This window comes from Massilia pseudoviolaceinigra (assembly GCF_030846505.1).
GTDB classification, from domain to species: domain Bacteria; phylum Pseudomonadota; class Gammaproteobacteria; order Burkholderiales; family Burkholderiaceae_D; genus Telluria_A; species Telluria_A violaceinigra.
This window is the reverse complement of sequence record NZ_JAVCWL010000011.1, coordinates 113,140-170,810: the sequence shown is the minus strand read 5'-3', so window position 1 is coordinate 170,810 and position 57,671 is coordinate 113,140. Positions and strand designations below refer to the sequence as shown.

The following is a 57,671-nucleotide window of genomic DNA, read 5'->3' as shown; positions in this document are numbered from 1 at the left end:
AATCACCGAAGGAACCCTGATGATCGACCCCGTGCACGCAGAATCCATCCTCGTCAAGATGGCCGAGCGACAGGCGCGCATCGCCATCGACGATTTCGGCACCGGCTATTCCTCGCTGGCGTACCTGAAGCGCTTCCCGATCTCGGTGCTGAAAATCGACCGCGCCTTCGTCAAGGACTTGCCCGACGCCCCCAAGGATGGCGCGATCTGCAACGCGGTGCTCGACCTGGCCAAGCACCTGGGCCTGTCGGTGGTGGCCGAAGGCGTGGAAACCGAAGCGCAGCTCGATTACCTCGACCAGCGCGGCTGCCAGTACATCCAGGGCTACCTGACCGGCAAACCGATGCCGGCCCACGCGGCCATGGCCGCCCTCAGGGAAGACCTGTACGCGTCCCTGATGCCGCTCGAACCGCAGGCGGGGATACGATGATTGCCGGCGCACTGCTCCATACCGCTCCGCCCGGCCCGGCCAGCGCCGACGCCACTCTGAACCAGTTGTGGGAACGGGTGCGCCGGCGCGGCGACATGCCCGGCTTCGCCAAGGCCATCAGTTCCATTCTCGGCGCCATGCGCGGCGAGGACGAGCATCAGTTCAGCATGACGCAAACGGTGCTGTCGGACCCGGTCCTGACCCAGAAGGTTCTGCGCCTGGCCAACAGCGGCATGTATTCGGCCTTCGGCCAGCGCATCAACACCGTCACCAAGGCGGTGCTGGTGCTCGGCACCGAAGCGATCGGCCACCTGGCGCTGGGCCTGAAGCTGATCGAGGAACTGACGCGCGCCTCGCCCGATTCGGCCATCGCCCACGTGGAGATGGAAAAAGCGGTGCTGGCCGGGATGGTGGCGCAGCAGGTCGCCGCCAGCGCCGCCGCGCGCGACTCCGAAGAAGCGGTGGTGTGCTCGATGCTGCACACGCTCGGGCGCATGATGATCACCTTCTACATGCCCGAACGCTGGACCGCGCTGCAGGCGGTCGGCGGCACCGGTGGCGAAGACGCCGCCGCGCCGCCGGTGCTCGGCCTGACGATGGAAGACATCGGGCGCGCCGCCGCCGAACACTGGGGCTTGCCGAAAAATCTGATCAACGGCATGCGCCGGGTCGAGCCGGCCGAGCGCGGCGACGCGTTCACCCACGAAGACTGGCTGGCCGCGGTATCGACCATGTCCTCGCAATGCGCCAGCTCCCTGTGGAACGACGACGAAGCGGGGGCCGCCAACGTGCGCGCGCTGGCCAGCAGTTTCTCGTCGATGCTGGGGGTCGCGCCGGACCATCTCATGAGCGCCATCGAAAAAGCCAAGGAGACGGCGGCGGCCGACCTGTCGATCGCGCCGCTGGCCAAGCCGGCCGAGAAGCGCGAAGCCGACATCGCCACGCGCCGCATGCGCGCCGAGGGCAACAAGGTGCTCCTGTCGGGTGTCTCCGACATGCGCGACGTCGTCGCCACGGCCAACCCGGGCCAGATGATGTCGATGGCGCTCGAGACGGTGTACCAGGGCCTGACCTTTTCGCGCGCCGTGGCCTTCCTGCGCAACCGCCGCGAGAACAAGTACGTCGCCAAGATGGGACTGGGCGACGGCGTCAAGGACCTGATCGGCGGCCTCAGTTTTGACGATGCCTACAGCGCCAACGTGTTCCATGCCTCGCTCGGCAGCGACCGCGTGATTTTTGTCGAAAACGCGCACGACACCAAGTTCGCGGCCAAGCTGCCGCAGTGGTGGAAGGATTCGCTGTCGGGCGGGCGCAGTTTCGTGATCCTGCCGCTGTCGTCGAACGGCCAGCCGGTCGGCTTCATCTACGGCGACTGGGACGACAGCTTCCCGGCCATCCACCTGAGCCAGACCGAATTCGCATTGCTCAACGACCTGCGCGCGCTGATCGTCAAGACCGTGGTGCGCCGCCAGCAGGTGGAAACGGCCGCCGCGGCAGCCAAGCCGCGCTGACCGCACGGGCCGGGACACCGGCCCGCCTCACCTCGCGCGCGCCGCCCGGCGCCGCCGCAGCGCCGTCCGCGCGCAACAAAAAGTTAAAATAATTACAACCGGTAATCTGTTTGTAATTGACTTATATGCATCATGGCACCCTCGCTGGCCTGGCTGGTGCGTCCCGCCGTCGCCCACCGCGAGCAGCTCGGGTACCGCTGGTTTCCGGCACAAGCTGGCTGATTCCATGCATGTCATTTCAATTACATAAGCAGAAAGAATTCATGAATAATTTAACATTCCCGCGCTTGGCCCAGGTCGGGCTGATGATGGTGGCGGCGCCGGCCTTTTCGGCCACCGTCACGGTCAGCCTCAGCGGCGGCGTGGCGCCCTACCCCCTCGGCTCCTCGGTCTGGGCGACCGGCAAACTGGACGGCGTTGGCCGTTCCATGAAAATGTCGGTCAACGGCATCCCTGGCGGTAACGCGACCTACGGTTACATCAATTCGCAAAATGGCCGCTACATCGCCCCGTTGACCATGCCACCGAGCAACCCGGTGATCATTACCGCGACCATGGATACGGGCCTGTCCGGTTCCACGCCGCTGCTGCTGGCCGGTCCGGTGACGCCGACGCCTACCCCAACGCCGACGCCGACCCCGACGCCGACGCCGCCGTCCGCACTGGGCCTGGCACCGTGCGAACACACCGGCCCCGGGCGCGACTTGCAGGTCGGCGACGGCAAGCAGTACGGCTCGCTCGAGATGGTGCCGTGGGAATCGCTCGCCGCCGGCGACACCGTGCGCATCTTTTACCGCGCCGCACCCTACGCCGGCAAATTCATGGTGTCGGCCAAAGGCACGGCCCAGGCCCCCTGCGCATCTGCGGCGTGCGCGGCCCGAACGGCGAACGTCCCGTCATCGACGGCCAAAACGCCCGCACCCGCGGCGCGCTGGCAGCCAGCTACGGCGGCACCTCGTCGCGCGAAATCCACGAGGGACGCGCCATCATCCTGATCAAGCAGAAGGCAACCGACGCCTACACCGCGTTCCCGAGCCACATCCAGATCGATGGCCTGGCCGTGCGCCGCTCGCACCCGAACTATAGCTACTACAACTCGGCCGGCGCGCAAAAAACCTATCCGGAATTGGGCAGCTGCATCCGGGTCGAACGCGGCCAGCACATCACGATCGCCGACAACGACATCAGCGACTGCCAGCAAGCCTTGTATACCAAGTCGACCGACGAGGGAGACTTTGCGGTCAGCAAGCAGATCCGCATCGCCGGCAACCACATGTGGAACAACGGTATCGTCGGCAGCGACCGCCTGCATACCAGCTACACCGCCAGCGCGGGCATCGTGTTCGAGTTCAACCACTATGGTCCGGTGCGTGCCGGCGCACGAGGCAACTCGATCAAGGATCGCTCGACCGGCACCGTGGTGCGCTACAACCGCATCGAAACGGGCGCGCGTGCCATCGACCTGGTTGAAGCGGAAGACTTCCCCGTCACCGCGACGCGCGATCCGGCTTACCGCTCGACCTTCGTCTACGGCAACGTGATCGTCAAAAACGGCGACCACGGCAGCTTCATCCACTACGGCGGCGACCACTTCTACAGCGCTGCGGGCAATACCTGGGGCGAGCCGATTTTCCGCAAAGGCACCTTGTACTTCTTCAATAACACCGTGCACATGACGGGCGCGAATGTGTCGATGTTCCAGTTGTCGACCACCGAAGAGACGGCCGAAGTATGGAACAACGTGTTTGTGGCAGCGCCAAGCGTCACGGCCTTCAAGATGCGTTCGAATTCGGGCGTGGGTCCCGGCTGGACCGCGGGCGGCATCGTCAACCTCGGCAAGAACTGGGCGACGACGGGCTGGCGCGACGGCGCCGTGCCTGGCCAGCTCAATGGCCAAGGCAACATGATCTCCGGCAGCGCGTCGCCGGTCGATGTGGCGAGTTCGATTCCACTGACTGGCAGCGTGGTGGTCAACGCAGGCCAGCCACCGCACCGCAATGCGCTGGCGCATCCGGTGCAGTGGCAGCTCAAGCCGGGCGCGATTCCACGTCCTGTGGTCGGTACGGCGATTGACCTGGGCGCCGTCGAAAGATAAGGCGTGTCGGGACGGCGCTGCCTGGCAGTAGCAGACGGCGCCCCGGTCTTACGCGTACGCGCGCTGCCAGCGGAACGACAGCGCGGCGCTGGCGGCGGCCCCCACCGCCAGCGCCCCCGCCAGATAAAACACCGACTGCGGCCCGATGCGGTCCCAGCACAGCGACATCAGCAGGCCGCCGGCGGTACCGCCGATGCCGTAGGCAAGACTCATGTACAGCGCCTGGCCGCGCGCCTGCAGCGGGCCCGCGAACCAGCGCTGCATGACCATCACCGAACTTGAAAGGTGCGCGGCAAAGGTTGCCGCGTGCAGAAGCTGCGCCAGCGCCAGGACCAGCAGCAGCTGGCCGGCCGCGCCGATCAGCGGAAAGCGCACGGCAGCCACCGCGAACGCGCACATCATCACGCGCTGCGCACCGAAGCGGCGCAGCAGCGGCGCCTGGAAATAGAAAAACGCCACCTCGGCCACCACGCCCAGCGCCCACATGGCGCCGATCACCGGCTTGCTGTAGCCAGCCTGCTCCAGGTACAGCGAATAGAAGGCATTGAGCGACATGTGCACGCCCGCCATCAGCGCGGCCGAGACGAAAAACGCGATCACTTCGCGCCGCCGCAGCACGCTCCACAAGCCCGGCGCCGCTTGCGCATGGGGCAATGCGGGCGCCTGCACGATGAGCAGGCCAGACGCCGCCACGCACACCAGCAGGAACAGCGCGATCGACGGCAAGGCGTTCACGCCGAGCCAGTCGAGCAGCCAGCCGGCGGCCAGCACCGCCACGATGAAGCCGACCGAACCCCACATGCGCACCCGCCCGTAGTTGCTGGCGTCGCCGCGCAGCGCCGACAGCAACAGCGCTTCGGCCAGCGGCGCCTGCGCGCTCGAAAACAGGTTGAAGGCAACCATCACGGCGATGAACTGGAAGTAGGTCGCGGCGAAGAACATGCCGCTGAACGCCAGCAGCGCGCCGGCGGTGGTCAGGCGCAGCACGCGCACGCGCTGGCCGCTATGGTCGGCCAGCCAGCCCCACAGGTTGGGGCCGATGATGCGCATGACCTGGATCAGCGACATGAGCACGCCGATCTCGGGCGCGCTCATGCCGCGCGCGGCGAAGAACAGGGTCGCGTAGATGGCAAAGGCGCCGACCTGCGCGTAATACGCAAACAGGAACAGGGAAAACGGGGCGAGCGACGGGGCGATATGCGCAGCGCCGCGCCCCGCGCCGGCGTCAGGCAATTTTCGGCGTATCGACCCGCACGTCGCCGCACTGGGCGCGGTGCATCAGCGCGTGGTCGATCAGCACCAGGGCCAGCATGGCCTCGGCGATCGGCGTGGCGCGGATGCCCACGCAAGGGTCGTGCCGGCCGAAGGTCTCGACCATCACCGGATTGCCCGCCTTGTCGATCGAACGGCGCGGCGTGCGGATCGACGAGGTCGGCTTGATCGCAATCGACACCGTAATATCCTGGCCGGTCGAAATGCCGCCAAGTACGCCGCCGGCGTTGTTACCGACAAAGCCTTCCAGGGTCAGCTCATCGCCATGCTCCGAGCCGCGCTGGGCCACCGAGCGGAAACCGGCGCCGATTTCCACGCCCTTGACGGCGTTAATGCCCATCATGGCGTAGGCGATGTCGGCGTCGAGCTTGTCGTAGATCGGCTGGCCCAGGCCCACCGGCACGTTTTTGGCCACCACATCGATGCGCGCGCCGATCGAGTCGCCATCGCGCCGCAGTGCATCCATGGCCGTTTCCATGCGCGCGATCAGGCCGGCGTCGCCGCTGGCGGCAAAGAACGGGTTGTTCGGCACGTGTTCCCACGCCTCGAACGGCACCGCAATGTCGCCCAGCTGGCTCATGCAACCCATGAAGACGGTGCCGTACTGCTCGTGCAGCCATTTCTTGGCGATGGCCGCCGCCCCCACCACGGGCGCCGTCAGGCGCGCCGAGGAGCGCCCGCCGCCGCGCGGATCGCGCACGCCATACTTGTGCCAATAGGTGTAGTCGGCGTGGCCGGGCCGGAAGCTCTCGACAATATTGCCGTAATCCTTGCTGCGCTGGTCCTGGTTGCGGATGATCAGCATGATCGGCGTACCGGTGGTCTTGCCTTCGTACACGCCGGACAGGATCTCGACCGTGTCGGCTTCCTGGCGTTGGGTAACGTGGCGCGAGGTGCCCGGCTTGCGGCGGTCGAGGTCGGGCTGGATGTCGGCTTCGGACAACACCAGGCCCGGCGGGCAGCCGTCGATCACGCAGCCGATGGCCGGTCCGTGCGACTCGCCAAACGTTGTAACGGTAAACAGCTTGCCAAAAGAATTGCCGGACATGATAAGAAAGTGAGTGTCGGAAAAGCCAATTCTACCAGCCCGCGCGCTTTTGCTGGCGGCACCGGCCAACAGCCGCCCGGTCGCTGCCGAGCTGACTGAGCATTTTGTCAATTCGCTTGCTGCGTTGTGCAATTTCTTTTTCTTATCGTTAATAGATACAGTCAGCCGAATTCGTGGCATCCTGTTGGAAAGCAGTGCTTGTTCCGCAACCTGTGTCGCCCTGTCCGCGTGGATATGCGTTACTGTAACAATTGGACGTATACTGGCGACGCGTCATTACCGAGAAACGCCTGGAGAAGCGACACATGCCCCCATCGAGCACGCCCTTGGACGACCTTGAGGACGACCACGACGACCTGGTATTTTTGGAGGAACATTCCGCAGCGCCGGTAGCCGGGGGTGCGAACGGCGTTTGGCGCGTGATGATCATCGACGATGACGAAGACGTGCACTCGACCACCACCTTCGCCCTCGGCAACCTGGACATGCAACAGCGTCCGCTCGAATTCGTGCACGCCTACTCGGCCGGCCAGGCGCGCGAAATGCTCAAGCACGAACACGACATCGCCGTCATCCTGCTCGACGTGGTGATGGAACAGGACGACGCCGGCCTGCACCTGGTGCGCTACATCCGCGAAACGCTCAAGCTGGCCGACGTGCGCATCATCCTGCGCACCGGGCAGCCGGGCTACGCGCCCGAGATCGACGCCATCCGCGATTTCGACATCAACGACTACAAGACCAAGTCCGAACTGACCCGCATCAAGCTGTTTACGACGGTGACGGCGGCCATCCGCTCGTACGAACAAATCCGCGCGATCAGCGCCAACCGGCGCGGCCTGGACCTGGTGGTGCGCGCCAGCACCGAGCTGATGGCTTTGCACGGGGTGCAGAACTTCGCCGCCGGGGTGCTGGCCCAGATCGCCGATATCCTGGACGTGGAGCCGAACGGCGTGCTGTGCGTGCAGGAGTGCCCCGACGGGCGCTGCCGCGAACTGCACATCATCGCCACCGCCGGCGCCTACCGCCGGCTTGGCGCCGGCAAGCTGACCGCGCTGGAGGACGCCACGGTCGCCACGGCCATGGAGCGCACCCTGGCCCAGCGCCGCAACATCTACGAGCCAGGCACCGTCACCCTGTTCTTCGCCGGGAAATCGAGCCGCGATTTCGTCGCCTACCTGGCGCCGGGCCGTGCGCTCGGCGAGATCGACCAGCGCCTGCTCGAAGTCTTCTGCAGCAATGTCGCCGTGGGGCTCGATAACGTCGAACTGGTGACGCATCTGCACAATGCGGCGTTCTACGACCAGCTGTCCAAGCTGCCCAACCGCACGCGCCTGGTCGAAATCCTCGACGCCACCATTGCCGGGCCGGCGCGCAACGACGCCACCCTGTCGCTGGTCGACCTCGACCACTTCGCCGAAACCAACGACGCGCTGGGACACCAGTTCGGCGACATGCTGCTCGTCGCCGTGGCCACCCGCCTGCAGCAGCGCCTCGGCCAGCAGCTCACCGTGGCGCGCATCGGCGGCGATATTTTCTCCGTGCTGGGCGATGCCGAAGCGGTCAATCCGGTGCGGATCCTCGAGCTGTTCGAAACGCCCTTCTCGATCGATGGCCAGGATGTGCAGCTGTCGGCCACCCTGGGCCTGGTGCGGCTGTCGGAACACGACGGCAGCGGCGCCGATGCGCTCAAGGATGCCGACATCGCCCTCAAGCGCGCCAAGAGCCAGCAGCGCGCCGGGCACTTCTATTTTTCGCGCAGCATGGGCGTGGAAATCCGCGAACGCGTGCGCATGATGCACGCGCTGCGCACCGGCTTCGCCAAGGGCGAGCTGTTCCTCGTCTACCAGCCGCAGATAGACCTGGTGGGGCGCTGCCCGGTGGGCGCCGAAGCGCTGCTGCGCTGGCAGACCGCCGACGGCACCTATATTTCGCCGGACCGCTTCATTCCCATCGCCGAATATTCGGGCCTGATCATCGACATCGGCGAGTGGGTGCTGCGCAGCGCCTGCCACGAACTGGTGCGCCTGCGCGACGCCGGGCACCGCCAGTTCACCATGTCGATCAACGTCTCGCAGGTGCAGTTCCGCCACCCGTATTTTCTGGACATGCTGCGCTCCGCGCTGGAAGAAACCGGGGCGCCGCCGGAATTCGTCGAACTCGAAATCACCGAATCGATGGCGATGGAAGAGCCGGACCTCTTGATCAAGATGCTGGCCCAGATCAAGCACACCGGCGTGTCGATCGCGATCGACGACTTCGGTACCGGTTTTTCGTCGCTCTCGTATTTGCAGCGGCTGCAGGTGGACCGGCTCAAGATCGACCGCGCATTCGTCACCGAAATCACCAATTCGGCGCGCGGCAGCAGCATTGCCGAAATGGTTATCCAGCTCGGGCGCAACCTGGGGCTGTCGGTGATCGCCGAAGGGGTCGAGGATGAACGCCAGGCCGAGATATTGCAGTCGCTCGGCTGCCCGCTGGCGCAGGGCTTCCTGTTCGCGCGTCCGATGGCCACCACGGCGCTGTACGAGTGGCTCAACAGCGACGAAGCCCTGCCCGGCTCCGCATGATGCAGGTGACGGTCGATATCACCAAACGCGACGTGTTCCTGGTGTCGCTGGCGATGATACCGCGCCTGAAGGGCAACTGGATTTTCATGGGCGGGCTGGCACTGGCGATCTTCGTGCTGGTGCTGGTGACGCGCACGCCGGACAATCTGTACTCGCTGGGCGTGGCGGCGGTGGCCGCGCTCGGGGGCGCCCTGGGCGGGGGGCTGTCTGCCCTGACGATCAATATCGCGACCATGCTGCTCAAGCTCGATGCCGGCAACCCCATGCTGGGGCGTCACCACTATGCGCTGACCGACGCCGGGCTGGAGCGGCGCGCGGGCAACCAGGACAGCATGCGGCCATGGGCGGCGATTGCCTCGGTGGGCCGGCTGGGGGGATATATCCTGTTCCGGCTGGAGGGGAACGGCGTTTTCCTGCTGCCGCGCCGCGCATTCAGTAGCGGCGAGGCGTTCCAGGCGTTCTGGCAGCGGGCCGGCGCGCTGAAAACGGCGGCTTGACGTTTCGCCCCTTCCACCCACCCTCGCCCCCGCGCAGGCGGGGCCCAAGTAATTAGATAAGCCACCGGGTTCGGCACGAACTTGGCCCCCCGCCTGCGCGGGGGCGACGGTGGAGGTGCCGGCGACGCTGTGGGCCACAGTGGCAGCACGAGGGCGACTAAACTGGGAGACAACGACGGCAACCGGCCCGAAGTATCCTAGCAGCAAGCAATCGTTGCACGTAGGCAACAGCGTCTCTTCCCCGAACCGTAATCGCACCGTGCGCGCCTGCGTTCACGTAATATCGACCCCATGCTTTGCAATGGATGGGGCGCCAACTTGGATGAATGCATAAGGATGGACACGACGCGGTGCTGCCCAAGCCTTGCGCGGCGCGCCTGGCGCTGCTGCGCATTGCTCTGGCTGGCCTGTCTGGTCCTGAGCGGACAGGCCGTGGCGCTCGATCCCGACAAAGCCCTCCACCATTTCGTGCGCACCAGCTGGTCGATCCAGAACGGCTTACCGCAGATCAGCGTGCAAGCCGTCACCCAGGATCAGCAGGGCTATATCTGGGTTGCAACCCAGAACGGCCTGGCGCGCTTCGACGGCGTGCGCTTCACCACCTATTCGCCCGAAAACCAGCCGGGCCTGGCCGGCGTGTGGATCCGCAGCCTGATGGCCGACAGCGCCGGGCGCGTCTGGATCGGCACCTACAAGGGCCTGACCGTCTACGAAAACGGCATGTTCCGCATCATCCCCGCGGCCGATACGGCCCAGTTCCCCATGCTCGACATCCACGCCGTGGCCGAAGACCAGGGCCGGCTGGTGGTGGCCACCACCAGTGGCGTGTTCGACTACGAGGGCGGCAAGCTGGTGCATCGTTCCGGCAGCCCGGCACCGGCCACCGCCCTGCTCAAGAGCGCGGACGGCATCTGGATCGGCGGCACCGGCGGCATGTTCCACAGCAAAGGCAAACACACCGAACTGATTGCGCTGCCGGCCGGCCTGCGCCATGGCGTGGTCACGCGGCTGGCCGAGGCGCAAGGCAAAATCTGGGCCGGCACCAGCGTCGGCCTGTTTGCCCGCAACGGCGGCGTGCTGGAAGCGGCGGGCACCGAGCCCATCCTGCAAGACTCGCCGACCACCATGCTGTACCAGGACAGCGACCGCAATTTGTGGGTGGCCAGCAACGCCGGCATGGCGCGCATCCGCAATGGCAAGACCACCGAAGTCATTCCCGACAAGAACCCGGCCGCCTTCAAGGGCGTTCTGGCCGCCTTTGAAGACCGCGAGCGCAACCTGTGGCTGGGCAGCCAGTGGCAGGGCCTGGTACGCCTGTGGAACGGCTCGACCCGGCGCCTGGCCGCGGCGGAAGGCTTGACCGAACCGATCGTCTGGTCGCTGGCGCGCGCGCCGGACGGGCGCACCTGGGTCGGCACCAGCGACGGCTTGAGCGTGTTCAGCGAGGGGCGCTTCCGCCATGTGCTGTCGGGCAGCCAGCTGCCGCATCCGCATGCCTACAACCTGCTGGCCGACGCCGACCGCGTCTGGATCGGCACGCGGCGCGGGCTGGCGCTGTGGCGCGACGGAAAAGTCGAGACGCCCGCCCTGTTCGCGCCCATGGCCGCGGCGCAGATCAACGGCATCGTGCGCGACCGCGCCGGCGCGCTCTGGTTTCCGACCAGCGAGGGCGTGTTCCGGCTGGCCGGCACCACGCTGACCAAATACGGCAAGGACGAGGGCCTGCGCGACGTGCGTGCGCGCCAGATGCGCGAACTCAAGGACGGGCGCATGCTGGTCGCCACCCAGGATGGCTTGTACGAACTGCGCGCGGAGCGCATGGTGCAGATTGGCCTGGAGAGCGGCTTGCGGTCCGGGATGGACATTACCGCCATCACCGAGCTGAAAGACGGCGCGCTGGTGCTCGGCACGCTGACAGAGGAAATCTACCTGTTCAACGGGCGCCGCTGGCACAAGTTCGGCAACGCCGAGGGTTTTCCGCCGAACGCGCCGTTCTTCCTCACGGAGGATGCGGCCGGGTATCTGTGGTCGGCCGGCCTGCGCGGCATCCTGCGCGCCCCGCTGGCCGAGATGCGCCGGGTTCAGAACGGCCAGAGCAAAACCGTCTTCGCCGAAATGCTCCTGAACGAGCGCGGCGACCGGCGCAGCGGCGAACAGGGATTCTGCTGCAACGGCGCCGGCAATTCCAAGGGCTTCATGGACCCGGCGGGCACGCTGTGGCTGCCCAGCCGCGATGGCGTGGTCACGCTCGACACCATGGGCATGACCAAGAACATGACGGCGCCGACGGCGGTGATCGAACGCGTGCGCGTGCTCGATACCTGGCGCGACGTCCGCCAGGGCCAGGGCGGCGCCCTGCGCATGCGCGAAGATGCGCGTGACCTGGCATTCGAATTCACCGCCCTGAGCTTCCAGGACCCGGCCAGCGTGGTGCTGCGCTACCGCCTGCACGGCTACGACAAGGACTGGCGCGAGCTGCAGGCGGGCGCGCCGCGCTCGGTCAACTACACCAACCTGCCGCCCGGCTCCTATACGTTCGAGGTCAAGGCCAGCAACAACGCCGACGTCTGGAACAAGCTGCCGGCGCGCCTGGACTTCATCATCGCGCCGCATTTCTACGAGACCAGCTGGTTTTACGGCCTGCTGCTGGCCTGCTTGGGCGGCACCGTGTACGGGGGCTTTCGCCTGCAGCGCCATTCCCATGAAAAGCAGCGCGCGGCACTGGAGCAGCAGGTGGCCGAACGCACCGAGCAGCTGCACGTGGCCAACCGCGCGCTCGAACTGGCCAGCCAGACCGACCCGCTCACGGGGCTGCACAACCGGCGCTACCTGAGCAACCAGATCCCGGCCGACCTGGCGTTCTACGAGCGCGAAAACAAGCGCACCGGATCGAGCGACAACACGCTGCTGTTCGCGCTGGTCGACATCGACCACTTCAAGCGCATCAACGACACCTATGGCCACCGCGCGGGCGACCGCGTGCTGCAGCAGGTCTCGGACGTGCTGCGCGCCCAGGTGCGGGTGGGCGACTATATCGTGCGCTGGGGCGGCGAAGAATTCCTGCTGGTGTGCCGGCCCAGCACGCGCCAGTTCGTGCCGGTGCTGGGCGAGCGTATCCGGCGCGCGGTCGCCAACCACGTCTTCGACCTGGGCGACGGCATCGAGGTGTCGCTGAGCTGTTCGGTGGGGCTGGCCGAGAGCGGCCTGTATCTGGACGACAGCAAGGGCGTCAGCTGGGAACACCTGGTGGAACTGGCCGACGCCGCGCTGTACTGGGTCAAGGCGAATGGCCGCAACGGCTGGAGCGCACTGCGGCCCAAGCCCGATGCCGACAACCAGGAGCTGATCGAAAAGCTGCACCTGGGCGCGCAGGCGATGCTCGACACCGGCCGTGCCACCCTGATCAGTTCGAGCGACCAGCTCACGCCCGCGCACGCGGCGCTGGCGGAGTCGAACGACCCGGCGTGAGCAAGGTGATCGCCTGGTCGGCGGCGACGCGAGCCGATGCGGCGTTCAGAATTTCAGGATGTCGCCATCGGCCGGAATGCGCACGCGGTCCCCGATACCGTGTTGCTTGACATGTTCCCTGAGTTCTTTCCGGCTCAGCGTCATGTGGTTGATGGCATCCATATGCGTGGCAATAATGGTCGCGTTCGGCATGAGCTGGTAGGCGTGAAGCACATCGTCCTTGCCCATGATGATGGACCCGCTGTAGCCGACCATGCGGGCGTCGCCGGCATTGAGGATGATGATCTCGGGCTTGAATTTTTCCAGCGTCTGGTCAACCTCGGCACGCCATACGGTGTCACCGACGACGTAAAGTGTTTTCGCCCCAGGCGCCTGGAAGACAATCCCCATCGCCTCGCCGAGGGCTTCGGCGATCGGTGCCTTGGCGTACATCTCGCTGGTTCCGTGCTTGCCGCCGGTCCTGGTCAACCGCACGCCTTCGAACACGGTGTCATCTCCAAGGATGCGGACATCGGTGAAGCCCTGTCCACGAATCAGTTTCGCATCGGCTTCATGCTGTACGAACAGAGGCATCGTTTTAGGAATGAACTGGTGAGCGCCGCCGTCCCAATGGTCGAGGTGAGTATGACTGACAATCACCGCGTCGACGCCCTTCATGATCGCTTGCACCGGGATCGGCAGGTCGACCAGCGGGTTGCGCAGCTGGCTGTTGAACGTTCCCGCGAAGCCGGGGTAGGTGCCCTTCTTTGCCAGGAACGGGTCGACCAGGAAAGTCTTGCCTGCATAGCTGATCTTTGCGGTGGCGTTACGGATTTGCTGCACCTGCACCATTTGCGTGGCCGCCGCCGAGGCGCCGCCGGCGGCTGCGTGGGCCGGTACGATTGCCGTGCCAAGGGTCAAAGCGAGGGCGATCACTAGGGTTTTTACTCGTTGCATTTTGCTGCTCCATGGATGTGGTGTTCGGAAGGAGTATTGTGGACGCATCGCCTTCCCTATAAAATTGACCCACAAGCCATTTATCGGCACTTTCGGGCCACCCTCTTCCCTTCTGCTCATCATGACCACCAAAACGCCCGTCGTCGCCCTGATCGCCTATCCCAACTTCAGCCCGTTCCACTTCGCCGTGCCTTATCTGGTATTCAACGCGGAGTTGCCTGAAGGACGTCTGTTCGACCTGAAGATCGTCTCGGCGGGCGCCCGGCCGTTAACCGCCGAACGCGCACTGACTCTGCATCCGGATGGCGGACTGGAGCTGACGGAAGCGGCCGATATCCTGGTGGTGCCCGGCTGGGACGACTTGAACGCGCATCCGGAACCGGATCTGGTTGCGGCAATGGCGCGCGCCCATGCGCGAGGCGCCCATGTGGTCGGACTTTGCTACGGTGCGTATGCGCTCGCTTATGCTGGGTTGCTCGACGGCAAACGCGCCTCGACGCATTGGATGGCAGAGAAGGATTTCAGCGCCCGTTTTCCGCGCGTGCAGCTTGACATGAATGCCCTGTATGTCGACGAGGACAGGCTGATCACCTCCGCAGGCACGGGCGCCGGGCTCGACTGTTGCCTGTATATCGTGCGCGAATATTACGGTCCTAAAACAGCCAATAAAGTCGCCAGGACCATGGTGATCCCGCCCCACCGGGAGGGTGGGCAAGCGCAGTTCATCGAGCAACCCATGGCGGTATCGACCCAGGATGCGCAAGTCAATCGTCTTCTCGATTATTTGCGCGAACACCTCGGCCAGTCGCATAGTATTGATCAACTGGCGGCACGAACGTCGATGAGCCGGCGCACCTTCACGCGTCACTTCAGCAAGGCCACCGGCATGACGCTGGTCGACTGGCTGGTGAACGAACGCTTGCAGCGAAGTCGCGACCTGCTGGAGACGACGTCGCTGTCAGTCGAGAAAATCTCCGATCTTGCGGGGTTTCAGACGGCTATCTCACTGCGGCAACACTTCAAGAAGCGTTTTCAAGTCAGCCCGAGGGATTGGCGCAGGACCTTCGGACAGAAAACGGCGGCAGAGCCGGGCTGAGTACTTAAACGCGCACCGTCCCATCGATCACGGTGCGCGAGCGGCCACCGATCCACGGCTCGCCATCGACGTACCTGACCGCGATGCGGCCGTCGCACGCCACGCTGGCGCCCTGGCGCGCGCTGTAGGCGCTGCTCGTTTCGCCGCCATCGGGAAAACCCTGCGCCTGCAGCACGCGTGCGATGCAGGCATTGGCGCTGCCGGTGACCGGATCTTCGACCAGCGCGCCGTGCTTGGTAAACAGCGCCCTGACTTCGTAATCGGCCGGCCCGTCGGCGTCATGCGGGCCGTAGAGCGCCACGCCGGTCACGCCCAGGCGCGTCAGTTCCTGCAGCGCGGCGCCGTCGACGCGCGCATCGAGGCACGCTTGCGCGCTCGCCAAACGCACCACCAGCCACGCAATGCCCATCGTGGCGATCAGCGGCGTGCATTCGGCGTCAACTGTGGTCCCTGGTAGCACCCGCGCCAGCAATGGCAGGTGCTGCAGTGCGAGCGGCACCAGGCTGGCCGCGGGCGAGCGGAACGCCAGCATGCCGGCGGCGCCAAGTTCGATCGGCACCAGCCCCACGCCGCACTCCTGCACCAGCGTGCCGGCGCGGCGCGGCACCAGGCCCGCTTCGAGCAAGGCGTGCGCCGTGCCCAGCGTCGGATGGCCGGCGAAGGGAAACTCGGTATCGGGAGAGAAAATGCGGACGCGGTAATCGGCCTGCGCGTCGCGCGGCGTGAGCACGAACGTGGTTTCGGACAGGTTGGTCCAGCGCGCCATGGCTTGCATATCGGCGTCGGACAGGCCGTCGGCATCGAGCACGACGGCCAGTGGATTGCCCTTGAACGCGACGCTGGTGAAAACATCCACCTGCTTGAAGCGGCGCGCCACGCCCCGGGGCACGTTCAAATCAGTCTTCCTGGACCGCTTCGGCCGGCCAGTCGCGGATGTAGGCCTTGAGCATGCGGTTCTCGAAGCTCTGCGCTTCCAGCACCGCGCGCGCGACGTCGTAGAACGAAATGACGCCGAGCAGGGTTTTCGCGTTCATCACCGGCAGGTAGCGCGCGTGCTTTTCGAGCATCATGCGGCGCACTTCATTGACCTCGGTGTCGGGGGTGACGGTGATCGGATGATCGTCCATGTGCTTGCGCACCGTGCCCGCGCCGACCGCGCCGTTGTTCTTGTGCAGCACCTTGATCACTTCGCGGAAGGTCAGCATGCCGACCAGATCGCCGAACTCCATGACCACCAGCGAACCGATGTCCTTTTCAGCCATGGTGTTGACGGCGTCCACGAGCAGCATCTCGGGCGTTGCGGTGTACAGGATGTTGCCCTTCACTTGAAGGATTTCTGAGACTTTCATGGTGGCCGCCTTCTCTGGTGAGGTTATAAGTAGGTGTCTTTTATAAGCCCTAGCTCCGACTGTAGCGTAAGCTTGGCAAAAAATCCAGCATTGCGAATAATCAGGACACCGCCGAAAGCGCCCGATTGGCATTTGCACTATTTTAGCGAGCAAACCACGCTTTTGTGCAAGGCATGCGTGCTACGATTCGGCCCATCCTTTTTCTAACTGATGAGCCCACCATGAGCGGACCTCAATATCCCGGCTTCGACACCCTGTCGCTGCACGCCGGCGCTGCGCCCGACCCGGCCACCGGCGCGCGCGCCACTCCCGTCTATTTCACGTCCTCGTTCGCGTTCAAGGACTCGGACCACGCGGCGTCGCTGTTCAATATGGAACGCGCCGGCCATGTGTATTCGCGTATCTCGAACCCGACCAACGCGGTGCTCGAAGAGCGCATCGCCGCGCTCGAAGGCGGCGTGGCCGGCATCGCCACCGCCAGCGGCCAGGCCGCCATGCATCTGGGGCTGGTGACGATCGCCGGCGCCGGCTCGCACATCGTCGCCTCGCGCGCGCTGTACGGCGGCTCGCAGAACCTGCTGGCCTACACGCTCAAGCGCTTCGGCATCGAGACCACGTTTGTCGACCCGCGCGACGCCGACGCCTGGCGCGCCGCGATCCGTCCCAACACCAAGGTGCTGTTCGCCGAAACGCTGGGCAATCCGGGGCTGGACGTGCTCGACATCGCCACCGTCTCGGCCATCGCGCACGACCAGCATCTGCCGCTGATGATGGATTCGACCTTCACCACGCCTTACCTGCTGCGCCCGTTCGACCATGGCGCCGACCTGGTGTTCCACTCGGCCACCAAGTTCCTGTGCGGGCACGGCACCGCCATCGGCGGCCTGCTGGTCGACGGCGGCACCTTCGACTGGCAGAGCGCCTACGACAAGACCGGGCGTTTCGCCGAATTGTGCGAGCCGTACGAAGGCTTTCACGGCATGGTATTTGCCGAAGAGTCGACCGTGGCGCCGTTTTCGCTGCGCGCGCGGCGCGAGGGCTTGCGCGATTTCGGCGCGGTGATGAGCCCCCACAACGCGTTCGCCGTGCTGCAGGGGATCGAGACGCTCAGCCTGCGCATGGACCGCCACGTGGCCAACACGCGCAAGGTGGTCGAATTCCTGCTGTCCAATCCCGCGGTGGAGTCGGTGTCGTATCCGGAACTGGAATCGCATCCCGATTACGCACTGGCCAAGCGCCTGCTGCCCAAGGGCTGCGGCGCGGTGTTCTCGTTCAGCCTGAAAGGCGACCGCGCCGCCGGCCGGCGTTTTGTCGACGCGCTCAAGATCTTCTCGCACCTGGCCAACGTGGGCGACGCCAAGTCGCTGGTGATTCACCCCGCCTCCACCACCCACTTCCGCGTGCCGACCGAACAACTGGCCGCATCCGGCATCAAGGAAGGCACGATGCGCCTGTCGATCGGCCTGGAAGACGTGGACGACCTGATCGAAGACCTGGCGCGCGGCCTGAAACTGTCGCAGAAGGGAGCCTGACATGATCTGCACCCTTCCCGGCTTCGACGCCTACTGCTACACCGGCGGCAAGGTCTTTAATCCGGCCCAGCCGACCATCGTGTTCATCCACGGCGCCCAGAACGACCATTCGGTGTGGGCCCTGCAGTCGCGCTATTTCGCGCACCACGGGTTCAACGTGCTGGCGGCGGACCTGCCCGGCCACGGTCGCAGCAAGGGCGCGGCCCTGCACAGCGTGGAAGAAATGGCGGCCTGGCTGCTGGCGGTGCTCGATGCCGTCGGCGTCGAACGCGCCGTGCTGGCGGGCCACAGCATGGGCTCCCTGATCGCGCTGGAAGCTGCGTTCCAGGCGCCCGGGCGGGTCAGCCATCTGGCCCTGCTCGGCACTACCTACCCGATGAAGGTGTCGGACGCGCTGCTGGACACGGCCAAAAACAAGGAGCAGGCCGCGATCGACATGGTGAACATCTTCTCGCATTCGTCGCTGGCGCAAAAACCGTCCTGTCCCGGACCGGGGTTTTACACCATGGGCGGCGCGCGGCGGCTGATGCAGCGCATGTCGGCCATCAATCCGGACCAGTTGTTCTACACCGATTTTTACGCCTGCAACGCCTACGCCAACGGCCTGGCCGCGGCGGAAACGGTGCGCTGCCCGACCCTGTTCATCTTCGGCAGCAAGGACATGATGACGCCGCCGCGCTCGACAAAACTGCTGACGGGAGCGATCGCCCATGGCAAAATTGTCAACGTGGATGCCGGCCACCAGCTGATGGCCGAGCAGCCCGACGCGGTGCTGGACGCGCTGTTCGGGTTCGCCACCACGCCCGCGTAAATCCGCCAGGAGAGCCGCATGTCGACCCGCCACGCCAGCTTTGCCGAGTTTTATCCTTACTACCTGACGCAGCACGCGACCGTGCTGTGCCGGCGGGCGCATTTTCTTGGCAGCTCGTCGGCGCTGGCGGCGCTGGTGCAGTATGTGGACAGCATGAATCCGTGGTGGATCGTGGCGGCGCTGGTGTCGGGCTACGGCGGCGCCTGGATCGGGCATTTTTTCTATGAAAAGAACCGGCCGGCCTCGTTCTCGCGGCCGCTGTATTCGTTCATGGGCGACTGGGTGATGTACTGGCAGATGCTGACCGGGAAGCTGAGCTGGTAGGAGCCCATATATGGCCGCTTTATTGCTGAGTTTCCTTTTGATGCCTCACCGACAAAATTGTGACCTCACCTTGATTGTGACGATAGCAAGCGATGTAGCCGGTATTGCCGAAGGATATAAGCAACTCATAGTAACTCTCCGGCATGTGCGGTATCGGACGTCCGATTCCCGGCTACTCGCTTAGCACCTGGATGGGCCTGAGGATCGCTACGATGGAGCGCTTTCGCATCAGCAATCATCCTCACTTGTGACACTCCGGCGCGGGAAGCTCTGCTTCGCCCCCCCACGTCTCAAGCCAGGCGATTACTCCCTGCGCAGCGCGAAATCTGGACAGACAGGAATACATCCCGCCTGTCAGGCACGCGCCGCAGGCGCCAGCGGCGCCGCAAAATGCTGCGCCAGGGTCTGGTTCAACCCATCCTCGACCGCGCACTCGACCTGGCGCGCCAGCGCGCTGCCGTCGAGCGTCATCGGCGAGTTCCTGTCGAGCTCGGTGTCCCTGTCGAGGTCGATAGCCACGGCCGCCTCGATCGCGGTGCGCCCGAACACGAACAAACGGTACACGTCGGCCAGGCGCAGCTTGTCCACATTGACCAGCAAGACCCAGTTCTCGGCGCTTTCGATGGCGCGCTTGCCCCAGCGCGAGCGCGTCGTCACATTCGCCTGCACCCGCCCGACCCAGCCCACGGCCAGCATCTGTTCGAGCAAGGTGGTCATTTCATCGTAGCCGATGCGCGTATGCGCGCGAATCGCGGCGGAAGACACCAGCGCCGTATCGCTCACCTGGGCGCGGCCGTACAGCACCTTGAGGATCGCCATGGCATCGACGAACGCGCCGCCGGGCACCGGCTCATACCACCAGCGTTCGTACTTGACGATCGGCAGCGCCGCGGTCAGCAAGGCGCCGACCAGGGTGATCATCCACGACAGGTAAATCCACACCAAAAACAGCGGCAGCGCCGCCAGCGCGCCGTAAATGATCGCGTAGGTGGGAAACTGGCTGACGAACATGGCGAACAGACGCTTGGCGACTTCGAAGGCGACCGCCGCCACCAGACCGCCCCAGACCGCGTCGCGCCAGTCGACGAAGCGGTTCGGTACCGTCATGTAGAGCAGCGTGTAGGCGCCGGTGGTCAGCCCGATCGACGCCGCCGTGTAAAACAGGGTACTCAAAAACGGCAGATTGCTGGTCAGCGCGCTGGTGGCCATGAACAGTTGCGAAGTCGCCGTCAGCGACAGCCCGAACAGCAGCGGTCCGAGCGTCACCAGCGCCCAGTAAATCGTCACGCGCTGGGCCAGCGGACGGACTTCGCGCACGCGCCAGATCTGGTTGAAGGCGCGCTCGATCATGTTCATCATGGCCGCCGACGTGAGCACCAGCGCGATCGCGCCAACCGCCGACAGGCTCTTGGCCTTGCTGGCGAACTGGGTCAGGTTGCCGGTGATGGTGTTGGCGATGGCCCTGGGCATCAGGGTCTGGGCGAAATACGCTTCCAGTGCCACCCGGAAATTACTAAAGACGGGAAAGGTCGTGAAAATGGCCAGCACGATGGTCAAGAGCGGTACCAGCGCGAGCGTGGTGGTGAACGTGAGGCTGCCTGCCACCTGGGGCAATTTTTCTTCGTTGAGGCGGCGCCGCGCGAAGCGAAGCAGGTCGCGCGCTTCGCTCCAGGTCAGGCCACGCACCATATCGACGCTGCTATTGATCATTTCGCTGGTGGATCGGGAAATCGAATGGACTGTTTTTGAAAGCATGTATCGTGAAAAACGCGTGAAAAACGCGCCGGCAGCGCCGATGTAACCCTGTAAAGCGCCCTATAATACCAACGATGAACCAAACCAATCCGATTATTCTCGTTTTGTACTACTCGCGCCATGGCGCCACGCGCAAGCTGGCCGAACTCATTGCCCAGGGTATCGAGAGCGTCCCCGGAGTCGATGCGCGCCTGCGCACCGTGCCCGCCGTCTCCACCGTGACCGAGGCCACCGAACCGGCCATTCCGCCGGCCGGCGCCCCCTATGTGGAAGCCCAGGACCTGGCCGAGTGCGCCGGTCTGGCGCTCGGCTCGCCTACGCGTTTCGGCAACATGGCGTCAAGCCTTAAATATTTCCTCGACGGTACGGCCGCCGAGTGGCTGGCCGGCACCCTGTCGGGCAAGCCGGCGGTCGTGTTCACCTCCACCGGCAGCCTGCACGGCGGCCAGGAATCGACCCTGCTGTCGATGATGATCCCGCTGCTGCACCATGGCATGATGATCATGGGCCTCCCTTACAGCAACCCGGAACTGATGACCACCACCAGCGGCGGCACGCCCTACGGCCCGACGCACTGGGCCGGCGTCGACGGCAACAAGCCGGTCAGCGAGGATGAAAAACGCCTCGCCATCGCCATGGGCCGCCGCCTGGCGCAAACCGCCGCCCGCCTGCACGGAGTTTCCTGATGCAAGCGCCCAAGTACTTTCACATCGGCGCCATCGCCAGCCTGGTGGTGCTGATCGCCTGGCTGCTGGCCTGGGAAATCGTGGTTGCGCCCCTGCGCCCCGGCAGCTGGATCCTGGCGCTCAAGGTCCTGCCCCTGCTCATTCCCCTGGGCGGCGTGATCAAGCGCGACATTTACACCCTGCAATGGTCGTCGATGGTGATCCTGCTCTACTTCACCGAGGGCGTGGTGCGCGCCTGGAGCGACAAGCTGCCCGTATCGCGCATGATGGCGATGGGCGAAATCGTGCTTGTGTTCGTCTATTTCGCCTGCGCGCTGCTGTACCTGCGTCCGTACAAGAAAGCGGCGAAAAAGATGGCCAAGGAGTTGCTCGACAAGGTGAACTCGACCAAATCGACGAAGTGACTGCCTTGAATCACCCCGACTCCGGCACCGGCTTCCTGGAGCGCTGCCGCGCCATTGCCGGCCCGGCCCACGTGCTCACCAGCGACGCCGACATGGCGCCCTTCCTCACCGACTGGCGCGGGCGCTTCACCGGACGCGCGCTGGCGGTGCTGCGTCCGGCCGACCCTGGCCAGGTGGCGCAGCTGGTGCAAGCCTGCGCCGCGCACCGCGTGCCGCTGGTGCCGCAGGGCGGTAAAACCGGCCTGGTGCTGGGCAGCGTGCCCGACGCCAGCGGCAGCGCCGTGGTGCTGTCGCTGGCGCGCCTGAACCGGGTGCGCGCGCTCGACCCGGTCAACCGCACCATCACGGTCGACGCCGGCTGCATCCTGCAAACCATCCAGGAAGCGGCCGCGGCCGTCGGCTGCCTGTTTCCCCTCTCGCTCGCGGCCGAAGGCAGCTGCAGCATCGGCGGCAACCTGTCGACCAATGCCGGCGGCACCGCAGTGCTGCGCTACGGCAACACGCGCGAACTGTGCCTGGGCCTGGAAGTGGTCACCGCCCAGGGCGAACTGTGGAACGGCCTGCGCGCCCTGCGCAAGGACAACACCGGCTACGACTTGCGCGACCTGTTCATCGGCGCCGAAGGCACCTTGGGCGTGATCACCGGCGCCGTGCTGCGCCTGTTCCCGCAACCGAAGGCATCGATCACGGCCCTGGTCGCCATTGCGGCGCCGCGCCAGGCGCTCGAGCTCCTGAGCCTGGCCCAGGACCGCTGCGGCGCCAGCCTGACCGGCTTCGAGCTGATGTCGGACTTTTGCCTGCGCCTGGTCGGCACCCACTTCCCCAGCCTGACGCAGCCCTTCGTCACGCGCCACGCCCAGTACGTGCTGCTGGAACTGTCGAGCAGCGAATCGGAAGAACACGCCGTCGGCCTGCTGGAAGAAACCATTGCCGACGCCATCGCCCAGGATATCGCCGACGACGCCGTGGTGGCTACCTCGGTGGCCCAGTCGCTGGCCCTGTGGCAGCTGCGCGAACACACTCCGCTGGCGCAGGCGGCGGCCGGCAAGAACATCAAGCATGACATCGCCCTGCCGGTCTCGTGCATCGCCGACTTCATCGACAGCACCGACGCCAGGGTGCTGGCGGCCTATCCCGGGTGCCAGCTGGTCTGCTTCGGCCATGTGGGCGACGGCAACCTGCACTACAACGTGGCGCCGCCGCCCGGCACCGCGCACGAGGACTTCCTGGCGCACCAGGACGCGATCAACCGCATCGTGCACGACAGCGTAGCCTCGTACGCCGGCTCGATTTCGGCCGAGCATGGCATTGGCGCCCTCAAACGAGACGAGCTCAAGCGATATAAGACGGATGTGGAACTGAACATGATGCGTGCCATCAAAGCGGCGCTCGACCCGCTCGGCATTATGAACCCTGGAAAAATCCTGTGAATCCGGAGCGAACAATCATGTTACATCCCATGCACATCCTGGCGCTGTGCGCCCTGAGCGGCGCCGCCCATGCCGGCCCCATCTATAAATGCACGACCGGCGGCAAGGTCAGCTACGGCGACCAGCCCTGCGCCAACGGCAGCGCCACGCAGCTGGGCGCGGCGCCCGCGCCTGCGGCCGATCCCAACGCGGCGAAGGAACTGCAGCGCCAGAAGGACATGCTGGCCCGCCTGCAGAAGGAACGCGCCACGCACGACGCCAGGCAGGCGCAGGCGGCCCGATCGGACGCGCGCGCCTGGCAGGCGGCCGCCGTGCGGCAAGCGAAGTGCGCCGGCATGCAGCAGCAACAGTCGAAGGAACAACAGCGCCTGGCCGCCGAAGCCGCCAAGGCCGGCGGCATGGGCAAAGCCCAGCGCGACCAGCGTGCCTTGCACATGGCGCGCGCGGTCGATGCCGCGTGCCGCCGATGAAGACACTCTCACGCTGGCTGCTTCTGGGCGAATGGCGCGCGCACCCGGTGCGGGCCCTGCTCGCGGTGGCGGCGATTGCCGTCGGCGTGGCGATGGGCTTTGCCATCCACCTGATCAACGCCTCGGCCTTCAATGAATTTTCGGCGGCCGTCAAGAGCCTGTCGGGCCAGGCCGACATCCAGGTATCGGCGCGCGAGGGCGGCTTCGATGAAGCGATTTATCCGCGCTTGGCCCAGCATGCTTCGGTGGCGGTGGCCTCGCCCGTCCTGACCCTGAACGCCGGCGTGCCCGGCGCGCAGGGCAGCCTGAAGATCATTGGCCTGGACGCCTTTCGCGCCGGTTTCGTCTCGCCGGGCCTGCTCGGCGCCACCGACGGCGACAACATGGTCGACATGATGGCCGACGACGCCGTGTTCCTGTCGCCGGCGGCAATGAGCTGGCTCAAGACGCAGCGCGGCGGCACCGTGCAGCTGCGCTCGGGCACGCGCGACTTCACCCTGCGCGTGGCCGGCGGCCTGCAAGAGGCGCGGCCCGGCCAGCGCATCGGCGTGATGGACATCGGCGCGGCCCAGTGGCGCTTCGACAAGGTCGGCACGCTGTCGCGCATCGACCTGCGCCTGCGCGACGGCGTCGACCGCGCCGGTTTTCAGGGCGACCTGGCGCGCGAACTCGAACGCGAATTCCCCGGCCGCTTCAACGTCGGCCAACCCAATGACGACGATGCCGAAAGCCGCAACCAGGGCATGAGCCGCGCCTACCGCGTCAACCTCACCGTGCTGGCGCTGGTGGCGCTGTTCACCGGCGCCTTCCTCGTGTTTTCGACCCAGGCGCTGTCGGTGATCCGGCGCCGCAGCCAGTTCGCGCTGCTGCGCGTGCTCGGCGTCGAACGCGGCCAGTTGCTGCGCCAGGTACTGCTCGAAGGCGCCAGCCTGGGCGTGGTCGGCGCGCTTGCCGGCATCGGCGCCGGCTACGCGCTGGCCGCCACCGCGCTGCACTTTTTCGGCGGCGACCTGGGAGCCGGCTACTTTACCGGCGCGCGTCCGGCGGTGCAGTTCACGCCGGTGGCGGCCGTGGTGTTCTTCACCCTGGGCCTGGGCGTGGCCTTGCTCGGCTGCCTGGCCCCGGCCTGGGAAGCCTCGCGCGCGGCGCCCGCCGTGGCCCTCAAATCGGGCACCGACGAAGTCGCGCTGGCACGCCTGGCGCGCGTGTGGCCATCGGTGCTGTGCATCGTGCTGGCCGGCGCGCTGGCCTTTGCGCCGCCCGTATTCGAGCTGCCGCTGTTCGGCTACGCCGCCATCGCCCTGCTGCTGATCGGCGGGATCGGCCTGATGCCGCGCCTGGCCGCCTCCCTTTTCGGCCTGGTCAACCGCGTGGCGATGCGGCGCAACGTGCGCCACCCGGTGCTGGCGCTGACCATGGCGCGCCTGGCCAACGCCTCCGGCCAGGCCGCCATTGCGCTGGGCGGCGTGCTGTCCAGTTTCAGCCTGATGGTGGCGATGGCGATCATGGTGTCGAGCTTTCGCGTCTCGCTCGACGACTGGCTGGTGCAGCTGCTGCCGGCCGACCTGTATGTACGTATCACCAGCGGCGGCAGCGCCGGCGGCCTGGGTCCGCCCGAGCAAAGGGCGCTGACCGCCTTGCCGGGCGCCGCGCGCATCGACTTTTTGCGTTCGCGCCAGATTTCGCTCGACCCGGCGCGGCCCGACGTGCTCCTCATGGCGCGCACCATCGACGCCGCCGACCCGTCGCGCACGATCCTGATCCGCGGCGCAACCATTCCGGTGCCGAACGGCGCGGTGCCGGTCTGGGTGTCCGAAGCGGTGGTCGACCTGTATGGCGTCAAGGCCGGCGGCACGCTGCGCATGCCGCTCGCCGGCCGGCTGCGCGACTTTTTCGTGGCCGGGGTGTGGCGCGACTACGCCACCCAGGCCGGCTCGGTGCAGATGCGCCTGTCCGACTACCGCGCCCTGACCGGCGACCAGGAAGTCAACGATGCCGCCATGTGGGTCGCCAAAGGCATCACGGCCGACCGGCTGGAACAGCAGATCCGCGCCCTGCCCTTCGGGCGCACGCTCGATTTCGCCAAGCCGGGCGACATCCGCGCGCTCAGCATGACCATCTTCGACCGCAGCTTCGCCGTCACCTACGTGCTCGAAGCGATCGCCATCGCCATCGGCCTGGCCGGCGTGGCCGCCACCTTCTCGGCCCAGACGCTGGCGCGCGCCAAGGAATTCGGCATGCTGCGCCACGTGGGCGTCACGCGCGGGCAGGTGCTGCGCATTCTCGCCCTGGAGGGTGGCGCACTGACCGCGCTGGGCGTGGCCTGCGGTTTCGCGCTCGGCTTCATCATCAGCGTGATCCTGGTCTACGTCGTCAATCCGCAATCGTTCCACTGGTCGATGCAGCTGCACGTGCCCTGGACCTTGGTGGGCGCCGTGGCGGCCGTGCTGCTGGCGGCGTCGGTGGTGACGGCGCTGGTGTCGGGGCGCTTCGTCCTGTCGGGCGGACCTATTCGAGCAGTCAGGGAGGACTGGTGAAACGATTCATTTTCGCGCTGCTGCTGGCGGCGGCGCACATCTGCCAGGCGGCCGCGCCGGTATTCGGCGCGGTGACGCCCGGACGCGCGCTGACATTCCCGCTTGATTACGGCGCCCATCCGGACTACCGTACCGAATGGTGGTACGTCACGGGCTGGCTCAAGACCGCCGACGGCAAGCCGCTGGGCTTCCAGGTCACCTTCTTTCGGCGCGCCACCGACCATGACCGCGCCAATCCGAGCGCGTTCGCGCCCAAGCAGCTGGTGATCGGCCACGCCGCGCTGTCCGACCCGGCGCTTGGCAAACTGGTGCACGACCAGCGCACCGTGCGCGAAGGCTTCGGCCTGGCGCACGCCAAAACCGGCACCACCGACCTGAAACTGGACGACTGGCGCATGGTGCGCGGGGCCGACGGCACCTACCAGGTGAGCATCGCCTCGCCGCATCTGAACCTGAACCTGACCCTGGCGCCGACCCAGCCGGTGCTGCTGCAGGGCCAGAACGGCTACTCGCGCAAAAGCGCGCAAAGCCAGTACGCGAGCTACTACTACACCGAACCGCAGCTCAAGGTACGCGGCACGGCCGCTGCCGGCGGCGGCGCCGCGCGCACGGTCGAAGGGACTGCCTGGCTCGATCACGAATGGTCCACCGAGGCGCTGCCTCCCGACACCCAGGGCTGGGATTGGGTCGGCGCCAATCTTGCCGACGGCTCGGCGCTGATGGCTTTCCAGATCCGCAGCAAACAAGGTGGTAAACTATGGGCGCACGCGACCGTGCGCGACGCGGCCGGCAAAGTGACGCAATACGCCCCCGACGACGTGATGTTTACGCCGCAGGCTACTTGGACGTCACCGCGCACGAATGCCGTCTACCCGGTGGCGACGAGAATAACGACGGGCGCCACGCACTGGCAGATCACCCCGCTGCAGCAAGACCAGGAGCTCGACTCGCGGCGCTCGACCGGCGCCGTGTACTGGGAAGGCGCGGTGACGGTCAAGCGCGATGGGGCGCAAGCCGGCCAGGGGTACCTTGAAATGACCGGTTACGACCGCGCGATGAAACTTTAAAAAACGAACACTGAAGCACTGACACGATGACCAACAGCTCCACCAGCAACACCAGCAGCTCAACGAGTAGCACCGCGTCCGACGCGAACCGCAAGGGAAGTCTCGCCGCATTCAAAGGCCTGTTCCCGTTCCTGCGCCCATACCGCCGCCAATTCCTGATGGCCGGCGTGGCGCTGGTGGTCGCCGCCTGCGCCACCTTGGCGATTCCGGCCGCCTTCAAGCAGATGATCGACCTGGGCTTCGGCGCCTCGGCCGGACCGAAAAGCATCCGCCATGTCGACGCCACCTTCCTCGCCCTGTTCGGCGTGGCGGCGGTACTGGCCGTGGCCACCGCCGCGCGTTTTCTCACCGTATCGTGGCTGGGCGAGCGCGTCACCGCCGACATCCGCAGCGCCGTGTACAAGCACGTGGTCGATCAGAGTCCCGAATTTTTCGAGACCACCCAGACCGGCGAAGTCCTCTCGCGCATCACCACCGACACTACCCTGATCCAGGCGGTGGTCGGCACCAGCATCTCGACGGCGCTGCGTAACGTGCTGCTGTTCGTGGGCGGCCTGGTGATGCTGTTCGTGACCAGCGTCAAGCTCTCCGCCATCATCCTCGGGCTGCTGGTGCTGGTGGTGGTGCCGATCGTGCTGTTCGGGCGGCGCGTGCGCAAGCTCTCGCGCGACTCGCAAGACCGCATCGCCGACGCCTCCGCCATGGCCGGCGAAATCCTCAACGCCATGCCGACGGTGCAAGCCTTCACGCACGAAAAAATCGAATCGGCGCGCTTCGGCAAGTCGGTCGAAGGCGCCTTCCAGACCGCGATGCGGCGCATCCGCGCGCGCGCGCTGCTGACGTTGATCGCCATCGTGCTGGTGTTCGGCACCATCGTTTTCGTGCTGTGGCTGGGCGCCCACGCCGTCCTGCAGGGGACGATGACGGGCGGCGACCTTGGCCAGTTCATCTTGTATGCATCGATCGTGGCCGGCTCGATCGGTGCGCTGTCGGAAGTGATGGGCGAAGCCCAGCGCGCCGCCGGCGCCACCGAACGCCTGCTCGAACTGCTGTCGGTACAATCGTCGATCCAGAACCCGGCCAAACCGGTGGCCCTGCCCGCGCGCACCGCCAGCGGCGCAGCGCTGGCCCTGAACGACGTCGCCTTCTCGTATCCGTCGCGGCCTGAAACGGCGGCGCTGGGGCACCTGACGCTGTCGATCGCGCCAGGCGAAACGGTGGCCGTGGTCGGCCCGTCGGGCGCTGGCAAGACCACCCTGTTCCAGCTGTTCCTGCGCTTTTACGACCCGCAAAGCGGCACCATCACGCTCGACGGCGTCGACATCAAACGGCTCGACCTGCACACCCTGCGCGACGCGATCGGCATCGTCCCGCAGGACACGGTGATCTTCTCGGCCGACGCTATGGAAAACATCCGCTACGGACGCGCCGGCGCGACCGACGCCGAAGTGATCGCCGCGGCGCGCATGGCGGCCGCGCACGAATTCATCGAACGCCTGCCGCAGGGGTACAAATCGTTCCTGGGCGAGCGTGGCGTGCGGCTCTCGGGCGGGCAGCGTCAGCGCATCGCGATTGCGCGCGCGCTGCTGAAAAACCCGCCGCTGCTGCTGCTGGACGAAGCGACGAGCGCACTCGATGCCGAATCGGAGCGCCTGGTACAAAGCGCGCTGGAAGCGGCGATGGTTGGCCGCACCACGGTCATCATCGCGCACCGGCTGGCGACGGTGCAGCGGGCCGACCGCATCATCGTCATGGAAGATGGGCGGATCGTCGAAACCGGCACGCACGCCTCGCTGGTGGCGCTGGGCGGCATTTACGCCAACCTCGCCGCCCTGCAGTTTCACAACATCCACATCGCCCACGAAGCGGCCTGATTGCCTAACCGGGTCAGAGCACTCCCCCACACCGGGGTCAGAGCTCTGACTCGAAACTTTTAACACTTTTATTGCCTACAGGTGTCAAAATCCAGTCAGGCAACAATTGGGGCTGCATGAACAGGACTTGGCCCACCCCTGCTTGAGGAATGATGATGATCGGCGTAGCGGCAATAACAGCCTGATTCGCGATTCGCCGGCTGAGATGTAACAATGTTGCAAGTCAGAGCTCTGACCCCGATTGGGAAATTAGTTGCCGAAGGAGAGTGTTTTGACGGATGCCGAGTTGTTTCTACACTGCCATACGGTGCTGCCGGGCCATCGGGCGCGTACGCCGGCCGAGACGTTCCGCGCCATGGCCGCGTGGTGCGAGGATAATCATGTCGCCCATGATGTCTACGGCAACGGCGCGCTGATCGAGCAGTTCGAGGAGAAAATCGCCAGCCTGCTCGGCTTCGAGGCGGCCGTGTTCTGCATCAGCGGCACCATGGCCCAGGTCACGGCGCTGCGCCTGGCCTGCGAGGACCGCGCCAGCACGCTGGTCGCGCTGCATCCGACATCCCACATCATCATTCACGAAAAATCGAACTACCAGCTGCTCGGCCACTTCCACGCGCTGCTGGCGGGCGAACGCCATCGCCCCTGGACGGCGGCCGACCTGCGCGCCCTTCCCGACAAACTCGGCGCCGTCGCCATGGAAGTGCCGATGCGCGAAATCGGCGGCCAGAATCCGACCTGGGAACAGCTCGATGCGATCAAGGCCCATTGCCGCACCCGCAACGCGCACCTGCACATGGATGGCGCCCGCCTGTGGGAGGCGGCCGCCGGCTACAAGCGCACGCCGCGCGACATCGCCGCCGGCTTCGATTCGGTCTACGTGTCGCTGTACAAGGGCATCGGCGGCTTAGGTGGCGCCATGCTGGCCGGCAGCCGCTCGTTCGTCGAGCGTGCGGCCGAGTGGTTCCGGCGCGAGGGCGGCAATGTGATCCACCGCTCGCCCTACGTAGTGTCGGCCGCGATGCAGTTCGATGCGCGCATCGCCGCCATGCCGCACTACTTCCGCCGCACCGAATGGCTGTTCGAGGTGCTGCGCGATTATCCGGCCATCCGCGTCAATCCCGCCCGCCCCCAGGCCAACATGCTGCATCTGCACCTGCCGGTCAGCCGCGAACGCGCCATCGAGATCCGCAACCGCGTCGCCCGCGACCACCAGGTATGGCTGTTCGGCCGCGCCGCCCCGGGCGCGCTGGCCGATACCAGCATCGTGGAACTGTACGTGGGCGAAAACCTGGCCGCCCTGCCCGACCAGCGCGTGCGCGACAGCATCGAGCTGCTGGCCCGGGGCATGGCTGGCCAGTGATCATATATAATCAGGAGTTTTAGCGATGCGCCAATACCTCGACTTCATGCGCCATGTGAAAGACCATGGCACCGAAAAAACCGACCGCACCGGCACCGGTACGCGCTCCGTCTTCGGCCACCAGATGCGCTTCAACCTGCAGGACGGTTTCCCGCTGGTGACGACCAAGAAGCTGCACCTCAAATCCATCATCCATGAGCTGATCTGGTTCCTCGCGGGCTCCACCAATACCGGCTACCTGAAGGACAATGGCGTGAGCATCTGGGACGACTGGGCCGATGCCAACGGCGACCTGGGTCCCATCTACGGTTACCAGTGGCGCAGCTGGCCCACCCCGGGCGGGGAGCATATCGACCAGATCACCCAGGTGCTCGACCAGATCAGGAACACGCCCGACTCGCGCCGCATGATCGTCTCGGCCTGGAACGTGGCCGACATTGCGAACATGAAGCTGCCGCCTTGCCACGCGCTGTTCCAGTTCTACGTCGCCGACGGCAAGCTGTCGTGCCAGCTGTACCAGCGCAGCGCCGATATCTTCCTGGGCGTGCCGTTCAATATCGCCTCGTACGCGATCCTGACCCACATGATGGCGCAGCAGGCCGGCCTGGAAGTGGGCGACTTCGTGTGGACCGGCGGCGACTGCCACCTGTACTCGAACCATCTGGAGCAGGTCGACCTGCAGCTCTCGCGCGAACCGTTCGCGCTGCCGCGCCTTGTCATCAAGCGCAAGCCGGACTCGCTGTTCGACTACAAGTTCGACGACTTCGAGGTGGTCGGCTACGAGTCGCACGCGCATATCAAGGCGCCGGTCGCGGTGTAGGACGCCGGGACGCGCCGTTCATGCGGCGCGCCCCGGGCCTGCAACTGCGTCAGAACTCTTCCCAATCCGATTCGGCGGCCGTGCTGGCGGCGCGCTTTTGCGGGGCCGGCTTGGGCGCGGCGGCCTTCCTCGGGGCCGCTGCGCTCTTGCCGGCCAGGCGCGGTGCCACGGGGGCGGCCTTGCGCTGCGGCGCGTGGCGCGCTGCCGCTACCGGCGCGCGGCTACCATCGAGCTTGAACACGCTGACCACCTGCGTCAGCGTACCGGCCTGCTCCTGCAGCAGTCCGGCGGCGGCCGCCGCTTCCTCGACCAGGGCCACGTTTTGCTGGGTGATCGAGTCCATCTGCCCGACCGCTTCGTTGATCTGGTCGATGCCCGCCGTCTGCTCGGCGCTGGCGGTGGTGATCTCGCCCATGATGTCGGTGACGCGATGGATGCTGGTGACGATTTCCTGCATCGTCAAGCCGGCCTGGTCGACCAGCTTGGCGCCGCTGTCGACTTTTTCGACCGAGTCGCCGATCAGTTCCTTGATTTCCTTGGCGGCGCCGGCCGAACGCTGCGCCAGGTTGCGCACTTCGGACGCCACGACCGCAAAGCCGCGCCCCTGTTCGCCCGCGCGCGCCGCTTCGACGGCGGCATTGAGCGCCAGGATATTGGTCTGGAACGCGATACCGTCGATGACGGCGATGATGTCGACGATTTTCTTGGACGAGGCGTTGATCGAGCCCATGGTCTCGACTACCTGCGCCACGACCAGGCCGCCCTTGGTGGCCACTTCCGACGCGGACAGCGCCAGCACGTTGGCCTGGCGCGCATTGTCGGCGTTCTGGCGCACGGTGGAGGTCAATTCTTCCATCGAGGCGGCGGTCTGCTCCAGCGAACTGGCCTGGGAGCTGGTGCGGTCCGACAGGTCGGTATTGCCGGCCGCGATTTCGCTCGATGCGCTGGAAATGGTGTCGGTACTGCTGCGCACCTCCGATACGATATCGGCCAGGTTCGATTTCATCTTGGCCATCGCGCCCAGCAAGGCGCCGATTTCGTTGCGCCCGTGCGATTCGATCTGCCCGGTCAGGTCGCCGTCGGCCACGCGCACGGCGATCTGCATGGCTTCCTGCAGCGGCACCGAAATGGCCTTGACCAGCGCCCAGCCCACCGCCACGCCCAGCACCACGCCGATCACCAGGATGCCCATCATGCCGTAGGCGATGCGCGCAAGACTGGCGTTGACCATTTCGTCATCGGCCTTGACGCGCTTGTCGGCCAGTTCCTTGAGCGTGGCCAGGGTGGCGTCGCCGATGCGGTAGCCCGGGTTGATCTTCTTGATCAGGACCGTCTCGGCGTCGTCCCACTTCTCGGCCTTGATGAAGGCGGCGGCCGCGCGCACGTTCTCGATCCCCAGTCCGTCGCTCTTGGCGTACCACTCCTGCGCCAGGCGCTTTTCTTCGGGCGACCTGACGCTGGCGATGTACTCTTCCCAGCGCTTGGCGGTACGTCCGGCGATCGCATCGATCTGGTCGAAGTGGACCGTCAGCGGGTGGTCGTGCAGTTGCGACCAGCTCAGGACCGGATTGTGCTGGAGCGCCTGCAAAATCTGGCTGCGGTTAAGTTCCATTTCGAGGCGGATCGACGTCTGCACGGTGGTGTTGCGCTGGTCTTCGACGGTGATGTCGCGCACCAGCCCGACCGAATGGCGTCCGCTGTAAATGCCCATGGCGCCAATGGCGACCATCAACACGATCAGGAATCCGAGGACTCCGATCACAAGTGTCCTGATTTTCATGTTATCGAACATGCGTAGCTCCTTGTATGACTAGTAATTGGTGGTGTTGCCTGCACCGTGCCGGATAGTGCTGAAAAATGCGTGGATGCCCTTGCGCAGTTCGTCGACGTGCTCGAACTCGAGATAGGTGACATCGCACAGGTCCTGCAGCTCGCGGATCAGGGTGGTCTTGATCGGTGCGTGCTTCCATACCAAAAACAGAACGGGCGAGCAGCGGCCCTTGAAGATGTGGTACCCCAGCTCGAAGGCGCTGCTCTCGCTCATGCCGACCCGGATGTTGACCACCGCGTCCGCATGGTCGAGCAGCCCGAGACGGTGGTCGCGGAAGTGCTTGGGGGTGAACGGCAGGTGGTAATCGCGCTCGAACGACTTCTTGAAGGTGTCCGCGCTTTCGGCGCGGGTGCCGGTCAGGTAGTCGAACGCATGCGGCATGCCGTTGGCGCTGTCGATCAGGTCCATGATGTCGCCGATCAGGCGCTGCTGCTCGGCGTCCGATTCCGTGAACGGCTGGCGGATGAACAGCTTGAGCGGCGTGCCGCCGGCCGTGCGTTCGCGCGAACGGGCGCGCCGCTCGGGCAGGATGGTGGAAGCGGCAGCCAGGTCGGCGGCGCTGGGCAGCGCGCGCGCGGGCGGCGCCGGTTCGGCCTCGGGGTGCTTGGCGTGCAGTTCCTGGAGCGAAGCCAGGCCGTAGCTGTCGGCGTGGCGGGCCGCTTCGAACATGCATTCGGCGGCGGCAATGGTGGTGCACACCACCGTGCCGGCCGCCAGCGCCGCCACCCGCAGCGGCCGCGATGCCACCACGGCGCTGCGTTTTTCATCGACCGTCAGGATCATCAGGGCGATCTCGCGCGCGGCCAGGCGGTCCATGATGACGGCGTCGTCGATGTCCTCGACCGCCATGTCGGCGGCGCGGATGACGGTCGCCGTCACCAGGCTGGCGCACAGGGTAAAGCCGGCGCCGCTCAGCTGGCGCGCCAGCACCACCGCGCGCGCCTGGTCGCCACGCTTGACGCGCAGGTACACCAGGCCCGCGCGCGGCACCTTGACCGAGGCGCCCAGCTGGGCCTTGAAGTAGGCTTCGCCGAAGGTCGAACCGACACCCATCACTTCGCCGGTCGATTTCATTTCGGGGCTGAGGATGGTGTCCACGCCAGGGAACTTCGCGAACGGGAATACCGCTTCCTTGACGCTGAAGCACGGCGCCACCGCTTCGTCTAGCATGCCCTGACTGGCCAAGGATTGCCCGGCCATGCAGCGCGCGGCGATTTTTGCCAGCTGCATGCCGGTGGCCTTGGACACGAACGGCACGGTGCGCGATGCGCGCGGGTTCACTTCAAGGACGTAGACCACGTCGTGCACGCGAGCGTCGACCCGCTTTTGCTGGACCGCGAACTGCACGTTCATCAAGCCCACCACCTTCAGTTCGAGCGCCATGAGCGCGGTCTGGCGCTTGATCTCGGCCACCGTGGCGGCGCTGAGCGAGTGCGGCGGCAGCGAACAGGCCGAGTCGCCCGAGTGGATGCCGGCCTGCTCGATATGCTCCATGACGCCGCCGATCAGGGTACGCACGCCGTCGCACACGCAGTCGACGTCGACCTCGATGGCGTCGTTCAGAAAGCGGTCCAGCAGCACCGGCGAATCGTGCGAGACGGTGACCGCTTCGCGCATGTAGCGTTCCAGGTCGGCCTGCTCGTGCACGATTTCCATCGCGCGCCCACCCAGCACATACGATGGACGCACCACCAGCGGGTAGCCGATTTCCTCGGCCAGGCGCACTGCTTCAGGCTCGGTGCGCGCGGTGCGGTTCTGCGGCTGGCGCAGGTCCATCTTTTGCAGGAATTGCTGGAAGCGTTCGCGGTCTTCGGCCGCATCGATCATGTCGGGCGAGGTGCCGATGATCGGCACGCCGGCCGCTTCCAGCGCCAGCGCCAGTTTCAACGGGGTCTGGCCGCCGTACTGCACGATCACGCCGGCCGGTTTTTCGAGCGCGACGATCTCCAGCACGTCTTCCAGGGTCACCGGCTCGAAATACAGCCGGTCGGAGGTGTCGAAGTCGGTCGAGACGGTTTCGGGATTGCAGTTGACCATGATGGTTTCGTAACCATCGGCGCGCAGGGCCATGGCCGCATGCACGCAGCAGTAGTCGAATTCGATACCCTGGCCGATACGGTTCGGGCCACCGCCGAGCACCATCATCTTGCTGCGCGAGCTAGGCGCCGCTTCGCATTCTTCGTCGTAGGTGGAGTACAGGTAGGCGGTACTGGTCGAAAACTCGGCCGCGCAGGTGTCGACACGCTTGTACACGGGCCGCACGCCGAGCGCATGGCGCGCTTCGCGCACCGCCTGTTCGGTGGCGCCCAGCAGCGCCGCCAGGCGGCGGTCGCCGAAGCCCTGCTGCTTGAGGCGGTACATCACCGGCTTGTCGAGCGCGGCCAGGGTTTGCTGTTCGATCCACTGCTCGACCGCGACCAGGTCGTGGATCTGCGCCAGGAACCATGGGTCGATGGCGCTGCAGGCGTGCACTTCCTCCTGGGTCAAGCCCTGGGCGAAGGCTTCGCCGACGTACCAGATACGGTCCGGCCCCGGTTTCGACAATTCTTCTTCGATCACGGCGCGTCCGGTCTGCATGCCGTCGCGGCGCACGCCGTCAACGCCGATATCGAGGCCGCGCAGGGCTTTCTGGAACGATTCCTGGAAGGTGCGGCCGATCGCCATCACCTCGCCCACCGATTTCATCTGGGTGGTCAGGTGATCGTCGGCGCCGGCGAATTTTTCGAACGCGAAGCGCGGGATCTTGGTGACCACGTAGTCGATCGACGGCTCGAACGAAGCCGGCATGGCGCCGCCGGTGATTTCGTTGCGCAGTTCGTCGAGCGTGAAGCCGACCGCCAGCTTGGCGGCCACGCGCGCAATCGGAAAGCCGGTGGCCTTGGAGGCCAGCGCCGACGAACGCGAGACGCGCGGATTCATTTCGATGACGATCATGCGGCCGTCAGCCGGATTGACCGCGAACTGCACGTTCGAGCCGCCCGTGTCGACGCCGACTTCGCGCAGCACCGCCACCGAGGCGTTGCGCATGATCTGGTATTCCTTGTCGGTCAGCGTTTGCGCCGGCGCCACGGTGATCGAGTCGCCCGTGTGCACGCCCATCGGGTCGAGGTTTTCGATGGAGCAGACGATGATGCAGTTATCGAGCTTGTCGCGCACGACTTCCATCTCGAACTCTTTCCACCCGAGCAGCGACTCTTCGATCAGCAGCTCATTGGTGGGCGACAGTTCCAGCCCGCGCTGGCAGATGGTGTGAAACTGCGCCGCATCGTAGGCGATGCCGCCGCCGCTGCCGCCCATCGTGAACGATGGGCGGATCACCACAGGAAAGCCGAGCGGACCTTGCGCTTCCCATGCTTCGGCCATGCTGTGGGCGACACCCGAGCGGGCCGAGGCCAGCCCGATGCTGGTCATGGCGGCCTTGAACTTGGCGCGATCTTCGGCCTTGTCGATCGCTTCGGGCGTGGCGCCGATCAGCTCGACCCCGAATTCGGCCAGCACGCCGTGGCGGTGCAGGTCGAGCGCGCAATTGAGCGCGGTCTGCCCGCCCATGGTCGGCAGGATGGCGTCGGGACGCTCCTTGGCGATGATGCGCGCCACCACTTCCCAGGCGATCGGCTCGATGTAGGTGGCGTCGGCCATCTCGGGGTCGGTCATGATGGTGGCCGGGTTGCTGTTGACGAGGATGACCTTGTAGCCTTCCTCGCGCAGCGCCTTGCAGGCCTGGGCCCCGGAATAGTCGAATTCGCAGGCCTGGCCGATGACGATCGGGCCGGCGCCAATAATCAGGATGCTACGGATATCTGAACGCTTAGGCATGGTTACGGCTTTCCATCATGGTGACGAATTTGTCGAACAGACCGGCCAGGTCGTGCGGGCCGGGTGAGGCTTCGGGGTGGCCCTGGAAGCAGAAGGCGGGACGATCGGTGCGCTCGAACCCCTGCAGCGTGCCGTCGAACAGCGACACGTGGGTGACGCGGCAGTTGGCCGGCAAGGTGGCCGCATCGACCGCGAAGCCGTGGTTCTGGGAGGTGATGGCGACCTTGCCGGTGGCCAGGTCCTGCACCGGGTGATTGGCGCCGCGGTGGCCGAACTTCATCTTGACCGTGCGCGCGCCCGAGGCGAGCGCCATGATCTGGTGCCCGAGGCAGATGCCGAAGACCGGCGTGCCGCTGTCGATCAGGGTGCGCGCGGCCTCGATGGCGTAGTCGCAGGCTTGCGGGTCGCCCGGGCCGTTGGACAGGAAGATCCCATCCGGGGCCAGCGCCAGCGCCTCCTGCGCGCCCGCTTGCGCGGGCAGCACGGTGACGCGGCAGCCACGCCCGGCCAGCATGCGCAGGATGTTGTTCTTGACGCCGTAGTCGAAGGCCACCACGTGCAGGTGCGGCGCCGGCGCCGGCGCAAAACCGGCGCCCAGCTGCCACGGGCCTTCAGTCCATTCGTAGGCCGTTTGGGTGGAGGCGACCCGCGCCAGGTCCATGCCTTCAAGGCCGGGGAAGGCGCGCGCCAGGGCCAGCGCCTGTCCCGGCTCGCCGCCGACGACAATGGCGCCGTTCTGCGCGCCTTTCTCGCGCAGCAGGCGGGTAAGCTTGCGGGTATCGATATCGGCAATCGCCACCACGCCCTGCTGCGCGAGATAGTCGGACAGGCTGTGGGTCGAGCGGAAATTCGAGGCCAGCAAAGGCAGGTCGCGGATGATCAAGCCGGCCGCCTGCACCCGCGCCGATTCGCCGTCTTCCGGGTTGATGCCGGTGTTGCCGATGTGGGGATAGGTCAGGGTGACGATCTGGCGCGTATAGCTCGGGTCGGTCAGGATTTCCTGGTATCCCGTCATGGAGGTATTAAAAACGATTTCGCCGCTGGTCTGGCCGGCGGCGCCGATGGCGGTGCCTTCGAACAGCGTGCCGTCCTGCAAGGCCAGCGTCGCACGCGGGCGGGCGCCGTTGCTGTTACTAAGTGGGTGCTTCATGTGGTCTCCAGACTGTAGGTCACCCGCAGCCGGTCCAAGCGACGTTTTCCCTTGCAATCCGATCAGAAAAAATTGCCATTTCTATCTCTGTTGCGGCGAGTGTTCAAGTACGATACAGCAAACAAAGCAGTTGCCATACAGAAATTAATGTGTGACGTTTTATCCCAACACTTAGTTTTGCGTTTGCCAATTTCCCCTTTGTAATTAAGGATATACGGCAAAACAAGAGTGTGAGAGTGTGTTACTTTTCATCCGGAAACTATCCGGGCGGACGACGGGCTCGAGGCCGTGTTCGCCGGATCAAGATCGTCCAGCCTGCCCGATTTCGATGATAATGGCGACATTCTGATTTCCTTGAAACTAGGCTGTATGACAACACTCTCACTCATTGTTGCAATGGATGCCGCGCGCGGCATCGGCATCGACAACACCCTGCCCTGGCGCCTGCCGGAAGACCTGGCGCACTTCAAGCGCCTGACCACCGGGCACCCGATCATCATGGGCCGCAAGACGTTCGATTCGATCGGGCGCCCGCTGCCGAACCGGCGCAACATCGTCATCACCACCAATCCGGACTGGCGTCATGAAGGGGTGGAACGCGCCTTGTCAGTGAAACATGCGCTTTCTTTGGTGGAAGGTGGCGCTGGCGATGCGCCGGCCTTCGTCATCGGCGGCGCCCAGATCTATGCGCAGACGCTGGCCCTGGCGCAGCACGTGATCGTCACCGAGATCGCGCACAGCTTCGCTTGCGACGCCTTCTTCCCGGCGCTCGACCCAAACGAGTGGATCGAGACCGCACGCGAATCGCACCATTCGGCCAGCAACGGCTTCGATTACGCCTTCGTCACCTACAGCAAAGCGGGTTGATTTCCCGGTCGGGGCGCACTGGCCAGGCCGGACAGGCAAAGCCTGGCAAGACGAGCATGCGCACGTGCGCGCGCGTGCGCGCATGTTGTGCGACACTAGCGCCCGCATGTAGTTAATCTAGCAAAAGTTTTTTCACCGGATTGCCGCCATTTCTGCGAAAATCCGCTTCTTATTTTTTATCGGTGCCGCGAGCGGCGTCCCGCAACAGGCGCGGACTTCCCTCGCGGCGCTTCGCTTTGGAGCTGTCCATGAAATTTCGTTTCCCAATCGTCATTATCGACGAGGATTTTCGTTCCGAGAACACTTCCGGCCTCGGCATCCGCGCGCTCGCCGAGGCGATGGAAAAAGAGGGCATGGAGGTACTCGGCGTCACCAGCTATGGCGACCTGTCGCAGTTCGCGCAGCAGCAGTCGCGCGCCTCGGCCTTCGTGCTGTCGATCGATGACGAGGAATTCGGCTCCGGTTCGATCGAAGACACCGATTCGGCCCTGATCGCGCTGCGCGCATTCGTGAAAGAGATCCGTCACAAGAACTCGGACATCCCGATCTACATCTACGGCGAAACGCGCACCTCGCGCCACATCCCGAACGATATCCTGCGCGAGCTGCACGGCTTCATTCACATGTTCGAGGACACGCCCGAATTCGTGGCGCGCCACATCATCCGCGAAGCCAAGTCCTACCTCGACGGCCTGGCGCCGCCGTTCTTCCGCGCGCTGGTCAACTACGCCAACGACGGTTCGTACTCGTGGCACTGCCCCGGCCACTCGGGCGGCGTGGCCTTCCTGAAGTCGCCGATCGGCCAGATGTTCCACCAGTTCTTCGGCGAGAACATGCTGCGCGCCGACGTCTGCAACGCCGTCGAAGAACTCGGCCAGCTGTTAGATCACACCGGCCCGGTCGCCAAGTCCGAACGCAATGCGGCGCGCATCTTCAATGCCGACCACTGCTACTTCGTCACCAACGGCACCTCGACCTCGAACAAGATGGTGTGGCACTCCACGGTCGCTCCCGGCGATATCGTCGTGGTGGACCGTAACTGCCACAAGTCGATCCTGCACTCGATCATCATGTGCGGCGCGATTCCCGTGTTCCTGATGCCGACCCGGAACCACCTCGGCATCATCGGCCCGATTCCGCTCGAAGAGTTCACGCCCGAATCGATCGCCCGCAAGATCGAAGCCAATCCGTTCGCGCGCCAGGCCGTCAACAAGAAGCCGCGCATTCTGACCATCACCCAGTCGACTTACGACGGCGTGGTGTACAACGTCGAGACCTTGCGCGAAATGTTGGACGGTAAGATCGACACCCTGCACTTCGACGAAGCGTGGCTGCCGCATGCGACCTTCCACGACTTCTACAAGAACATGCACGCGATCGGCAAGGACCGCCCGCGCGCCAAGGAATCGATGATCTTCTCGACCCAGTCGACCCACAAGCTGCTCGCCGGCCTGTCGCAGGCCTCGCAGGTGCTGGTGCGCGAATCGGAAACGGTCAAGCTGGACCAGGATGCCTTCAACGAGGCGTACCTGATGCACACGTCCACCTCGCCGCAGTATTCGATCATCGCTTCGTGCGACGTCGCCGCGGCCATGATGGAAGCGCCGGGCGGCACCGCGCTGGTCGAGGAATCGATCTTCGAGGCGCTCGACTTCCGCCGCGCCATGAAGAAGGTCGACGCCGAATTCGGCAACGACTGGTGGTTCCAGGTATGGGGCCCGGACACCTTCTCGGAAGAAGGCATCGGCACCCAGGACGACTGGATGATCCGCGCCGAGGACGACTGGCACGGTTTCGGCAACCTGGCCCCCGGCTTCAACATGCTCGACCCGATCAAGGCGACCGTGGTCACTCCTGGCCTGTCGCTCGACGGCGTGTTCGGCGAGTCCGGCATTCCGGCGTCGATCGTCACCAAGTACCTGGCCGAACACGGTGTGATCATCGAGAAGTGCGGGCTGTACTCGTTCTTCATCATGTTCACGATCGGGATCACCAAGGGCCGCTGGAACACGCTGGTGACGGCGCTGCAGCAGTTCAAGGACGACTACGACAAGAACCAGCCGATGTGGCGCATCCTGCCGGAGTTCGCCGCGGCCAACCCGCGCTACGAAGCGATGGGCCTGCGCGACCTGTGCCAGCAGATCCACGACTTCTACAAGACCTACGACGTGGCGCGCCTGACGACCGAGATGTACCTGTCCGACATGATCCCGGCCATGAAGCCGTCCGACGCCTTTGCCAAGATGGCGCACCGCGAGATCGAGCGCGTGGCGATCGAGGAGCTGGAAGGCCGCATCACGGCGATTTTGCTGACGCCTTACCCGCCGGGCATTCCACTGCTGATTCCGGGCGAGCGCTTCAACAAGACCATCGTCGACTACCTGCGCTTTGCGCGCGACTTCAACGAGCGCTTCCCCGGCTTCGAGACCGACGTGCACGGCCTGGTCAAGCGCGAAGTCGATGGCAAGCGCGGTTATTTCGTCGATTGCGTGCGCCAGTAATTCGCGGGCCATGCGCCACGCAAAAAAGGAACCTTCGGTTATATGGAGTAACTGACCAGTCATGATCTGGCCTCAAAAATGCCGTCTCGATTCCACGAGACGGCTTTTTTTTGCATAACGTTATGCCATGTATGGAGTAAAACCGATCGCATGGTGACCCTGCTTAAGTCGGAAACCGACCGGGTGTTGGACATGCGGTCGCAACCCAAGGCTGAGCCTTTGGATTTGATCCAGATTCTGCCGGCCTCGACACAACTGCTGCCATCGGAGATCGAGGCCCTGCGTCACGCCGTCAGTAACAAGTTCTTCAGCGAGCAGGACTGGAAATGCGACGAGAACGGAAGGATCACCGATCACATGGGCAGGCAACTATACAAGGTCGGCTATACGACTTCGATCCTTAAACTCCTTGGCAAAAGCAATGCCAGATTTGGTGCATGATAAAGACGAAGGAATTGAAGGAGGCGGAGTCCGAAGCGCTGCGACCTGTAATTTCACGTTTTTGATTTAAAGACATAAATGGTTTATATCGTTATTGACTCAAAGCGACCAAGTCGTGCGAAACGAAAGGCGGCCACCGGTTGAATCCGCACCCCAAAGCGGACGTTCCCGTTACGAATCTGGGGCCTACACTTCTGCTCAAATTCGGCAAGATTCACAGCATTAGGCTGGAGTGAAAGTTGCTCGACATCCCGGTTCAATGCCCGTGTTTCAAGACGCTGCCGTGATAGCACGCGCCAGCACGTCCGGGTCATGCCCCGGCAGCATCCCGTCGAGAATTAGCTGCGACAGGCCATGAACCATGCACCATAGTTTGAGACTCGTAACGGCCGCGTCGCTCGCCGATGGGGAGCGGGCCAGCAGCGCCGCCCGCATCGCTTCGGAGGCCGCGATCCAGGCCGTTTGCAACTCCGGATGGCGGGCACGCTCGACGATGGCTGGCCCGTACATCAGCCGGAAGCGACCGGGGCGCGCCACGGCAAAGCGAACATAAGCCTGCCCCATGGCGGCCAGTGGATCGTCTGCCGCGCCAATCGCCTCGCTCAGCGCGCGGCCAAAGTCCTCGAACCCCTTCTGGGCCACAGCGGCGAGCAAGGCTTGCTTGTCGCCGAAATGGCGGTACGTGGCCGGCGGCGATACCCCTGCACGGCGCGCGACTTCGCGCAGGCTGAACGCGCCGGCATCGCCTTCATCGATTAATTGATCGGCAACTTCGAGCAGCGTTTTACGCAAGTCACCGTGGTGGTAGGGTTTGGTTGATGTTGACATTGTTCACATGGGGGCGTGGTTTACGGCGTAAACATACTTTACTCCAAAAAGAGAACATCGTGAGAATACTGATCATGGCGCTCGGCAGCCTGGGCGATAACTTGCCATTCATGGCACTCGGCGCCGAGCTGGCGCGGCGCGGGCACGAGGTTCGCCTCTACGGCAACGGCTATTTCCAGCGTCACGCCGAGGAGCGCGGCCTGCATTTCACCGCGACCAGCGAGGCGGTCGAGTACGAAAACTTCCTCAATTCCCCTGCCGCCACCAACCCGAAGGAAGGCATGCGCCTGGTGGCTGCCGGCGTAATGGCGCGGGTGGAAGCGTCGCACCAGGTCATGGCGCAGGATGTGTTGCCCGGCCAGACCATCGCCATCGCCTCGACCTTCGCCTTCGCGCCACGTTTGCTAAGCGAGACGCACGGCATTCCGGTCACCGTGATTCATCTGTCGCCGTCACTGCTGCGCTCGGAATTTTGCGCGCCGCTTCTCCCCACTGGGCCATATGAGCGCCCTGCCGCGCTTCGTCAAGCGTTTCATCTGGCGCATCATGGATAGCAAGTTTATGGATCCGCTTTATACGGTCCCGTTCAACCAGATCCGCGCCCGCCTCGGCTTGCCACCGGTCGCGAGGATGTTTCACCAATGGCTGCACCAAGCCGACACAACGCTGTGCATGGCACCCGACTGGTTTGCCGAGCGCCAGCCCGACTGGCCGGTGCAGGGCTTCCCCATGGCAGAGCACGGTGAAAACCAGCCCCTGCCCCTCGAGCTCACGGACTTTATCGATGCCGGCCCGGCGCCCGTGGTGATTACCGCAGGCACGGCTAACGCGGTGTCGCACGCATTTTTCAGCAGCGCCATCGCCGCCTGTCGTCTGCTGGGAAAGCGCGCCATCGTTGTCACGTCGGATCCGAAGCAGCTGCCCCCCGACCTGCCCTACGGCATGATTCACGTGTCCTACGCCCCGTTCGCCGCCTTGCTTCCGCACGCCCTGGCGTTCATCCACCACGGGGGCATGGGACCGGTCAGCCAGGCACTACGGGCCGGCGTGCCGCAGATGATCCAGCCGATGGCTTTCGATCAGTTCGACAATGCCAGCCGCGTTACGCAGCTGGGCGTTGGCAACGAAATTTTGCCTCGTCATTTCGCACCCGAGCGTGTCGCCCGCAGTCTGGAAACTCTCGTCACCGATGCCTCGATAGTCGCAAGCTGCAAGCGATATAAGGACTTGCTGCAAGACGCGGACGGCATCATGCGGACCTGCAACCGGCTGTTGGAAGCGCTGAACAATTAAGTGCTTTGCATACGAATTGCTCAACACTGTAGTGAAGCGGACACGGACCGCTCAGGAATGTTCACTGCGGGCTCTGGCCAAGGCGGCTGTGCGCCGGCCGCTACCGCCCCAACGCGGGCGGTCAAGAAATAACTGCTCCTGGCCAGCTACAGCCGCGTGTTCGCTGCCGGTAGACTAGACGTCATCTGAATGTAGATGACCGCAGTGTCATGGTACAACTTAGCTACCTCTCCCGTCGCTACGAAGCCGTTGCGGGCGTAAAACCTCTGAGCTCCGAGGTTTGACTTCGCAACGTTAAGAACCATTTCCCTATCAATCCGTGAGCGTGCCGCATCTAGCAAAGCCTGGCCCGCACCTTTTCCTCGAACATCTCTGCGAACGAACATCGCCCGTAATTGATTTCCGTACATGGCTGCGAATCCTAAGACTTCCCTATCCTCAACAATCAGTACAACCGATTCCTGGAACGCCGCCAGAATAACGGCGTCCTTGTCTAACGGAGTGATTTCAAAATCATCGTTTTCGAACTGGAGTTCGTCGCTTTTTGCTTCGATATAGATACTGCACACAGCAGGGAAGTCTAGTTCAGTAAAATCGCGCACTACCATTGCTCAATACCCCCATATGTTCAGCGGCGGCTTCTGTCCGCTTGAAGACTCGGCCTTGTTGCCTTGCAGCGGTCGTACGATCAACTAGGCCGAAGGTTGTTATGATGCGAGAGCTAGTGCGTGCTGAATGTCGGACGATCCCGGCGGGCCGGCTATCGATAACCGGCTGCGGCAATCAGGCCTTGGGAAGCGTAACCCCAACCTGCCCCTGATATTTGCCGCCGCGGTCCTTGTACGATACCTCGCACACTTCGTCCGATTCGAAGAACAGCACCTGCGCCACGCCTTCGTTGGCATAGATTTTCGCCGGCAGCGGCGTGGTGTTGGAAAACTCCAGCGTCACAAAACCTTCCCACTCCGGCTCGAACGGGGTGACATTGACGATAATGCCGCAGCGGGCGTAGGTCGATTTGCCCAGGCAGATCGTCAGCACATTGCGCGGAATCCGGAAGTATTCGACGGTGCGCGCCAGCGCGAACGAATTGGGCGGAATGATGCAGAAGCCCTTGCCCGAAACGTCGACGAAGTTGTTCTCGTCAAAATTCTTGGGGTCGACGATGGTGGTATTAATATTGGTGAACAGCTTGAATTCATCGGCGCAGCGGATATCGTACCCGTAGCTCGACGTGCCGTATGAAACGATTCTCTGACCATCGAGTTCCTTGACCTGCCCTGGCTCGAAAGGCTCGATCATGCCCGTTTCCGCAGCCATTTTGCGGATCCATTTATCAGATTTAATGCTCATACGTGTCGTTCCAGAAGAAAGAATTGGTCAGGTTGCGCTGTCCCTGCCGCGCTGCTTGCACGGCAAAGAGAGAATTTCCCGCGATTTTACGCGAAAAGTCCTCATCGGCGGCAGTCCGCGGCCTGTTTTCTCTGGTATGGCGGGGATGCATTGCCGCGCTGTTCTAGCGCTGCGCGAGCAGTTTGGCGATCATCTCGCGCGTCAGGCGTCCCGCAAGCTCGGGCGACTCCATCGGAAACAGATGCCCGCCTCCGGGAATTTCGGCGAAATTGCCGCCCACCAGCTTGCGCGTGGCGTCCAGGCCGGCCTGGCGCAGCTCCACCGATTCGGTGCCGGCGATGAAGCCGATCGGCACCGGGTAGGCCCCGTTCATCACGCTGCCGAGGTGGTGCGGCAGGCCGCGATAGATTTCGGTTTCCACATCACGCGAAAAGCGCAGCTGCACCCCGTCCGGATGGGGTTCGAGGCCATGTTCCAGGTAATCGTGCAGCACGCCGGGCGCCCAGGCCGCGAACACGGGCTTGGAGACAAAGTGCTCGTAGGCCGCCTGCACGGTGGGCCACACCGTGCGGCGCCGGCGCGACAGGCGGGCCGGCGACAAATAATCGCTCCAGTTCTGGTTCGATTTCACCAGCCGCCAGAGCATGGCGCGCCAGCCCGCCACCACGGGCGAGTCGAGCATCACCACGCAGCGCACCAGGTCCGGCCGCTCCCTGGCCGCCATCATGCTCAGCATCCCGCCCAGCGAATGGCCGACCAGGATGGCCGGCTCGCCGTAGCCTTCCAGCGTGGCGATCAGGTGCTCGACCAGCTTGGGCCAGCCGTCGCTGACCGGGTAAGCCGGATCGTGGCCGTACATATCGACCGCGCGAATGTCGTAATCGGCGCGCAGCTGGTCGAAGAACTTGCGGTAACTGCCAGCCGGAAAGCTGTTCCCGTGCGAGAAATGGAGGATCGGTTTCGTCATTTTTCGATTGTAAGACGATTCCGCGACCGGCCATACAGGATTAGAGGGAAACCCCTACTGTCAGCGTCGCGACGTAGCCCAGGCTCGCGCTGCCGCTTCTCCATTAATTCAGCGAGATCGGCAAGCGGGGTATCAGGCCCTTGAAAAAAGGCCAGGCCAGTAGTCGACGGCAAGCGCGACGAGCAGGCAAGCAGCTACGGCAATATCGGCCATTACCACCCGCCCTACCGAAGAGTTATAGTTCCCTACCGACCACGCAACAATCACAAACGATGTTACGCTGACCAGCCCGGCAAAATATGCGAGCGACCGCCAGGCGGGAATGAGTGCCGCGGCCACCAGGAGTAATCCTAACAGGCCGAACATGACGGCGCGATGCTGCATCAGGATCAACAAGTTCGGGTCCTGGATGCGCACTCCGTAGAGCTGAGCCAGATGCGACTCGCCAAGCACGCCTGTCGCAGGGATGAGGTGAATCAGTGCGGCGATGACCAACATGGCAGGGATAAGCCGTTGCATCGTATTTTCCTTGATCGGTGGGGTAGTGGAAGTGAACGATTCTAACGACGGTCCGCTCGCGGCGCTTTCAAAAACAAGCTGCCCACAGGCCCGTCCTTTGCTGGTCAGCTGGAATGCCCGTGCGCTGTACATCGGGCCGGCATTGCAACTTGCGGCACACCGAAACGCCGTGGCGGTATTGGCGATCGGACTGGACGGGCCGCTCGGCGTGGCGCTTGATCCGGCCGACCCCGGTCTCGGCGTCGTGAACTGTCGAACCGCGTTGATTGAACCGAACCAATTGCACCTGCTGGCAACGCCAGGGGCACAATACGCCTTCTTGTATGTCGACGCGTTAAGTAACGACCTGAAGACGCTCCATGGACGGTGCCGCCGTCGGGTCGGGATGGTTGGCTTCGACCTCGACAACGAAGATGCGCTCATCGCCCTGTTGGCTGGCATGGATCGCAGCGCCGAAGGCTGGCGGGCCACGGGCGAACGGCTCGCTACCCTTCTGTCCCTATATCCCGCAGGCACGGATGCCCGGATCCGGAAAGTGGCGGGCACGTTGCTGGCGTCGCCAGCGGATGAGACAGACGCAGCGGGGCATGCGCGCCACGTAGGCCTGTCGTCCTCCCGGTTTCAGCACCTTTTCAAGGAACAGACAGGCGTGTCGTTTCGCCGCTATCGATTGTGGGCCAGGCTTCAGGCCACCATGTCGAACGTGCTGGACGGCAGGACGCTCACGCAAGCGGCACACGAAGCTGGCTTTTCAAGCTCCGCCCACCTGAGCGCTGCTTTCAAGGCCATGTTCGGACTGCCACTGACAAGACTTTTAAGCGGCAACGTACTATTTGTGCGCTCATCCCAAAAATGATCGGCCATGAAAATGCGGACCTATTTGCCGTACCAGTAACGCGCATGCGCGCGGCGATATTCGACCGGCGCAAAGCCAGTGGCCGAATCGAGCATGACTGCTCCCGATTCGTCCGTGCGCAAGCGTTCGACGCCGAGTTTTTCATACCGCTCCACCACCTCCGTCTTGGGATGGTGGTAGCGGTTGCGATAGCCGACCTGGAACAGCACCAGGCGTGGCTGCACAGCGGCCAGGAACGCAGGCGTCGACGACGTGCCGCTGCCATGATGCGGCGCCAGCAAAACTGATGCGCGCAGCAGCGCTGCCGACCCGGCTACCAATTGCGCCTCCTGCGCGGCCTCGATGTCGCCCGCCAGCAGGATGGAATGGCCGCCGGCCGTGATCCGCAGCACGCAGCCGCGCGCGTTCGGTTTCAGGCTGATGTCCGCATAGCTTTCCACGGTCGGATGCAGCATCTCGAAGCGCACCCCATCCCAGGTCCACTGCTGCCCGCCGGTACAGCGGATGTGGCGTGGCGCGGCCTTGACGATCGGATGATCCGGCCACAGCGACGACGCCACCCACCCGACCTTGAGCGCGCCGAGCAGGGTGCGCCCGCCACCGGCGTGGTCGATGTCGCTGTGGCTGACGACAACGCCATCGAGATAACCGACACCGCGCGCCTTGAGGTAAGGCAGGATCACCCGGTTCGCGCCGTTCGACTCGGGAGTGTAGGCCGGTCCGGTGTCGTACAGCAGCCGGTGCGTACCGGTCTCGATCAGCACCGCCATGCCCTGCCCCACGTCGAATGCGGTAACAAGCACCTCGCCAGGCGCCGGAGCGGTTGGCTGCGCGGTCAGCAGCGGCAGCCATGCGGCAAGCCCGGTCCAGCGGTGCGGCCAGCCGCGCGGAGCGAGCATCCACAAGGTGCCGATCACCGCGAACACGAACAGCCAGGGCTCGGGCGCCGGAGCGGTCCACACCGCAAAGCGCAGTCCCGAGCACCACGCAAGCACCCAGGCCAGCGCTTGCACGGCGTAGTGCGCGACGTTAAGCAACAAGGTAGACACGGGTGCCGGCAGCATGCTGCCGGCCAGCGCGAGCGGCGTGACGACGAAGCTGACGAGCGGAATCGCCAGCGCATTGGCCAGCGGGCTGACAATGGATACCTGCGAGAACAGCAGCATCGTCAACGGCACCAGCGCGAGCGTGACCACATACTGCGTATGCGCGCCCACCTGCAGCATGCCGCGCCAGCGCGACTGCCTGACCACGGTGCGCCCGGTAGTGGCAAACAGAATGGCCGCAACGGCGCCGAACGAGAGCCAGAAGCCGGGCGAGGCGATCGCCCAAGGGTCGAGCACGACGACCAGGCCGAGCGCCATGCACAGCACATGCGACACCTGCGTGAGCCGGCCGAACCAGAGTGCGGCGGCGACCACGATCAACATATATAAGGTGCGCTGCGCCGGCACGCCGAAGCCGGCCAGCAGCACGTACAACAGCGCGACCGCGGCCCCTGTCAATGCGGCCACCTTCTGCGCCGGCATCAGCAGCGGCAGCTGCGCGTCGGTGAAAAACGAGCGGCGCCACAACCCCGAGGCCAGCGACGCAAACAGCCCCGCCACCATGGTGATGTGCAGGCCGGAGATGGAAATGAGGTGGCCGACGCCGGTGCGGTTGAATACATCCCAGTCGGCCTGCCCGATCGAGCGCTGGTCGCCGACGACCAGGGCGACGATCACGCCCGCGTATTCCTTGTCTGGCAGGGCGCGCAAGATACGTTCGCGCAGCGTGGCCCGGCAATGTTCGACCACATTCGACAAACCAAAAACAAATTTGTCGATGCGCCGGTTCCTGCCGCCTTCGGGCCGTACGTAGCCGGTGGCGCGCACGCCCTGCTCCAGCAGCCATGCCTCGTAATCGAAGCCGTGCGGGTTCGCATTGCCGTGCGGGCGTTGCAGACGCACGACCAGCTGCCAGCGCTCGCCCGGCTGCACGTCGCCAATCGGCTGCGATGCATCGCGGTAGCCGGCATACCACGCCAGAGACACGCGCGGCGGCACCGCGAGCGGCGCGTCGAGAACCCGTTCGACCTTGAAATTGAAGCGAACACCGTTACCGAACCGGTACGGCAGGCTGTCGACGACGCCGACGAGCGTGATGTCGCGGCCCTCGTCGGCTTTGGCCAGTTCCGGCGCCAGCGCCAGATGAGCGGCCAGCGCGGCCCAGCAGAAACCGGCCAGCGCACCGGCCAGCGCCAGCCTTGCAACGCCGCGCAAAAAGCAAAGCAGGACCGCGATGGCGGCGAACGCCAACATGGTCGACGGCGTCGGCAGCGCCGCCTGGGTTTGCAGCACGGCGGCGCCACAGGCAAATCCCAAGATGGCGGCGCGCATGGCTCCCCGGAGGCGTGGACAAAACCCCTAGCATGCCATTGGGCGCAGCACGGCACTTTGGCGCGCGTCAGTCTTTCGATGCCTTGCGCAAGAAGGCGGCAATCGTCGGAACCAGCGTTGGCGCAAGCGGAAATGCGGGATCGGTGTAGGTCCTGGTCTGGCCCTCTTTATCAAGCGGAGCTTCCTTCAATACGTGGTTCATCCCCGGCACCACAACCAGATGCGCGCCCGGCAGAGCCCTGTGCAGCAGTTCGGCCTCGCTGAGCGGGACCTGGAGATCGGTACTGCCCTGAACCAGCAGCACGGGCATCCTCAAGTCCTTGATGACCGTCGCCGGTACGTACTTGAACCACGAAATGAGGTACGGCTGCACGCTTGCACGGTACAGCGCGGCCAGTTCGATCGGCACATTGCCGGCCTCGCGCCCGTCCTCCAGCGCCGTGAGAATACGTTCGCTCTCCCTGGCCAGCGGCGGTGGCAATACCGGCGCAAGCTGCTCGCGCAGCACGGCCGACGCACCGCGTCCCAGACCGCCAATCGATACGTAGGCCCGCGCATTACCGGCTTTTGCTGCCAGCATGCCGATCAGGGAGCCTTCGCTGTAACCGATCACACTGACGCTTGAGAAGCGCTTGTCGGCCCTGAGCATGGCCTGCCACGCCGTGGCGTCGTCGATATACGTCTCGAAGCGCAGGTCCGCCTCGCGAGGGCCAGCCGCCGCGCTGGCGGCGATGCCGCGCTTGTCGAAGCGCACGCTCGCCACGCCGGCGTCGGCCAGACCTTGCGCCAGCAGGCGCAGGCTGTCGTTCTTCAGCCCAGGGCCATTGCCGTCACGGTCGGTCGGACCGGAGCCGGCGATGATCAGCGCGACCGGCACCGGTCCGGCAGCCTTGGGCAGCGACAAGGTGCCAGCGACCGCCCCCTGCGCCGTGCGCAGCGCGATCGGCTGCTCGATACCTGCCGCGCCAGCGCCGACGCACACGGCGAGCAGCAGAAAAGTACTCCATTTCCAAAGGTTAACTGTTCGCACGGTCGGCTCCTGTCCGGAAAAATCGATTTAGGCTGCAAATGACATAATTGCAACGTTATTAAAAAGATTATCGTAACACGCCCGCATCTACGCTGGCGCGTGCGTCCGCTGCCCCATCGCTTCGGCATCCTTCATCGGCGGCAAGCCGAACATCCGTCCATATTCACGCGTGAACTGCGACACGCTCTCATAACCGACCGCAAACGCGGCGCTGCTGGCCGATACGCCGTCCGACATCATCAGCCGGCGCGCCTCGATCAGCCGCAAGTGCTTCTGGAATTGCAGCGGCGAGAGCGAGGTCGCCGCGCGGAAGTGATGGTGGAACGACGATGGGCTCATCCCGGCGGTGGCGGCCAGGCGTTCGACCGGGAGCGGCTGCGCGAATTCGGCCCGCAGCAGCGCGACCGTGCGCGCCACCCGCTGCGCATGCCCGTCCGGCCCTCCCAGCCGGCGGATGGCCGCCCCGTGCCGCCCCGCCAGCAGCCAGTAATGCAGTTCGCGCACCAGCTGCGCATGCAGCACCGGCACGGACGCCGGGCGTTCGAGAAGGCGCATCAGCCGCAGCGCCGTGTCGGCCACCTCGGCATCGGTCGACTCGACGACTGCCGCGCCGGGATGCGGAAGCGCCATCATCTGCGCGGTCAGTTCGGCCAGCACGGCCGGGTCCAGGTCCAGCACCAGCGAAATATAGGGTGCGTCCACGCTGGCGCGCGTGACCTGGCTGATGGTCGGCACGTCCGCCGTAATGAGCAAGGAGTCGCCGGGGTTGTAGGTCACACAATCGTTCCCCATCGCGACCTGTTTGCTCCCCTGTAGAACGAGGCAGACCAGCGGCCGGGCGATCGCATGCAGCAGGCCGCTGGGCGCGGTCGAGCGAATCGTCATCAGGCCGGCGATGGGCGTTTGCGCCATGCCGGCGGCGTCGGCATGCGCCTCCACGTAGCGGCGGACGGTATTGAGCAGGGAGTCGGTCATGCCGCAATCCTAACCGATTCCGGACGGCCCTTAGCGCGATCTGGAGGAATAGGCAAACAAGCGCGAGGTTCCGGCTACGTTGCCCGCGCCGTCGCGCCCTAAGATGAACTTCCCCCACACAGCAGGAGTTCAACATGACCAAGATTGCCATCGTTACCGGCGCCAGCCGCGGCCTGGGCCGCAACACCGCCTTGAGCATTGCCCGGGGCGGCAATGACGTGATCATCACCTATCAGTCGCGGGCCGACGAGGCGCGCGCCGCCGTGGCCGAGATCGAGGCGATGGGGCGCAAAGCCGTCGCCTTCCAGCTCGACATGGGCAGTGTCGCAGCGTTTGCGCCGTTCGCCGCCAACCTGCGCACCGCGCTGCGCGACACGTGGCAGCGCGACAGTTTTGACCACCTTGTCAACAACGCCGGCCATGGCGACTACGCCTTGATCGAGCAAACCACCGAAGCGCAGTTCGACAGCCTGGTGAACGTGCACTTCAAGGGTGTCTATTTCCTCACCCAGGCGCTGCTGCCGCTGATGGCCGACGGCGGGCGCATCGTCAACCTGTCATCGGGCCTGACGCGCCTGACCTACCCGGGCTACGCCGCCTACGCGGCGGTAAAAGCGGCAATCGAGACGCTCAGCGTGTACATGGCAAAGGAATTCGGCGGTCGTGGCATTGCCGTCAACACGGTGGCGCCGGGCGCGATCGAGACCGATTTCGGCGGCGGCGTGGTGCGCGACAACCCGGAGCTGAACCAGAGCTTCGCCGCCATGACGGCACTGGGCCGCGTGGGCCTGCCGGACGACATCGGCCCGATGATCGCCAGCCTGCTGTCGGAAAATAACCGCTGGGTCAACGCCCAGCGCATCGAAGTCTCCGGCGGCCAGGGCATCTGAACCACCGGCCGGTGACGGCTACGGGAGCGGCATGCGTGGAAGCGCGGCCAGTGCGTTGGCGCAGGTGGCCGTGCGCACGTCATCGACCATCAATCCGCGCAGCTGCGCCAGCACGGCGCCAATGGCTGGCAGCTGCTCCGGGCTATTGCGGCCCGGATGAATCCAGGCCGGCGAAATATCCGGCGCATCGGTTTCAAGAACAATCGATTCGAGCGGCAGCGTGGCAGCCAGGCGCCGGATCTGCAAGGCGCGCGTGAAGGTCATGGCGCCGCCGAACCCGAGCTTGAATCCCAGGTCGATGTAGACCTGCGCCTGCTGGAAGCTGCCGTTGAACGCATGGGCAATGCCGCCGGCCGGGCGGATCTGGCGCACATGCTTGAGCACCTGATCCTGCGAACGGCGAACGTGCATGAGCACCGGCAGGCCCAGGTCGCGCGCGATGCGCAACTGCTCGCGGAAAAAATGCTCCTGCTTCTCGCGCATGGCCGGTTCGCACAGCATCGGAATGAAAAAATCCAGGCCGATCTCGCCGATGGCCACGAAATTCGGGTCAGCCATCGCCGCTTCCACCGCCGCGCGCAGCGCAAGCAGATCGTCTTGCGTCGCATTGGGCACATAGATCGGATGGATGCCGAGCGCGTAGCTGGCATTCGGCGCATTGGCAGCCAACTGGCGCACGGTGTCGAAATTACCCCGTCCGACCGCAGGAATGACGATCATCGACACCCCTGCTTCGCCCGCCCGGCGCGCCACCTCCAGCGATTCGGCGCCGAATTCGTGCGCGTCCAGATGGCAGTGGGTGTCGATCCACATGGTCACAGTTCGGCCGGTTGCAGTCCGTGTTCGGTCAGGCGCAGCACGCGGTCGCAGCGGCGCGCCAGTTCGATGTCGTGGGTGACGATGACGAAAGCGGTGCCCAGCGTTTTTGACAGTTCGAGCATCAGGTCGAAAATCTGCTGCGCGGTGGCGTGATCGAGGTTACCGGTCGGCTCGTCGGCCAGCACGCAGCCAGGCTGGGTGACCAGCGCGCGCGCCAGGGCCACGCGCTGCCGTTCGCCGCCGGACAGTTCGCCCGGCACGTGCACCACGCGCTTGGCCAGGCCCACGCGTTCGAGCACGGCGCGCGCCTTGTCGATGGCGAGCGCGCGCTTTTCACGGCGGATCAGCAGCGGCATGGCGACGTTGTCGAGCGCCGAAAACTCCGGCAGCAGATGGTGGAACTGGTACACGAAGCCAAGCGCCTCGTTGCGCAGGTCGCCGCGCGCGGTTTCCGACAGACTGGCGAAGTCCTTGCCCAGCAACGTCACCGAGCCGGTGGTCGGCGTATCGAGGCCGCCCAGCAGGTGCAGCAGGGTCGATTTGCCCGAGCCGGATGCGCCGACGATCGCCACGCGTTCACCGCGATAGATGCTGAAGTCGACGTTGGTGAGCACCGGAACCGAATAGGTGCCCTGGGTGAAGGTCTTGCCCAGTCCACGGCAGGCGAGAACCGGCGCGTCGCCGGGTTTGTTCAGGTTACTCATAGCGCAGCGCCTCCGCAGGTTTGACGCGCGACGCCGTGTAGCTCGGGTAGAGCGTGGCGACAAAGGACAGGACGACGGCCACGCCGCCGATCTTGGCCACGTCGGGCCAGCGCAGATCGGATGGCAAGGCGCTGATCAGGTAGATATCCTTGGGCAAAAACTGTACTCCTAATAAACGTTCAATAAACGGGACGATGACATCGATGTTCAGCGCCACCAGCACGCCCAGGCCGACACCGGCCAGGGTCCCCATCAGCCCCACCAGCGCACCCTGGATCATGAAGATCTTCATGATCGAGCGCGGCGACGAACCGAGCGTGCGCAGGATGGCGATGTCGGCCTGCTTTTCGGTCACCGTCATCACCAGCGTGGCGATCAGGTTGAAGGCAGCCACCGCGATGATCAGGGTCAGCACGACGAACATCATTTTTTTCTCGGTCTGCACGGCGGCAAACCAGGTGGCATTCTGCTCGGACCAGTCGCGGATGCGCAAGCGGCCCGGCATGCTCGCCTTGAGTTCCTGCGCCACCATGGGCGCGGCGTGCATGTCGGCGATGCGCAGGCGCAGGCCCGATGGCGCGTCGAGCCGCTCCATCTTCTGCGCGTCTTCCAGGTGCACGAAGGCGAAGCTGGCGTCGTATTCGTAATGGCCGGCTTCAAAAATGCCGACCAGCGTGAACGAGCGCGTGCGCGGCAGCATGCCCGCCGGCGTGGTCTGCGCCTGCGCCAGCAGCATGGTCACCTTGTCGCCGATGCCGATGCCGAGCGAGCGCGCCAGCGCGTAGCCCATGACGATGTTGAACTGGCCCGGCACCAGCGCGGCCAGGCTGCCCTGGCGCACCTGGCCGGCCGCATCGGACACCTTGTGTTCTTCCAGCGGCAGGATGCCGCGGATGACGGCCGGGCGCATCACGCCATCGCGCAGCAGCATGCCCTGGGTTTCGACGAACGGCGCGGCGCCCTTGACCGCCGGGTTCTTGAACGCGTCCTGCATCGCCGCCTGCCAGTTGGGCATGGTGCCGCGCGGGTCGAACACTTCGATATGGGCCAGCACCGACAGCATGCGGTCGGTGACTTCTTTCTGGAAGCCGTTCATCACCGACAGCACGACGATCAGCGCTGCCACGCCGAGGGCGATGCCGGAGACGGAAATGAGGGAAATGAACGAGATAAAGCTGTTGCGGCCACTACGCTTGCCGGCACGCGTGTAGCGCAGGCCGACCAGCCATTCGTACGGTAAGTTGTGGATGATGCTCATGTGCCCCGGCAGTGATTGATTGCAAGTGCGCAGTTTGCCACACAAAGCGCGTCCCGGGCAGGGTTGCCACAATTGAATCACGCGTTGCCACCGTGGTTTTTACAAAAAAACTTTGAACCTGGCGCTTCGTGCGCACTCCAACTCATTACCGCAGAATGGAGGCATATCATGGCATTCAGTCTTTTCGATTCAAAAGGCGTCGATATCGACAAGCAGCGCTTCACCTGGCGCGAGCTGGTGCAAAAACCGATCAGCAAGCTCGACGACGATGCATTCACGCGCATCCGGGTCATCCTCGTTAACGGGCTAGAGACCGAAGCATTGCGTTTCGGCCATCTGGCGGCCCGCTTCAACCGCGAGCTGCGCCTGCCGCTGGCCAAGGTGCGGCGTACCGAACAACACCAGGCCACCCTGGTCAACTGGCTCATCGCGGCGGACCATTCGCCCCTTGAAACGACGGTCGCCTACGAGCAGGTTGCCATCGAGGTCACCGCGGCCGTCGCGCAGAGCGAGCCAGACCCGTACCTGGCGCAGGTCTACCGCTTCGGCCTGCTGGAAGATTTCGACCACCTGTACCGCTATTCGGCCCTGCTGGACCGGTTGGAGGGCAAGGATGCGAACAATATCCTGCAGAGCTATACGGATATTCTGCCTGGCCGCCCGACAGCCGAGCACCACCGCGCGCCCGAGGATGAACTGCGCGAACCCTACAACGCCCGCACGGCCGCCTTCCAGACCAAGATCAACGCCCTGACCATCGTTTCAAGCGAATACCAGACGCACGACTATTACCAGAACATCGGCCCGCTGTTTTCCGACCCGCTGGCACGCCAGCTGTATGCCGAAATCGCTTCCATCGAAGAGCAGCACGTGACCCAGTACGAATCCATGCTCGACCCTGGCGAATCCTGGATCGAGCAGTGGCTGCTGCACGAGGCGGCCGAGTGCTACACCTATTACAGCTGCGTCGAGCAGGAAACCAATCACCACATCCGGGCGATCTGGGAGCGCTTTCTCGACTACGAACTGGGGCATTTCAACATGGCGTGCGAGGCGCTCAAGCAATTCGAACGGCGCGACCCGGCTGAAATCGTCACGAGCGACTTTGCCAGCCCGCTTGCCTTGCACAGCCAGCGCGACTTCGTGCGCAAGGTTTTGGCCAGCGAAGTCGACCTGCGGACCGACGGAACCCGCTTCGTCGCCAAGGAGCACGAAAGCCCGCTCTCGCTCAACTACCGCAGCATGGTCAACGCTGACGGTTCACCGAGCGACATGGTCGCCGCCGGGTATATCTGGCGTCCGGGAACCGAGCTCACTCGCAGAGGCATGCTGGCCGCCGCCGGCGTCGCCGCGCCTTGAGCGCATTTGGGAACAGGAGACAAGATATGAGTAACGTACAGACTGAACACATAGGAATGAACCGCACGGGTATCCAGATGTCGCCCATCGACAGCAAGGCCATGCAGGATATTGAGCCGGCCCTGATGGACAGCGATAGCGTCGACGAAATGGCGCTGGCCGAGTTGCGCAGCGAGTACATCGCCAATGCGGATGCGCTGGGATCGGTGCCCCTTCCCGGCACCATCACCGGTGCGGTGACGATGGGGGTGTCGATGCTCAAGGGCGAGAGCCCGCAAATCCTGCTCGACAAGCTGGGCGAACGGCTGGCCTACGAGCGCACCGGAACGCGTTTGTACGACGCGCTGATTACCAAGTGCGAGGTGATGCTGGCAGGTGAAATCAGCATGACAATCGAAGACCTGGAGCAGATACGCGCCGACGAAGCGCGCCATTTCCTGATGCTGGCCGATGCGATCGAATCGCTGGGTGGCGACCCGACCTCGCAAACGCCC

Annotated in this window: 49 protein-coding genes (2 of these 49 only partly in view); 28 read left to right on the top strand and 21 right to left on the bottom strand. The window is 64.7% G+C overall.

Features of this window, described 5'->3' with window-relative positions:
• From RBA40_RS13145 to RBA40_RS13135, 3 genes are all read left to right on the top strand, one after another.
• Positions 1-430, top strand: partial view of a putative bifunctional diguanylate cyclase/phosphodiesterase gene (locus RBA40_RS13145; RefSeq protein WP_306648304.1) — the 3' end only. 1,295 nt of this gene lie to the left of the window's left edge; 430 of the gene's 1,725 nt are visible here — the last part of the coding sequence; the start codon falls outside the window, past its left edge; the stop codon is at positions 428-430.
• Positions 427-1,941: an HDOD domain-containing protein gene (locus tag RBA40_RS13140; RefSeq protein WP_306648302.1), complete on the top strand. Its 1,515-nt coding sequence runs from the start codon at positions 427-429 to the stop codon at positions 1,939-1,941. The genes RBA40_RS13145 and RBA40_RS13140 overlap by 4 nt, the downstream gene beginning before the upstream one ends.
• An 868-nt stretch (positions 1,942-2,809) precedes the next feature.
• The gene (locus RBA40_RS13135; RefSeq protein WP_306648301.1) at positions 2,810-4,036 is read left to right on the top strand and encodes a right-handed parallel beta-helix repeat-containing protein; all 1,227 of its coding nucleotides are present in this window, start codon (positions 2,810-2,812) and stop codon (positions 4,034-4,036) included.
• A 48-nt stretch (positions 4,037-4,084) separates the two neighbouring features.
• On the opposite strand, the gene RBA40_RS13130 is transcribed toward RBA40_RS13135, so the two are convergent.
• Both RBA40_RS13130 and aroC read right to left on the bottom strand, forming a co-directional pair.
• Entirely contained in the window at positions 4,085-5,269 is a 1,185-nt protein-coding gene (locus RBA40_RS13130) for an MFS transporter (RefSeq protein ID WP_306648299.1), read from the bottom strand.
• Positions 5,262-6,356, bottom strand: coding sequence for a chorismate synthase (aroC, locus tag RBA40_RS13125; protein ID WP_306648298.1), 1,095 nt, complete (start codon positions 6,354-6,356; stop codon positions 5,262-5,264). Before aroC ends, RBA40_RS13130 begins: the two co-directional genes overlap by 8 nt.
• Positions 6,357-6,661: 305 nt before the next feature.
• Between aroC and RBA40_RS13120 the strand changes: the two genes are divergently transcribed.
• The 3 genes from RBA40_RS13120 (at position 6,662) to RBA40_RS13110 (ending at position 12,891) form a co-directional block, all read left to right on the top strand.
• Positions 6,662-8,926: a putative bifunctional diguanylate cyclase/phosphodiesterase gene (locus RBA40_RS13120; RefSeq protein WP_306648296.1), complete on the top strand. Its 2,265-nt coding sequence runs from the start codon at positions 6,662-6,664 to the stop codon at positions 8,924-8,926.
• The gene (locus RBA40_RS13115; RefSeq protein ID WP_306648295.1) at positions 8,923-9,423 is read left to right on the top strand and encodes a YcxB family protein; all 501 of its coding nucleotides are present in this window, start codon (positions 8,923-8,925) and stop codon (positions 9,421-9,423) included. The genes RBA40_RS13120 and RBA40_RS13115 overlap by 4 nt, the downstream gene beginning before the upstream one ends.
• Positions 9,424-9,759: 336 nt before the next feature.
• The gene (locus RBA40_RS13110) at positions 9,760-12,891 is read left to right on the top strand and encodes a ligand-binding sensor domain-containing diguanylate cyclase (protein WP_306648294.1); all 3,132 of its coding nucleotides are present in this window, start codon (positions 9,760-9,762) and stop codon (positions 12,889-12,891) included.
• Positions 12,892-12,936: 45 nt separating this feature from the next.
• On the opposite strand, the gene RBA40_RS13105 is transcribed toward RBA40_RS13110, so the two are convergent.
• On the bottom strand, positions 12,937-13,827 hold the full coding sequence (locus RBA40_RS13105) for an MBL fold metallo-hydrolase (protein WP_306648293.1): 891 nt from the start codon (positions 13,825-13,827) through the stop codon (positions 12,937-12,939).
• 121 nt (positions 13,828-13,948) lie between these two features.
• Between RBA40_RS13105 and RBA40_RS13100 the strand changes: the two genes are divergently transcribed.
• A complete protein-coding gene (locus RBA40_RS13100) occupies positions 13,949-14,923 on the top strand; it encodes a GlxA family transcriptional regulator (protein WP_306648292.1) in 975 nt (324 codons plus the stop codon).
• 4 nt (positions 14,924-14,927) lie between these two features.
• Here the strand turns inward: RBA40_RS13100 and RBA40_RS13095 are convergent, their stop codons facing one another.
• Positions 14,928-15,818, bottom strand: coding sequence for a PhzF family protein (locus RBA40_RS13095; protein ID WP_306648291.1), 891 nt, complete (start codon positions 15,816-15,818; stop codon positions 14,928-14,930).
• Between the two features lies 1 nt (position 15,819).
• On the bottom strand, positions 15,820-16,272 hold the full coding sequence (locus RBA40_RS13090) for a CBS domain-containing protein (RefSeq protein WP_099879471.1): 453 nt from the start codon (positions 16,270-16,272) through the stop codon (positions 15,820-15,822).
• A 221-nt stretch (positions 16,273-16,493) separates the two neighbouring features.
• On the opposite strand from RBA40_RS13090, the gene RBA40_RS13085 reads away from it, so the two are divergent.
• The 3 genes from RBA40_RS13085 to RBA40_RS13075 are packed head-to-tail and all read left to right on the top strand — an operon-like array spanning position 16,494 to position 18,939.
• A complete protein-coding gene (locus tag RBA40_RS13085) occupies positions 16,494-17,804 on the top strand; it encodes an O-acetylhomoserine aminocarboxypropyltransferase (RefSeq protein WP_306648290.1) in 1,311 nt (436 codons plus the stop codon).
• Position 17,805: 1 nt separating this feature from the next.
• A complete protein-coding gene (locus RBA40_RS13080) occupies positions 17,806-18,615 on the top strand; it encodes an alpha/beta fold hydrolase (protein WP_306648289.1) in 810 nt (269 codons plus the stop codon).
• 18 nt (positions 18,616-18,633) lie between these two features.
• Complete coding sequence (locus RBA40_RS13075; RefSeq protein ID WP_306648288.1) at positions 18,634-18,939, top strand: Mpo1-like protein; 306 nt, start codon at positions 18,634-18,636, stop codon at positions 18,937-18,939.
• Between the two features lie 241 nt (positions 18,940-19,180).
• On the opposite strand, the gene RBA40_RS33740 is transcribed toward RBA40_RS13075, so the two are convergent.
• Both RBA40_RS33740 and RBA40_RS13070 read right to left on the bottom strand, forming a co-directional pair.
• On the bottom strand, positions 19,181-19,285 hold the full coding sequence (locus RBA40_RS33740) for a hypothetical protein (RefSeq protein WP_510184483.1): 105 nt from the start codon (positions 19,283-19,285) through the stop codon (positions 19,181-19,183).
• Between the two features lie 8 nt (positions 19,286-19,293).
• Complete coding sequence (locus RBA40_RS13070; RefSeq protein ID WP_306648287.1) at positions 19,294-20,649, bottom strand: YihY family inner membrane protein; 1,356 nt, start codon at positions 20,647-20,649, stop codon at positions 19,294-19,296.
• Between the two features lie 119 nt (positions 20,650-20,768).
• Between RBA40_RS13070 and wrbA the strand changes: the two genes are divergently transcribed.
• The 9 genes from wrbA (at position 20,769) to thyA (ending at position 31,342) form a co-directional block, all read left to right on the top strand.
• Positions 20,769-21,380, top strand: coding sequence for an NAD(P)H:quinone oxidoreductase (gene wrbA, locus RBA40_RS13065; protein ID WP_306648286.1), 612 nt, complete (start codon positions 20,769-20,771; stop codon positions 21,378-21,380).
• Positions 21,380-21,784 (top strand): DUF2069 domain-containing protein, encoded by a 405-nt coding sequence (locus RBA40_RS13060; RefSeq protein ID WP_099879486.1) that lies wholly within the window; start codon positions 21,380-21,382, stop codon positions 21,782-21,784. The genes wrbA and RBA40_RS13060 overlap by 1 nt, the downstream gene beginning before the upstream one ends.
• Complete coding sequence (locus tag RBA40_RS13055; RefSeq protein WP_374710489.1) at positions 21,781-23,214, top strand: FAD-binding oxidoreductase; 1,434 nt, start codon at positions 21,781-21,783, stop codon at positions 23,212-23,214. The genes RBA40_RS13060 and RBA40_RS13055 overlap by 4 nt, the downstream gene beginning before the upstream one ends.
• Before the next feature lie 17 nt (positions 23,215-23,231).
• Positions 23,232-23,684 (top strand): DUF4124 domain-containing protein, encoded by a 453-nt coding sequence (locus tag RBA40_RS13050; RefSeq protein WP_306648284.1) that lies wholly within the window; start codon positions 23,232-23,234, stop codon positions 23,682-23,684.
• Positions 23,681-26,221: an FtsX-like permease family protein gene (locus RBA40_RS13045; protein WP_306648283.1), complete on the top strand. Its 2,541-nt coding sequence runs from the start codon at positions 23,681-23,683 to the stop codon at positions 26,219-26,221. The genes RBA40_RS13050 and RBA40_RS13045 overlap by 4 nt, the downstream gene beginning before the upstream one ends.
• Complete coding sequence (locus tag RBA40_RS13040) at positions 26,218-27,288, top strand: lipocalin-like domain-containing protein (protein WP_306648282.1); 1,071 nt, start codon at positions 26,218-26,220, stop codon at positions 27,286-27,288. The genes RBA40_RS13045 and RBA40_RS13040 overlap by 4 nt, the downstream gene beginning before the upstream one ends.
• A gap of 26 nt (positions 27,289-27,314) precedes the next feature.
• Complete coding sequence (locus RBA40_RS13035) at positions 27,315-29,162, top strand: ABC transporter transmembrane domain-containing protein (protein WP_306648281.1); 1,848 nt, start codon at positions 27,315-27,317, stop codon at positions 29,160-29,162.
• 271 nt (positions 29,163-29,433) lie between these two features.
• Complete coding sequence (locus RBA40_RS13030; protein ID WP_306648280.1) at positions 29,434-30,522, top strand: threonine aldolase family protein; 1,089 nt, start codon at positions 29,434-29,436, stop codon at positions 30,520-30,522.
• Between the two features lie 25 nt (positions 30,523-30,547).
• A complete protein-coding gene (thyA, locus tag RBA40_RS13025) occupies positions 30,548-31,342 on the top strand; it encodes a thymidylate synthase (RefSeq protein ID WP_306648279.1) in 795 nt (264 codons plus the stop codon).
• A 49-nt stretch (positions 31,343-31,391) separates the two neighbouring features.
• Here the strand turns inward: thyA and RBA40_RS13020 are convergent, their stop codons facing one another.
• Genes RBA40_RS13020 through carA form a run of 3 tightly spaced genes read right to left on the bottom strand, consistent with a single transcriptional unit; the run spans position 31,392 to position 38,139 of the window.
• Entirely contained in the window at positions 31,392-33,134 is a 1,743-nt protein-coding gene (locus RBA40_RS13020; RefSeq protein ID WP_306648278.1) for a methyl-accepting chemotaxis protein, read from the bottom strand.
• Between the two features lie 18 nt (positions 33,135-33,152).
• Complete coding sequence (carB, locus tag RBA40_RS13015) at positions 33,153-36,989, bottom strand: carbamoyl-phosphate synthase large subunit (protein ID WP_306648277.1); 3,837 nt, start codon at positions 36,987-36,989, stop codon at positions 33,153-33,155.
• The gene (gene carA / locus RBA40_RS13010) at positions 36,982-38,139 is read right to left on the bottom strand and encodes a glutamine-hydrolyzing carbamoyl-phosphate synthase small subunit (protein ID WP_306648276.1); all 1,158 of its coding nucleotides are present in this window, start codon (positions 38,137-38,139) and stop codon (positions 36,982-36,984) included. Before carA ends, carB begins: the two co-directional genes overlap by 8 nt.
• Positions 38,140-38,508: 369 nt before the next feature.
• On the opposite strand from carA, the gene RBA40_RS13005 reads away from it, so the two are divergent.
• The 3 genes from RBA40_RS13005 (at position 38,509) to gmtX (ending at position 41,948) form a co-directional block, all read left to right on the top strand.
• Positions 38,509-39,006 (top strand): dihydrofolate reductase, encoded by a 498-nt coding sequence (locus tag RBA40_RS13005; RefSeq protein ID WP_306648275.1) that lies wholly within the window; start codon positions 38,509-38,511, stop codon positions 39,004-39,006.
• Between the two features lie 248 nt (positions 39,007-39,254).
• Positions 39,255-41,507 (top strand): arginine/lysine/ornithine decarboxylase, encoded by a 2,253-nt coding sequence (locus RBA40_RS13000; protein ID WP_099882760.1) that lies wholly within the window; start codon positions 39,255-39,257, stop codon positions 41,505-41,507.
• A 150-nt stretch (positions 41,508-41,657) separates the two neighbouring features.
• Positions 41,658-41,948 (top strand): gamma-mobile-trio protein GmtX, encoded by a 291-nt coding sequence (gene gmtX / locus RBA40_RS12995; RefSeq protein WP_306648274.1) that lies wholly within the window; start codon positions 41,658-41,660, stop codon positions 41,946-41,948.
• 270 nt (positions 41,949-42,218) lie between these two features.
• Here the strand turns inward: gmtX and RBA40_RS12990 are convergent, their stop codons facing one another.
• Positions 42,219-42,776 carry a TetR/AcrR family transcriptional regulator gene (locus RBA40_RS12990; protein WP_306648272.1) on the bottom strand — a complete coding sequence of 186 codons (558 nt, stop codon included), beginning with the start codon at positions 42,774-42,776 and terminating at the stop codon, positions 42,219-42,221.
• A 59-nt stretch (positions 42,777-42,835) separates the two neighbouring features.
• On the opposite strand from RBA40_RS12990, the gene RBA40_RS12985 reads away from it, so the two are divergent.
• Both RBA40_RS12985 and RBA40_RS12980 read left to right on the top strand, forming a co-directional pair.
• Positions 42,836-43,330, top strand: coding sequence for a glycosyltransferase (locus RBA40_RS12985; protein WP_306648271.1), 495 nt, complete (start codon positions 42,836-42,838; stop codon positions 43,328-43,330).
• Positions 43,278-44,069: a glycosyltransferase gene (locus RBA40_RS12980; protein ID WP_306648270.1), complete on the top strand. Its 792-nt coding sequence runs from the start codon at positions 43,278-43,280 to the stop codon at positions 44,067-44,069. The genes RBA40_RS12985 and RBA40_RS12980 overlap by 53 nt, the downstream gene beginning before the upstream one ends.
• Positions 44,070-44,215: 146 nt before the next feature.
• Here the strand turns inward: RBA40_RS12980 and RBA40_RS12975 are convergent, their stop codons facing one another.
• The 4 genes from RBA40_RS12975 to RBA40_RS12960 all read right to left on the bottom strand — a co-directional run bounded on the left by RBA40_RS12975 (position 44,216) and on the right by RBA40_RS12960 (position 46,908).
• Positions 44,216-44,671, bottom strand: coding sequence for a GNAT family N-acetyltransferase (locus tag RBA40_RS12975; protein ID WP_306648269.1), 456 nt, complete (start codon positions 44,669-44,671; stop codon positions 44,216-44,218).
• 181 nt (positions 44,672-44,852) lie between these two features.
• Complete coding sequence (gene dcd / locus RBA40_RS12970) at positions 44,853-45,422, bottom strand: dCTP deaminase (RefSeq protein ID WP_099879511.1); 570 nt, start codon at positions 45,420-45,422, stop codon at positions 44,853-44,855.
• 163 nt (positions 45,423-45,585) lie between these two features.
• Positions 45,586-46,389 carry an alpha/beta fold hydrolase gene (locus RBA40_RS12965; RefSeq protein ID WP_306648268.1) on the bottom strand — a complete coding sequence of 268 codons (804 nt, stop codon included), beginning with the start codon at positions 46,387-46,389 and terminating at the stop codon, positions 45,586-45,588.
• A gap of 132 nt (positions 46,390-46,521) precedes the next feature.
• Positions 46,522-46,908, bottom strand: coding sequence for a phosphopantetheine adenylyltransferase (locus RBA40_RS12960; protein ID WP_306648267.1), 387 nt, complete (start codon positions 46,906-46,908; stop codon positions 46,522-46,524).
• Between the two features lie 25 nt (positions 46,909-46,933).
• Here RBA40_RS12960 and RBA40_RS12955 point away from each other — a divergent pair, with 25 nt between their 5' ends.
• Positions 46,934-47,764, top strand: coding sequence for a helix-turn-helix domain-containing protein (locus RBA40_RS12955; protein WP_306648266.1), 831 nt, complete (start codon positions 46,934-46,936; stop codon positions 47,762-47,764).
• A gap of 20 nt (positions 47,765-47,784) precedes the next feature.
• Here RBA40_RS12955 and RBA40_RS12950 read toward each other — a convergent pair whose 3' ends face one another.
• From RBA40_RS12950 to RBA40_RS12940, 3 genes are all read right to left on the bottom strand, one after another.
• Entirely contained in the window at positions 47,785-50,142 is a 2,358-nt protein-coding gene (locus RBA40_RS12950; RefSeq protein ID WP_306648265.1) for a DNA internalization-related competence protein ComEC/Rec2, read from the bottom strand.
• Between the two features lie 67 nt (positions 50,143-50,209).
• Positions 50,210-51,172: an alpha/beta hydrolase gene (locus RBA40_RS12945; RefSeq protein WP_306648264.1), complete on the bottom strand. Its 963-nt coding sequence runs from the start codon at positions 51,170-51,172 to the stop codon at positions 50,210-50,212.
• An 87-nt stretch (positions 51,173-51,259) separates the two neighbouring features.
• Positions 51,260-52,147 (bottom strand): AraC family transcriptional regulator, encoded by an 888-nt coding sequence (locus RBA40_RS12940; RefSeq protein WP_306648263.1) that lies wholly within the window; start codon positions 52,145-52,147, stop codon positions 51,260-51,262.
• Between the two features lie 134 nt (positions 52,148-52,281).
• Between RBA40_RS12940 and RBA40_RS12935 the strand changes: the two genes are divergently transcribed.
• A complete protein-coding gene (locus RBA40_RS12935) occupies positions 52,282-53,037 on the top strand; it encodes an SDR family NAD(P)-dependent oxidoreductase (RefSeq protein ID WP_306648262.1) in 756 nt (251 codons plus the stop codon).
• A gap of 18 nt (positions 53,038-53,055) precedes the next feature.
• Here the strand turns inward: RBA40_RS12935 and RBA40_RS12930 are convergent, their stop codons facing one another.
• The 3 genes from RBA40_RS12930 to RBA40_RS12920 are packed head-to-tail and all read right to left on the bottom strand — an operon-like array spanning position 53,056 to position 55,818.
• On the bottom strand, positions 53,056-53,850 hold the full coding sequence (locus RBA40_RS12930; RefSeq protein ID WP_306648261.1) for a TatD family hydrolase: 795 nt from the start codon (positions 53,848-53,850) through the stop codon (positions 53,056-53,058).
• A gap of 2 nt (positions 53,851-53,852) precedes the next feature.
• Positions 53,853-54,560, bottom strand: a complete 708-nt coding sequence (lolD, locus tag RBA40_RS12925) for a lipoprotein-releasing ABC transporter ATP-binding protein LolD (RefSeq protein WP_306627510.1) — start codon at positions 54,558-54,560, stop codon at positions 53,853-53,855.
• Positions 54,553-55,818, bottom strand: coding sequence for a lipoprotein-releasing ABC transporter permease subunit (locus RBA40_RS12920; RefSeq protein ID WP_306648260.1), 1,266 nt, complete (start codon positions 55,816-55,818; stop codon positions 54,553-54,555). Before RBA40_RS12920 ends, lolD begins: the two co-directional genes overlap by 8 nt.
• 168 nt (positions 55,819-55,986) lie before the next feature.
• On the opposite strand from RBA40_RS12920, the gene RBA40_RS12915 reads away from it, so the two are divergent.
• Both RBA40_RS12915 and RBA40_RS12910 read left to right on the top strand, forming a co-directional pair.
• Positions 55,987-57,177, top strand: coding sequence for a hypothetical protein (locus RBA40_RS12915; protein ID WP_306648259.1), 1,191 nt, complete (start codon positions 55,987-55,989; stop codon positions 57,175-57,177).
• Positions 57,178-57,203: 26 nt separating this feature from the next.
• On the top strand, positions 57,204-57,671 hold the 5' portion of the coding sequence (locus RBA40_RS12910) for a ferritin-like domain-containing protein (RefSeq protein WP_306648258.1). Its footprint extends 321 nt past the window's final position; the window shows 468 of its 789 coding nt (coding positions 1-468); the start codon lies at positions 57,204-57,206; its stop codon lies beyond the right edge, outside the window.

What these genes read in the sequence shown, in the direction of transcription:
- RBA40_RS13140 (WP_306648302.1), top strand. Translation starts at nt 427, where the DNA reads ATGATTGCCGGCGCACTGCTCCATACCGCTCCGCCCGGCCCGGCCAGC.
- aroC (WP_306648298.1), bottom strand. Translation starts at nt 6,356, where the DNA reads ATGTCCGGCAATTCTTTTGGCAAGCTGTTTACCGTTACAACGTTTGGC.
- RBA40_RS13120 (WP_306648296.1), top strand. Translation starts at nt 6,662, where the DNA reads ATGCCCCCATCGAGCACGCCCTTGGACGACCTTGAGGACGACCACGAC.
- RBA40_RS13115 (WP_306648295.1), top strand. Translation starts at nt 8,923, where the DNA reads ATGATGCAGGTGACGGTCGATATCACCAAACGCGACGTGTTCCTGGTG.
- RBA40_RS13110 (WP_306648294.1), top strand. Translation starts at nt 9,760, where the DNA reads ATGGACACGACGCGGTGCTGCCCAAGCCTTGCGCGGCGCGCCTGGCGC.
- RBA40_RS13105 (WP_306648293.1), bottom strand. Translation starts at nt 13,827, where the DNA reads ATGCAACGAGTAAAAACCCTAGTGATCGCCCTCGCTTTGACCCTTGGC.
- RBA40_RS13100 (WP_306648292.1), top strand. Translation starts at nt 13,949, where the DNA reads ATGACCACCAAAACGCCCGTCGTCGCCCTGATCGCCTATCCCAACTTC.
- RBA40_RS13090 (WP_099879471.1), bottom strand. Translation starts at nt 16,272, where the DNA reads ATGAAAGTCTCAGAAATCCTTCAAGTGAAGGGCAACATCCTGTACACC.
- RBA40_RS13085 (WP_306648290.1), top strand. Translation starts at nt 16,494, where the DNA reads ATGAGCGGACCTCAATATCCCGGCTTCGACACCCTGTCGCTGCACGCC.
- RBA40_RS13080 (WP_306648289.1), top strand. Translation starts at nt 17,806, where the DNA reads ATGATCTGCACCCTTCCCGGCTTCGACGCCTACTGCTACACCGGCGGC.
- RBA40_RS13075 (WP_306648288.1), top strand. Translation starts at nt 18,634, where the DNA reads ATGTCGACCCGCCACGCCAGCTTTGCCGAGTTTTATCCTTACTACCTG.
- RBA40_RS33740 (WP_510184483.1), bottom strand. Translation starts at nt 19,285, where the DNA reads ATGTATTCCTGTCTGTCCAGATTTCGCGCTGCGCAGGGAGTAATCGCC.
- RBA40_RS13070 (WP_306648287.1), bottom strand. Translation starts at nt 20,649, where the DNA reads ATGATCAATAGCAGCGTCGATATGGTGCGTGGCCTGACCTGGAGCGAA.
- wrbA (WP_306648286.1), top strand. Translation starts at nt 20,769, where the DNA reads ATGAACCAAACCAATCCGATTATTCTCGTTTTGTACTACTCGCGCCAT.
- RBA40_RS13060 (WP_099879486.1), top strand. Translation starts at nt 21,380, where the DNA reads ATGCAAGCGCCCAAGTACTTTCACATCGGCGCCATCGCCAGCCTGGTG.
- RBA40_RS13050 (WP_306648284.1), top strand. Translation starts at nt 23,232, where the DNA reads ATGTTACATCCCATGCACATCCTGGCGCTGTGCGCCCTGAGCGGCGCC.
- RBA40_RS13045 (WP_306648283.1), top strand. Translation starts at nt 23,681, where the DNA reads ATGAAGACACTCTCACGCTGGCTGCTTCTGGGCGAATGGCGCGCGCAC.
- RBA40_RS13035 (WP_306648281.1), top strand. Translation starts at nt 27,315, where the DNA reads ATGACCAACAGCTCCACCAGCAACACCAGCAGCTCAACGAGTAGCACC.
- thyA (WP_306648279.1), top strand. Translation starts at nt 30,548, where the DNA reads ATGCGCCAATACCTCGACTTCATGCGCCATGTGAAAGACCATGGCACC.
- RBA40_RS13020 (WP_306648278.1), bottom strand. Translation starts at nt 33,134, where the DNA reads ATGTTCGATAACATGAAAATCAGGACACTTGTGATCGGAGTCCTCGGA.
- carB (WP_306648277.1), bottom strand. Translation starts at nt 36,989, where the DNA reads ATGCCTAAGCGTTCAGATATCCGTAGCATCCTGATTATTGGCGCCGGC.
- carA (WP_306648276.1), bottom strand. Translation starts at nt 38,139, where the DNA reads ATGAAGCACCCACTTAGTAACAGCAACGGCGCCCGCCCGCGTGCGACG.
- RBA40_RS13005 (WP_306648275.1), top strand. Translation starts at nt 38,509, where the DNA reads ATGACAACACTCTCACTCATTGTTGCAATGGATGCCGCGCGCGGCATC.
- RBA40_RS13000 (WP_099882760.1), top strand. Translation starts at nt 39,255, where the DNA reads ATGAAATTTCGTTTCCCAATCGTCATTATCGACGAGGATTTTCGTTCC.
- gmtX (WP_306648274.1), top strand. Translation starts at nt 41,658, where the DNA reads ATGGTGACCCTGCTTAAGTCGGAAACCGACCGGGTGTTGGACATGCGG.
- RBA40_RS12990 (WP_306648272.1), bottom strand. Translation starts at nt 42,776, where the DNA reads ATGTCAACATCAACCAAACCCTACCACCACGGTGACTTGCGTAAAACG.
- RBA40_RS12980 (WP_306648270.1), top strand. Translation starts at nt 43,278, where the DNA reads ATGAGCGCCCTGCCGCGCTTCGTCAAGCGTTTCATCTGGCGCATCATG.
- dcd (WP_099879511.1), bottom strand. Translation starts at nt 45,422, where the DNA reads ATGAGCATTAAATCTGATAAATGGATCCGCAAAATGGCTGCGGAAACG.
- RBA40_RS12965 (WP_306648268.1), bottom strand. Translation starts at nt 46,389, where the DNA reads ATGACGAAACCGATCCTCCATTTCTCGCACGGGAACAGCTTTCCGGCT.
- RBA40_RS12960 (WP_306648267.1), bottom strand. Translation starts at nt 46,908, where the DNA reads ATGCAACGGCTTATCCCTGCCATGTTGGTCATCGCCGCACTGATTCAC.
- RBA40_RS12950 (WP_306648265.1), bottom strand. Translation starts at nt 50,142, where the DNA reads ATGCGCGCCGCCATCTTGGGATTTGCCTGTGGCGCCGCCGTGCTGCAA.
- RBA40_RS12940 (WP_306648263.1), bottom strand. Translation starts at nt 52,147, where the DNA reads ATGACCGACTCCCTGCTCAATACCGTCCGCCGCTACGTGGAGGCGCAT.
- RBA40_RS12935 (WP_306648262.1), top strand. Translation starts at nt 52,282, where the DNA reads ATGACCAAGATTGCCATCGTTACCGGCGCCAGCCGCGGCCTGGGCCGC.
- RBA40_RS12930 (WP_306648261.1), bottom strand. Translation starts at nt 53,850, where the DNA reads ATGTGGATCGACACCCACTGCCATCTGGACGCGCACGAATTCGGCGCC.
- lolD (WP_306627510.1), bottom strand. Translation starts at nt 54,560, where the DNA reads ATGAGTAACCTGAACAAACCCGGCGACGCGCCGGTTCTCGCCTGCCGT.
- RBA40_RS12920 (WP_306648260.1), bottom strand. Translation starts at nt 55,818, where the DNA reads ATGAGCATCATCCACAACTTACCGTACGAATGGCTGGTCGGCCTGCGC.
- RBA40_RS12915 (WP_306648259.1), top strand. Translation starts at nt 55,987, where the DNA reads ATGGCATTCAGTCTTTTCGATTCAAAAGGCGTCGATATCGACAAGCAG.